The following is a 55,535-nucleotide window of genomic DNA, read 5'->3' on the forward strand; positions in this document are numbered from 1 at the left end:
GCCATGGCGCCCAGGCGCGCGCCGACCGGCAAGTCCAGCCGCCGCCCCAGCGCAGCGAGCAAGCGCTGCGGCACGACGGCGCCATCGCGCACCCCCAGCCGCGAACCGCCGGTGCGGATGGCGCTGTAGGCTGCGTCCGCCGCTTCCACCTTGGCGCGCGCGGGCTTGACCCGTATGGACGTGTAGCCCACCACCCGGCCCCCTTCGATCAGGGGCGCGGCGTTCGCCTCCACCCAGTAGAAATCGCCGTTCTTGCAGCGGTTCTTCACCAGCCCGGTCCAGGCCTTGCCGGCACGGATGGTGCGCCACAGATCCGCAAACGCTTCCTTCGGCATGTCCGGATGCCGCACGATGCTCTGCGGCGCCCCCAGCAGCTCCTCGGCGGTAAAGCCGCTGATCTTGCAAAAGTCCAGGTTCACATAAGTGATATTGCCCCGCAAATCGGTCTTGGAGACGATCGTCTCGTCATCGCGCAAAACGTACTCGCGGCTGCCGCCAGGCTGAAGGTTACGCATACGATTCCTCATCAAAAAAGCAACGGAATTATCTGCGCGACAATAACAATTGTGAAGCCTCGATGAGTCTTTACTTAACCTGGATCAAGAAATTCACAAAAACAGTTTGCCCTGGGCGCTGCCCGCTCCATGCAGCGCCACGGCCAGCGCCATATCCGAGGTTTCCAGATGCCAGTGGAACCAGGCCGGCAGTTCGTCCAGCGCCGTGCGGCAGACGGCCTCGTCGCCGTGCAGCAAAGAACGCAGCCAGTGCAGCAGCGCATCGTGCTGCGCCGCGTGCTGATTGCGCGCCTTGCACTCGAGCACGCCCATCAAGCCCTCCTCCAACGCGAAGTCCGCTGCGAAGTCCTCGATCAGTTCGGCCAGGCCCGCCATCATCTTCGGACCGGAACGCTCTTGCAGCAGCGCCACCTGCTCCAGCAGCACATCGTGCACCTCCGCAAACAGGGCGATATCGGACGGCGCGTCGTCCGCCGTCTTGTCCAGCGTGGCGTGAGCGCGTCCCATGTCAGCCCTCCTTGCCGTCGATGCGGGCGCCCGCCAGATACGGCGCGTACACCAGCGCATACACGGCGAAAGCGGTGCTCCAGCCGGCCGCGCTCAGCAGCACCAGGGCGGCATGCAGCGGCCCCGCCCACGCAGCGTCCAGCAAGGCCGCCGCCACGCGAGCCAGCGCGCCCAGCTGGATCAGCACGAAGATCGCGCTTTCCGCCCGCCTCGCCTTGAGCATGCGGCCGGTATGGCCCAGCGTGGTGCGCGTCATCATGCCCAGGATCAGGCCCGCCATCGAGCCCACCGCCAGCGCGTGGAAAGCCGCGCCGGGCGCCGCCATGCCCAGCGCGGACAGGGCCAGCAGCAGCATGCCCACGCCTATCCAGGCGTAGGACAGATGCAGTATCCACAGCAGCGGCAAGCGCAGCGTGCGCTGCGGCTGCCAGCGCCATAGCCGCAACAGCGCCAGGACGCCTGCGGCGGCGGCCAGCGGCGCCAGCAGCCAGGCCGGGGCGCCCACCGTCCACGCCAGCGCGCTGGCCGCCAGCAGCGCGATCGACACCTGGTCGGTTCGCACATGGCTGGCAGGCGCGCTGCCCGGCGCGCCGTTGCGGGTGAACATGGGAATGACGCGGGTGCCGATGGCCGATTCCATCACCACGATCACCAGGATGGCCGCTTGCACCGATGCCGCCGGCGCCAGCGCCAGCCAGCCCAGCACTGCGGCGTGGTAGCAGGCATTGGCCGCAGCCAGCAGGCCCAGCAAGCCAACCAGGAAATAGTTGCGGCGGTTGCCGGCCCGGCGCATCACGCTGAACAGCGGCCAGGCTGCCACCGGCAGGAACAGCGTGTCCACCAGCGCCGCAAGCGCGGGCGGGGCCAGCAGCATGGCCGCCCTGCCCGCCAGCCACAGGCCCAGCAGCGCAGCCAGCCTGCCGCCGACCGGGGTCCACAGCCCGGTCCAGTTGCGGCCCGCCGTGTACAGGAAGCCGACGATGACGGCGCTGGCCATACCGAACACCATCTCATGCATATGCCAGGACAGCCCCACGTTGGCGGCGAGGGAGCCGTCCAGCCAGCCATACAGCCGGGCTACCCACAGTGGCACAGCCAGCGCGGCGAACAGCGCGGCGGCCAGGTAGAAGGGCCGGAAGCCCAGCCGCCACAAGGGATGGCTGCTGAAGTGGCCGGCGCTGTGCAGCGCTGCGGCAGGCTCGTCGATATGTAGCAGGCTCATGATTCTCGTGCTCCGTAAAACTTCATTTTCTGCCCGGGCGCAACGCTTGTGAAGCGCGGCGAAGGGCAAAGATGATCCATGTTAAGGAATGCGGAAATAAGGCTGCGACGCACACTTTTCTCATCGACCGCAGGCCGCGCTTGGCTTACGCTGGCGGCACTTATCGACATCGGGAGAACGAAAATGGAAAACGCAGTATTGCGCATCAACGGCATGAACGGCGAGGCTTGCGCCGACAAGGTGGCCAATGTCCTGGCCGGCATCGGCGGCGTGAGCGACGTGCGCGTCTCGCTGCTCAACAGCCTGGCCAGCGTACGGTACGACGCGGACAAAGCCACGCCGGCCTCGCTGGCCGGCAGCCTGGCCCAGGCGGGCTATCCGGCCGAACCGGCGGGTACCGGCGGCGGTTGCTGCGGGGGCTGCTGCGGCGGTTGAGTCCGCCCCCGCCCGCTCAGCGTTCGGACAGGCGGTGCTCCACCGCATACACGGCCGCTTGCACGCGGCTGTTCAGCTTGAGCTTCTTCAGCACGTTCTGCACGTGGATCTTCACCGTGCTTTCCGACAGCTCGAGCGAACGCGCGATCAGCTTGTTGCTCTCGCCGCGCGCCAGGCCGGCAATGATGTCGCGCTCGCGCGGCGTGAGCTTGTCCAGCTCCGACGCGGCCGGGGTGGCCGGCGCGCCGTGCAGCTGGGCCACCAGCTTGGCCGTCATCGCCTCCGCCACCACGGTCTGGCCATCGGCCGCGCGCCGTATCGCCCGCGTGAGCGCTTCGGTATCGATATTTTTCAGCAGATAGCCGGACGCGCCGGCCCGCAGCGCCACCGACAGGTCGGTCGCGTCCTCGGACACGGTGAGCATGACGATGGCGCTGTCCGGGCAGTCCTGCTGCATCAGCTGCAAGGTTTCCACGCCCGACATGCCGGGCATGTTCAGGTCCAGCAGCACCACCTGGGGCTGCAGCTGTTGGGCGCGCTTGATGCCCTCCACGCCGTCCGCCGCCTCGCCCACCACGACGAATTCCGGGTGCCGCTGCAGCAGGGACTTCACGCCGCTGCGGAACAGCGTGTGGTCGTCCACCAGCAGCACGGTGATCGGTTTATCGGCAGTTTGCATATCAAGACCTCTCTACAAAATTGGTTTCAGGCGGCGCGGCGCAGCGCCCGCGGCAGATGCAGCTCGACGCGGGTGCCCTCACCAGGGCGCGACTGCACGCTGAGCTGCGCGCCGATGCGCTGCGCCCGCTCGCGCATGATGTGGATGCCCACATGGCCTTCGCCGCGCGCGGGCAGCTCGTCCAGCACGAAGCCGGCCCCGTTGTCCTCGATGCTGAGGATGAAATCCTGGCGGTCGCTCAGGCTCACCTTCACCTTGCTGGCGCCCGCGTGCTTGCGCACATTGGACAGCGCCTCTTGCACGATGAACAGCAGTTGCAGCTGCTGCTCGCGCGGCAGCGGCGCGCCGTCGCTGTCGGCCGCCAGTTCCACCGGTATGCCGGTCTGGCGGCGGAATTTGTCCACCGTTTCCTGCAGCGAGGTGGCGATGCTCCCCTCCGGCAGCCGGGCGCGGAAGTTGTGCAGCAGCTCGCGCACGTCCTGATAGCTCTCCTCGACGCCCGCGCGCAGCGCCGGCACGATGGCGGCCGCCTCCTCCTGCTCGCCGGCGCGCAGCGACTGCTCCAGCATCTGCACCTGCAGGTGCAGGAAGTTCAGCCCCTGGGCGATGCTGTCATGCAGGCCCTGCGCCACCAGGTTGCGCTCTTCGGATATGGCCATCTCGCGTTCGCGCCCGGCCAGGCGGCGGTTCTCGATGGCGGTGCCGAGCAGCTGGCCCAGGGTGTCGAGCAAGGCGCGGCGACCTTCATCGATGACAGTGGGCTCGCGGAAATGCAGATTGAAAAAGCCCAGGTGCTGCTGCTGCGCGTAGATGTGGAACACGGACACGGTGGCGTAGCCTTCGCGGTGGCAGCGCAGCGACAGCGCCGGGTCGATGCGGCGCATGTCATGCACCACGGCCACCTTGCGCTCCACGGCGTCGCCGCACAGGCAGTCGCCCACCTTGATGCAGCGCTCGTCCTCCACCAGCTCGGGGGAAATGCCCTGGTGCACCAGCAGGTGCAGGTTGCCGCGCAGCGGGTCCAGCATGCGCACGGTGCCGCCGTCGGCGCCGAAATAGCTGATCAGGCGCTGCAGGAAACCTTCGCACAAGGCTTCGGCGGGCTGGGGCTGCTGCAGGAAGGCGGCACTGTCGTACAGCAGCGCCAGTTCGCGGTTCTGTCCCTCCAGCGCGGCGGTCTTGGTGCTGACCAGCTCGTTCAGCCCGCCGTACACGTGCTGCAGGCGGTCGGCCATCTGGTTGAAGCCGTTCGTGAGCTGGCCCAGTTCGTCCTGGCTGTCCACCGGCAGGCGCACCTCGAAGTCGCGCTCACGCATGCGCTCCATGCCGGCCTGCAAGCGCGTGACCGGCGTGACGATCATATTGAAGAACAGGTAGATGATGCTGACCGTGCCCACCATGGCCAGCGCCAGCAGCATCAGCTGAGAGCCGCGCAGCCAGAAGGTGCGCTCCTCGCTGTCGTGTTCGATCTGCTGCACCAGGGCGTCGGCGGCCGCCACGAAGCGGGCCGTTCGGCCTTCCAGCATGCGCGCGTCGGTGGCGCTCAGGCTTTGCTGGCGCAGCAGCGTGCCGGCCAGCGGCGCCAGTTCCTCGCGCCATTGGCGCTCCACCAGCTCGAAATTGCCACGGATGGCGGCGGCGGGCGGCAGGAACAGCGGGCGGCGCGGGTCGCCGTGGCGCAGCTGGGTCAGGGTGTCACTGATGAGTCCGGCTTGCAAACGCACTTCCTCGCGCGCGGCCGCCACGTCCGGCCGGGCCGGCATATTGGTCAGCAACATGCCCATACGGTAACTGTGCATGCGCAGGCTGCCCGTCACATTGATGGCGGCGGCGCTGCCCTCGAGCTGCCAGGACAGCAGCAGCGTGGCGCCTATCACCACCAGCGCCACGGCCAGGAAACTCAGCAGCACGCCGACGATGCGCGTCGACAGGCGCTGCCAGGCCGCGAACAGGGGCGCGTGGCGCGGCGGGGCCGCCGCTTCCGCGGTGGCCAAAGTGCCTGCTCCCAAATCTGCTGCCATGCCGTTCCCCTTGTTGCGCCCTGCGAGCTTGCATGAAGTATACACGGCAGCGCTTGCTTGCTAGCCCCCGGTTTGCGACATGAAGCGGATGATCTTTTCCGGCTGGCGGCCGAAATCGTGCTGTTCCGGCTTCAGTTCGATGGCGGCGCGGATCGCCTGCTCCAGTTGGGCATCGCTGGCGCCGCCGCGCAGCAGGGGCCGCAGCTCGAATTTCTCCTCCTGCCCCAGGCACAGGTACAAAGTGCCGTCCACCGACAGCCGCACCCGGTTGCAGGTGGCGCAGAAGTGCTGCGACAGCGGCGTGATAAAGCCGATGCTGACCGCGCCGTCCGGCGTGCACAGGTAGCGCGCCGGTCCGCCGCCCAGTTCCAGCGCCTGCGGCCGCAGCCCGAAGCGCAGCTGCAGGCGGCGCTGCACCGGCGCCAGGTCCATGAAACTGCTGTCCTGCCCGGTGGCGCCCATGGGCATGACTTCGATCAGCCGCAGCATGAAGCGCTGCGCGATGCAGAATTCCACCATGGCATCGATCTGGCTGTCGTTCACGCCGCGCATGGCCACCATATTGATCTTGATCGGGTCGAAGCCCGCCTCCCTGGCGGCGGCCAGGCCTTCCAGGATGGACGGCAGGCTGTCGCGCCCGGTGATGCTGCACATGGCCTCGCGGTCCAGCGCATCCAGGCTCACGTTCAGGCGGGTTACGCCGGCCGCGCGCAGCGCCAGCGCGTGGCGCGCCAGCCGGGTGGCGTTGGTCGACAGCGACAAATCCGCCACGCCGGGCAAGGCGGCCAGGCTGGCCGCCAGCTGCGGCAGGCCGCGCCGCGTCAGCGGTTCGCCGCCGGTCAGGCGCACGCGGCGCGTGCCCAGGCGCGCAAAGGCGCCCACCACCCGACCGATTTCCTCGAAACTGAGCCAGTCCGGCGGCGGTTCGAAGCCTTTGAAATCCTTGGGCATGCAATACGTGCAACGCAAATCGCAGCGATCCGTCACCGACACCCGCAGGTAGTCGATGCTACGGCCAAACCGGTCGCTTAACATCGTCATGCTCCTTCACTCTCAATAAGGCCGATTGTAGCGGCGCGGCCGGCCCTTGCCATTGCCCATGAAGGACTAGGCGGACTAGGCCGAAATGACTAGTCCGCCCGCGTTCACTGCACCAGCGGCGAGTCCGCCCCTTCCAGTTCCACGCCTTCGATGGCGGCGCGGCCGGCCAGTATGCGCAGATACTGGTGCAGCGCGCGCTGCCAGGCCTGGCGGCCCAGCTCGTCCGCTATCTGCGCCGCCACCGCCTCGTAAGGCACCAGGTGGCCCGGATCGCTGCGCAGCGCCTGCACGATATGCAGGCCGAAGCGCGTTTCAAGCAGGCGCCCGGCCAGCTCGCCCGGCTGCAGGCGGAACAGCAGCGCCTCGAATTCCGGCACGCACTGACCCTTTTGCAGCTGGCCCAGGCTGCCGCCCACCGCGCCCGAGGGGCAGTTGGAATAGCTGCGCGCCAGTTCCTCGAAGCGCTCCGGTCTTTCCTGCAGCTCGGCCAGCAGCAGCCCGGCGGTCTGGCGCAGCAGCTCCAGCGGCGCCGCCGGCGTCACCTGGAACAGGATGTGGCGCGCTTCCACCATGGCGCCGGTGCGGTAGCGTTCCAGCCGGCCCTGGTAGTAGCGGCGGCACGCTTCGTCGTTGACCGGCGGCACGCGCAGCTCCAGCTCGAACAGCGCCTCGATCACGTCGTCCTCGCTGACGGCCTGGCCCTCCAGCCCGGCGCCCACGCCCAGCCGCGCCGCCTCCTGCAGCAGCAGCTGGCGCAGCACCACCTCATGCACCGCCTGCTTGAGCGGATTGGCGGCCTGCTGGTGGTGTGGCAGCTCGCTGGCGATCTGCGCATCCGTAATGTCGATACCGTTGACGGCTATACCCATGATGTCTCTCCTTTAGCGCGAACGCACCAGCTGGAAGGCGCGGTTCAGATAGCCGAGCGCGCCGAAGCCGCTCCACACATGCACCAGGCGGGTGAAGGGGAAGATGACGAACAGCGACATGCCCATGAACAGGTGCAGCTTGAACACCAGCGGCGCGTCCACGATGAAGCTGGCGGCGTCGCCGCGGAAGGTCACCACGTGCTGCGCCCAGCTCATCAGCAGCACCATCATGTGGCCGTCCAGATGCGAGGCCGAGGCGAAGATGGAGCTCAGGCCCAGCAGCAAGGTGGCCAGCAGCCACAGCAGCACGACCTTGTCCTTCAGGCTGGTGCCGTGGCGCACGCGGTCGTTGCTGAAACGGCGCGCCAGCAGCATCAGCAGGCCGACCAGGCACAGCGAACCCATCAGGCCGCCGGCCGCCATCGCCACCAGCTGCTTGGCGCCGTGGCTCACACCCAGCGCGTCCCATACCCACACCGGCGTCAGCAGGCCGGCCGCGTGGCCGCCCAGCAGGCCGATCACGCCCAGGTGGAACAGCGGGCTGCCCCAGCGCAGCAGGCCCGTGTGCAGCACCTGGCTGGACTCGGAACGCCAGCTGTACTGCTCGCGGTCGAAGCGTATCAGGCTGCCCAGCAGGAACACCGCCAGCGCGATATAGGGGTAGATCCCGAACAGAAATTGATGCAGATAATTCATGGTTTTCTCCTCAGGCTTGCGGCGCGGCGGCCGCGCGCGGGTAAAAATGGATGGCTTGCTGGCCGCCGGCGATGGGGCCGGCCGCGCCCATGGCGGCGCTGGCCAGCAGCGGCTCGACGCCGTCCGCGCCGGGGCCGAAGGTTTCCAGCGCCTCGTCCATGTCGCGCACCGGCGGCTCGCTCAACTCCTCGGGCGCCACCGGGCTCAGCGTTTCAACCAGGTCGAACACGCAGGCATAGGGGCTGGCCGAAGCGCGCAGCTTGCGGCCCAGGTGGGCCAGCACGTGGATGGCGTCGCCCAGCAGGGGCAGCGCCGTGGCCTCGTCCTGCTGCGACAGGAACTCCAGGAACAGCGGCACGTAGTCCGGCAGGTCGTCGCCCACCATTTGCAGGCCGTGCTTGCTGTACTCGGCCAGCAGGTCCACCATGGCCTGGCCACGGTCGCGCGATTCGCCGTGGATGTGCTCGAACAGGTGCAGCGAATGCGACGGGCTGCGGTCGAAGGTCTGCACATACTCCTGCTGCAGCGCGATCAGCGGCGTGCCGCCCAGGTGGGCGAACAGCGGCTGCAGGCGCGCCTGCCAATAAGGCTGGCCGTCCAGCGCCGCGCGCAGCTCCGGCAGCGCCTCCAGCATTTCCGCTTCCGGGTAGAGCAGCAGCGCGGACAGCACTCGCAGGCCGCGCATGCCTTCATGGGTGTTCATCTCAGACATCGAGCGCCTCCTTTTTCTTGCGCGACTTGGGCATGGACATGAAGATGGCCGAGCCGTGCTTGCGCTTGCCGAACAGGCTGGAGTCGCTCACGCCGTCCGAGCAACCGTTGCCGAAGCTGAAGCCGCAGCTGCCCTTGTCGTTGAAGCTGTCCTCGGCCATTTCCTTGTGGCTGCTCGGAATGACGAAGCGGTCCTCGTAATTCGCGATGGCCATGATGTGGTACATATCCTCCACCGTGGCCTTGTCCAGCCCCACCTGCTTCAGCACGTCCAGCAGCTCCACGCCCTCCACGCTCTTGCCGCGCATATAGGCGCGCATGGCCAGCATGCGGTCCAGCGCCTTGAGCACCGGCGCCTGGTCGCCCGCCGTCAGCAGATTGGCCAGGTATTGCACCGGGATGCGCAGGCTTTGCGTGTCCGGCAGGATGCCGTTCTTGCCCAGCTTGCCCGACTCGGCCGCCGCCTGGATGGGCGACAGCGGCGGGATGTACCACACCATGGGCAGCGTGCGGTATTCCGGATGCAGCGGGAAAGCCACCTTCCACTCCACCGCCATCTTGTACACCGGCGAACGCTTGGCCGATTCCAGCCACGCGTCCGGGATGCCCTGGCGGCGCGCTTCCTCGATGATGGCCGGGTCGTGCGGGTCCAGGAACAGGCCGAGCTGCGAAGGATACAGGTCGCGCTCGTCGGCCACCGAGGCCGCCGCTTCGATGCGGTCCGCGTCGTACAGCAGCACGCCCAGGTAGCGGATGCGGCCCACGCAGGTTTCCGAGCACACCGTGGGCTGGCCCGCCTCGATGCGCGGGTAGCAGAAGGTGCACTTCTCGGCCTTGCCGGAAGACCAGTTGTAGTAGATCTTCTTGTACGGGCAGCCGGAGATGCACATGCGCCAGCCGCGGCACTTGTCCTGGTCGATCAGCACGATGCCGTCGTCCTCGCGCTTGTACACCGAACCGGACGGGCAGGACGCCACGCAGGTCGGGTTCAGGCAATGCTCGCACAGGCGAGGCAGATACATCATGAAGGTGTTCTCGAAGGTGCCGTACATCTCCTTCTGCATATTGTCGAACAGCTTGTCCTGGCTGCGCTGGGCGAATTCGCCGCCCAGGTCATCTTCCCAATTCGGACCCCACTCGATCTTGTCCATCTTCTTCCCGGTCAGCACCGAGATGGGCCGCGCGGTGGGCGGCGTCTCCGACAACGGCGCGTTCTGCAGGCGCTCGTAGTCGTAGGTGAAGGGCTCGTAGTACTCGTCGATCTGCGGCAGATTGGGATTGGCGAAGATATTGGCCAGGATCTTCAGGCGGCTGCCCTGGCGCGGCTCGATCTTGCCCGCGTCCGTGCGGCGCCAGCCGCCGTTCCACTTGTCCTGGTTCTCCCACTGCTTGGGATAGCCGATACCTGGCTTGGTCTCCACGTTGTTGAACCAGGCGTACTCCACGCCGTCGCGGCTGGTCCACACGTTCTTGCACGTGACCGAGCAGGTATGGCAGCCGATGCACTTGTCCAGGTTCAGCACCATGCCGATTTGTGCGCGTATTTTCATGCCATGCTCCCTTGTTTTTCCACCAGCGGGCCTTCCAGCCAGTCAACCTTGTTCATCTTGCGCACCAGGACGAATTCGTCGCGGTTCGATCCCACGGTGCCGTAGTAGTTAAAGCCCCACGACAGCTGCGCGTAGCCGCCTATCATGTGGGTCGGCTTGGTTACGGCGCGCGTGACCGAGTTGTGTATGCCGCCACGCTTGCCCGACATTTCCGCGCCCGGCGTGTTGACGATTTTTTCCTGTGCGTGGTACATCAGCGTCATGCCCTCGGGGACGCGCTGGCTGACGATGGCGCGCGCCGTCAGCGTGCCGTTCACGTTGAACACCTCGATCCAGTCGTTGTCGACGATGCCGGCCGACTTGGCGTCGGTCTCGGACAGCCACACGTGCGGGCCGCCGCGCGACAGGGTCAGCATGCGCAGGTTGTCCGAATAGGTGGAGTGGATGCCCCACTTCTGATGCGGCGTGATGAAGTTCAGCGCAATTTCCTTGTTGCCGTTCGGTTTGGCGCCCAGCGTGGCCGCCGTGGTCTTGGTGTTGATGGCCGGCTTGTACACGCACAGGCCCTCGCCGAAGTCGCGCATCCAGCGGTGGTCCTGGTAGAACTGCTGGCGGCCGGTCAGCGTGCGCCACGGGATCAGTTCGTGCACATTGGTGTAGCAGGCGTTGTAGCTCACCTCTTCCGATTCCAGGCCGGACCAGGTGGGCGAGGAAATGATCTTGCGCGGCTGCGCCTGCACGTCGCGGAAGCGGATGCTGTCATGCTCGCGCGGCAGCGCCAGGTGGGTGTGGTCGCGGCCCGTAATCTTCGACAGCGCCTCCCAGGCCTTGACCGCCACGTGGCCGTTGGTTTCCGGCGCCAGCGACAAAATCATCTCGGCCGCGTCGATGGCGGTGTCCAGGCGGGGCTGGCCCTGGCTCACGCCCTCGGCCAGCACCGTGCGGTTGATACCGCGCAGCACCTCGACCTCGTGGCCGGTTTTCCAGCCTATGCCCTTGCCGCCGTTGCCCAGTTTTTCCAGCAGCGGGCCGATGGAGGTGAACTTCTTGTAGATCTGCGTGTAGTCGCGCTCCACCAGCGTGAAGTTGGGCATGGTCTTGCCCGGCACGGGTTCGCACTCGCCTGCGCGCCAGTCCTTGGGATCGAAAGGCTGGCCCAGTTCGCCGGGGGTGTCGTGCATCAGCGGCGTGAGCACCAGGTCCTGCTGGGTGCCGAGGTAGGGGCCGGCGATTTCCTCGAACTTCTTGGCCAGACCCTTGTAGATCTCCCAGTCCGAACGCGACTGCCACAGCGGCTGCACGGCCTCGGACAGCGGGTGGATGAAGGGGTGCATGTCGGACGTGTTCAGGTCGTCCTTCTCGTACCAGGTGGCGGTGGGCAGCACGATGTCGCCGTACAGGCAGGTGGTGGACATGCGGAAGTCCAGCACCACCAGCAGGTCCAGCTTGCCCTCGGCGGCGGGACGGACCTTCACGTCGCGCGGCTTGATGCAATGGTCCTCGTCGCTCATCAGCGCGTTCTGCGTGCCCAGCAAATACTTCAGGAAGTACTCGTGGCCCTTGCCCGAGCTGCCCAGGATGTTGGAGCGCCACACAAACATATTGCGCGGGAAGTTGGCGGGATTGTCCGGATCGTCGCAGGAGAAATTCAGCTTGCCTTCCTTGATCTGCTGCACCGCATACTCGGCCGGCGCCATGCCGGCTTCCGCAGCGGCGCGCGTCACTTGCAGCGGATTGGTTTCCAGCTGCGGCGCGGAAGGCAGCCAGCCCAGGCGCTCGGCCTTGGCGTTGTAGTCCAGCAGCGTCATCGGCGCCACGTCGCCGCCCGCCAGCGGCGAAGCGATCTCGTCGGTGTGCAGCTTCTCATGGCGCCACTGGCTGGTGTGGGCGTAGAAGAAGGAGGTGCCGTTCATCTGGCGCATGGGACGGTTCCAGTCCTGCGCGAAAGCCAGCGGAGTCCAGCCGGTTTGCGGACGCAGCTTCTCCTGGCCCACGTAATGCGCCCAGCCGCCGCCGGACTGGCCGATGCAGCCGCACATCATCAGCATATTGATGATGCCGCGATAGGTCATGTCCATGTGGTACCAGTGGTTCAGCGCGGCGCCCACGATGACCATGCTCTTGCCGCGCGTCTGGTCCGCGTTCTCGGCGAACTGGCGCGCCACGGTGATGACGTCGGCCGCCTTCACGCCGGTGTGCTTGACCTGCCAGGCCGGCGTGTAGGGCACGTCGTCCGCGTAGCTGGACGCCACGTTGCCGCCGCCCAGGCCGCGGTCCACGCCGTAGTTGGCCATGGTCAGGTCGAACACGGTGGCCACCAGCGCGGTGCTGCCGTCCGCCAGCGCCAGGCGCTTGACGGGCACGTTGCGCAGCAGGATGTCGGAAGCGTCCTTGCCGCCGAAGTAAGGGAAGGCCACCGGCAGCACTTCGTCGCAAGCGCCCAGCAGGGACAGCTGCGGATCGACAGGCTGGCCGTTGCCGCCCTGCTTCATCTCCAGGTTCCACTTGCCGGACTCGCCCCAGCGGAAGCCGATGGAGCCGGCAGGCGCCACGATGGCGCCGCTCGTTTCATCAATGACCAGCGTTTTCCACTCGGGGTTGTTGGTCTCGTCCAGGCTCTTGTCCAGGTGCGAAGCGCGCAGGAAGTAGTCCGGCGCCAGGTGGCCGTTATGTTCCTTGAGCAGCACCAGCATGGGGAAGTCGGTGTACTGCTTGGCGTACTCCTTGAAGTATTTGGACTGGCCTTCGGTGTGGAATTCCTTCAGGATGACGTGGCCCATGGCCATGGCCAGTGCGGCGTCCGTGCCCTGCTTGGGCGCCAGCCAGATGTCGCCGAACTTGGCCATCTCGCCGAAGTCGGACGACACGGCCACCGTCTTGGTGCCCTTGTAGCGCACCTCGGTGTAGAAGTGGGCGTCGGGCGTGCGCGTCATGGGCACGTTGGAGCCCCACACCATCAGGTAGGTGGAGTTGTACCAGTCGGCCGATTCCGGCACGTCGGTCTGCTCGCCCCATACCTGCGGGCTGGCCGGCGGCAGGTCGCAGTACCAGTCGTAGAAGCTCAACGCCACGCCGCCTATCAGCGACAGGTAGCGCGTGCCGGCTGCGTAGCTGACCATGGACATGGCGGGAATCGGCGAGAAGCCGACGATGCGGTCCGGGCCGTATTTCTTGATGGTAAGCGCGTTGGCGGCGGCGATCATCTCGTTGGCGTCGTCCCACGAGGCGCGCACGAAGCCGCCCAGGCCGCGCACCGATTTGTAGCTGGCGGCGCGGGCGGGGTTCTGGCTGATGTATTCCCAGGCGGTGATGGGGTCCATGGTGCGGCGCGCATCGCGCCACATGTCCATCAGGCGGCCGCGCACCATGGGGTACTTCACGCGCTGGGCCGAATACACATACCAGGAATAGCTGGCGCCGCGCGGGCAGCCGCGCGGCTCGTGGTTGGGCAGGTCCGGGCGCGTACGGGGGTAATCGGTCTGCTGGGTTTCCCAGGTAATCAGCCCGTTCTTCACATACACCTTCCAGCTGCAGGAGCCGGTGCAGTTAACGCCGTGCGTGGAGCGCACGATCTTGTCGTGCTGCCAACGCTGGCGGTAGGCGTTTTCCCAGGTGCGGTCCTCGTCCACCACGGCGCCGTGGCCGTTGGAAAAGGTCGACCTGGCCTTGCTGAAGAAATTCAGGCGATCCAAAAAATGACTCATGCTGGCTCCTCGCTGGCGCCTTGGCGGCGCCGGGATATAAACACCGCTCCATGCAACATGCATGGAGCCGTCGATGGAAGCCAGTCTACGAAGACGGCGCGTCCTTGGAAATCGGCAATAAGTGCGTTCGACGCGGCGAGAAGGAGTAGCAAGCCTAGTCCTTTGTGACTAGGGACGCGCGCCGGGCAGCCACCATCAAGGTGCGCTGGTCCAGCCAGCGCCAGGACGCGGAAGGTGCAGCGGCGCCATCCCCCGCGCGCACATAGACCGCGCGCACGAAGCCCGGCTGATCCGGCGCGGCCAGCGCCGCCAGCATGGCCTCCTGGCTGGCATAGCAAACCGTGGCGCCATCCTGGTAGCGGATCTGCGCCGCCGCAGCGTCCTGCGCGCTTCCGCAGGCGGCGGGCGGCAGCGGCTGTTCGCGCGCCTGGGCCAGCAGCAGCGCCGCCAGCAGCGCCAGCGTGCCGGCCTGCACTGCCGGGGACAGCGGCGCGCGTGTCTGTGATCTGAACATCATTCCTCCATGTGGACGGGCTTTCCCCGCGCGGCCATTTTCTGCAGCGCGCGGCCGCAGCGCCTTGATGTGCATCAAGCGCGGCCGGGCGGCACGCCCTCTCGTGCGGAGTGCCTAGTTCCCCTCATGCCGACCGCCTATATGCACCGGACGCCGCCTGCGCTATACCTATGGCATGGCCGCAACGCGCGGCTGCAACCTCAAACAACCGACAAGGAAAACAGATGAATATCGCCAGTTTTGAAGACCTGCTAGCCGCTGCCGCCGCGCAGGAACAGCCACAGCGCCTGCTGTTCGCGTTCAGCATGGCCGAATCCGCGCCCGGCCACGTGGGCCAGGACGCGCCGCAGACGCTGGTGCCCGTGATGTGCGCGGACAAGCCGTCCGGCGAGGTGGAAAGCTTCGGCCAGCTGGCCGGCGAAGCCGCCGAGATCGGCGCCCAGTGGGATATGGTGATGGTGAGCGCCCTTGCCGGCGAGGCCGGCGCGCAGCCTGCGGCGGCCACGGTGGAACAGGCGCTGCGCCGCATGCTGCGCGCCATCCGGGAAGGCCAGCTGGAGTGGATGCTGGCCTTCGACCGCCAGGGCCGCCTGCTGCGGCCCGAACCCGCCTAAGGCCGCGTCAGCGGACAGACCAGCGGCAGGAACTGCTGGCGGCGTGCCGAGTAGGCCATCAGCGCGCCGCTTTCAATGTCGAAGTACCAGCCGTGCAGCTTGAGCTTGCCCTCGTCCACGCGGCGCTTGATCCACGGATAGGTCAGCAGGTTGTCCAGCGAATGCAGGATGCTGGCCATCTCGCAGGCCTTGTGCTGCTCGTCCAGCCCGCGGTGACCCAGCGTGCCGCGCACCTGGCGCGCCACCGGCTCGGCTATCTTCATCCAGCGCCCAACAAAGTCGGTCTCCCCCTGCGGCTGGCGCGGCCCCATCAAAGCGCGGATGCCGCCGCAGCGCGCGTGGCCCAGCACAATCACCCGCTCCACCTCCAGATTGCAGACCGCGAACTCGATGGCCGAACTCACGCCGGGCGGCGCGTCCGGCGTGCAAGGCGGCACCAGGTTGGCGATATTGCGCACCACGAACAGGTCGCCCGGGTCGCTGCCGGTCAGCAGCATGGGATCGACCCGCGAATCGCAGCAGCCTATCAGCAGCGTGCCCGGGGTCTGCCGCGCGCGCAGGCTGTCGTACAGCGCATGGGTGTCGCCAAAGTAGCGCTGCTGGAAGCGGCCGAATCCCTGCACGAATTTTTCTATGTCTTGCATGCTCCCTCCTTCATCCCGCGCACTGCTGCAGCGCATCCTGGTTCAGAATCGCCACCTTGCGGCCCTTGAACGCGATCAGATGGCGCGCGCTCAATTCGGCCATGATGCGAGAGAAATGCTCGGGCGTGAGGCTCAGGCGCGAAGCCAGCACCGCTTTTGAAACGGGCAGCGTGATCGTGGTCTCGCCGGCGGCGGCCTGCGCCGGCTGCTTGAGCAGGAAGGCCGCCACCCGCTCGGTGCCGCTGCGCAGCGCGTAGGACTCCAGGTCGCACATCAGGCCGTGCATGCGCTGGCTCAGGCCAGCTAGCATCTTGCAGGCGAAGGACGGCGCATTTTCAATCTCGCGGAAGATCGCCGGCTTGGCCACGTGCAGCAGCAGGCTGTCCTCGGTCGCCTGCGCGGTGACGATGTAGGGGCTGCCCATGAACATCAGCGCCTCGCCAAAGCTGTGGCCCGGGCCTATCAGCTCGATCACCTTCTCGGCGCCCTGGGCCGAATGGAAGGCCAGCTTGACGCGGCCGTACAGCACCACGTGGAAGCCGTTGCACGGGTCGCCGCGCTTGAAGATCAGGTCTCCGCGCGCCACCCGCAGCTCGGTGCAGCCCAGCGCGATGCGGTCCAGCTCCTCCTCCTGCAGCGAGTTAAACAGCGGCACGCGCGATAAAAAGGTCTGCGGCTTGATTTTGTTTCGGTCCATATTGTTCTCCAGCGCGGCTCAGATGGTCGCGGAATACCGCCTCGGCGGCGGGCCGGTCTCGGCCTGTTGATGCAGGTAGCGGTCGAACACCATGCAGATATTGCGTATCAGCAGGCGCCCGCGCAGCTTCACTTTCACGCCCTTGCTGCCCAGGCACAGCAAGCCCTGCTCCTCCAGCGGGCGCAGGCGCTCCAGCTCGGGCGCGAAATAGGCCGCCGCGCCGCCCGGCCCGGCCAGCGCATCGAGCGAGGCGAAATCGAGTTCGAAATCGCACATCAGTTTTCCTATCGCGGTGCGGCGCAGCACATCGTCCGCGTCCAGCGTCACGCCGCGCGCCACCGGCAGCCGGCCCTGGTCCAGCCGCGCGTAGTAGGCCTGCAGCGATTTTTCGTTCTGGCTGTAGCAGCCGCCCACCGCGCTGATGGCCGATACGCCCAGCGCCACCATGTCGCTCTCGGCGTGGGTGGAATAGCCCTGGAAGTTGCGGTGCAGCCGCCCTTCACGCTGGCTGCGCGCCAGGTCGTCCTCCGGCAGCGCGAAATGGTCCATGCCGATGTAGATGTAGCCCGCCGCCGTAAGGCGTTCTATGCACAGGGCCAGCATGGCGAGCTTGGTTTCCGGGTCCGGCAGGGACGCCGCGTCGATCAGGTTCTGGGACTTGAACAGGTGCGGCAGATGCGCGTAGTTGTACAGGGCTATCCGGTCCGGCAGCATGGCGATCACCTGCCCCAGCGTGACGGTGATGCTGGCAGGGCTCTGGCACGGCAGGCCGTAGATCAGGTCCACGCTGACGGAGCGGAAGCCCGCCGCCCGCGCCGAATCCAGCACGGCTGCAGTCTGCTCGTAGGGCTGGATGCGGTTGACGGCGCGCTGCACCGCCGGGTCGAAGTCCTGGATGCCCAGGCTCACGCGGTTGAAACCCTGCCGCCGCAGCACGTGCATGCGCTCCGGCGTGACGGTGCGCGGGTCGATCTCGACCGAGAACTCGCCGTCCTCATCGGAGGCGAAGTCGAAATGGCTGCGCAGGGAGGCCAGCAAGCCGTCCATCTGCGCGTCGTCCAGATAGGTGGGCGTGCCGCCGCCGAAATGCAGCTGCTGCACGCGGTTCATGCCCGCGAACAGGGCGCCCTGCATGGCGGTCTCGCGTTCCAGGTAGTCCAGGTACTGCACCGCCTTGCTGCGGTCCTGCGTGATGATCTTGTTGCAGCCGCAGTAGTAGCACAGCGACTGGCAGAACGGAATGTGCACATACAGCGACAGGCCGCGCGCCGGGCCGCCGGCCAGCGCCTCTCGGCGTCCGGCCACCGCGCCGCGGTAGTCCTCCTCGCCGAAGCCGGACGAGAAGCGGTCCGCGCTCGGATAGGAGGTGTAGCGCGGGCCGGACTGGCTGAGGCGGCGCACCAGCTCCGCGTCGAACTCCACCGACGGCGCAATCGGGATTGTCCTGGCGTTCAGCATGGCATGGCCGCATTTTTGCGCGCGTAGCACCACCAGGTCAGCGCGATGCAGCTGACGTAGAAGCCGATGAAGCACCACAGCGCGGCGCCGGGGCCGCCGGTCAGGGCGATCGAGGTGCCGTAGCTTTTCGGGATGAAGAAGGCGCCATACGCGGCCACGGCCGAGGTGAAGCCCAGCACCGCAGCGCCTTCCTTGTTGGCGTCGATGATGGCCTGCTCCTGCACCGCCTTGGGCTGGCCCGCCGCCGCGCGCTGGCGCTCGGTGAGGAAGATCACCGGTATCATGCGGAAGGTGGAGGCGTTGCCCACGCCGGTGCCGGCGAACAGCAGCATGAACATCCAGAAGAAGCCGTTGAAGCTGCCGGCCACGCCGTCATGCGGCAGGAACTGCAGCACGCCGAAGACAGCCAGTATCATGCCTGCGAAGGTCCACACGGTCACGCGGGCTCCGCCCAGCTTGTCGGCGATGATGCCGCCCGCCACGCGCGCCAGCGCGCCCACCAGGGGGCCGAGGAAGGCGTACTGCAGGGGATTCACGTCCGGGAACTGGGTCTTGATCAGCAGCGGGAAGCCGGCCGAATAGCCGATGAAGGAACCGAAGCTGCCGGTATAGAGCCAGCACATCAGCCAGTTGTGCTTGCGCTTGAAGATCACCGCCTGGTCGGCGAAGGAGGCCTTGGCCGAGGCCAGGTCGTTCATGCCGAACCACGCCAGCAGGCTGCTGACGGCGATGAAAGGCACCCAGATGAAGCCTGCGTTCTGCAGCCACAGCGTGGTGGCCTGGCCGGCCTTGACGGCGGTTTGCGGTTCGCCGCCCAGCGTGCCGAACACGCCCATGGTGATCACCAGCGGCACCACGAACTGCACCGCCGACACGCCCAGGTTGCCCAGGCCCGCGTTCATGCCCAGCGCATAGCCCTTCTGCGCCTTGGGGAAGAAAAAGCTGATGTTGGCCATCGACGAGGCGAAGTTGCCGCCGCCGAAGCCGCACAGCAGCGCCAGGACCAGCATGGTCGGGAAGCCGGTGTTCACGTCCTGCACCGCGTAGCCGATGCCGATGGCCGGTATCAGCAGCGAGGCGGTGGAGATGGTGGTCCATTTGCGCCCGCCGAAGATGGGCACCATGAAGGAGTAGAAGATGCGCAGCGTGGCGCCGGACAGGCCGGGCAGCGCGGTCAGCCAGAACAGCTGGTTGGTGCTGTACTGGAAGCCGATGGCGGGCAGGTTGACCACCACCACGCTCCACACCATCCACACCGCAAAGGCCAGCGCCAGCGCGGGAATGGAGATCCACAGGTTGCGGTTGGCGGTGTCGCGCCCGCCGGCGCGCCAGAATGTGGGGGTTTCGGGCTCCCAGGTATTGATTAGGTATTTGCTCATGATATCTCCTGAAAACGAGGATTAAGCGGCTTGGGCTAAAGGTGGGTTGGCGGCGGCCGGACTGCCGGCGCGTCCGAACGAGAAGTGCATGGACACCAGCGACACGCACACGGTGCCGTACAGCAGCATGAAGGCGCTCGAACGCACGCCGGTCAGATCCAGCAGCGCGCCGAACATAATCGGCAGCACAAAGCCGCCCAGGCCGCCGGCCAGGCCGACCACGCCGGACACGGCGCCGATGTTGTCGGCGAATTCGTCGCCGATGAATTTGAATACCGAGGCTTTGCCGACCGCCATGGCGATGCCGACGATGAACAGCAGGCCGGTGAACATCCACGGCGTGAGCGCCAGGTCCATTTGCAGCGGGCCGTTGACGGTCTTGACGACCATGGACGTGGGCGGATAGGACAGCAGGAAGAAGCACACCCAGCACACCCACATGACCGACCAGGTGACTTTATAGGCGCCGTAGCGGTCCGAGATCCAGCCGCCCAGCGCGCGCAGCACGCCGCCCGGCAGCGAGAAGCAGGCCGCCAGCAGCGCCGCCAGTTTCAGGTCGAAACCGTATTCGGCCACATAGTATTTGGTCATCCACAGCGCCAGGCCCACATAGCCGCCGAACACCACCGAGTAGTACTGGCAGTAGCGCCACACGCGCCTGTCCTTCAGCACTTTCATCTGCTCGGCGAAGCTGACGGTGCCGGCCACGTTGTGCGAGGGATCGGTGGCGCTGAACAGCCAGAATGCGATGGCCGTCAGCAGCATGGCGGCCGCGTACACGGTGGGCAGCGCTTGCCAGCCCCAGGCCGCGATGATGGCCGGGGCCACAAACTTGGTGAGCGCCGAGCCGGAATTGCCCGCGCCGAAAATGCCCATGGCCAGGCCGCGCCGCTCTTTCGGGAACCAGCGCGCCACGTAGGGCGTGCCGACCGAGAACGAGCCGCCGGCCAGGCCGACGAACAGGCCCAGGGCCAGGAACTGCCAGTAGGCGGTGGCCAGGCCGATCAGATAGATGGCGGGCACGGTGGCCAGCATCAGCAGGAAGAACACGATGCGGCCGCCGTAGCGGTCGCACCAGATGCCGAGCGGCACCCGCACCAGCGAGCCGCTGAGCACCGGCATGGCGGCCAGCAGGCCAAACTGGGTTTCATTGAGGCCCAGAGACTTCTTGATGGGGATGCCCAGCACCGCGAACATCATCCACACCGCAAAGCAGATGGTGAATGCGAACGTGCTGCTGGCGAGGACGCGGACCGCTGTACTCCCCTTGTTATTGATTGCCACTTTGCTTCTCCCTGACAGACTATCGGATGACGTCAGGGTACGCGGCGGCGGACCGCGCCGATATTGGCCGGAGGGTTATCCGCCCAAGGCAAAAAGGCTATAGTCATCGTCCGAAATAACTAGTGCGGGGCCGGGCGCAAGGTCGGCCAACGAGAGCGCGTCCAGCCGCGCCAGGTAGGCAGCGGTGGCCGCTTCCAGCACCGCCTTCAGTCCGCAGCAGCCCTGGTGCGCGCAGACGCGGTCCGTGGCGTTGAAGCAGGCCGCCATGTCGAAGCCGGTCTCGGTGCCGCGCACCACGGCGCCGATGTTGATGCGCTCGGGCTCCCGCCCCAGCACGATGCCGCCGCCGCGTCCGCGCGTGGTGCGCACCAGGCCGTCCCGCGCCAGGTCCATCACCACTTTTCCCAGGTGGTGGCGCGACAGGCCGTGCAGCTCGGCGATGTCCAGGATGGTGGCGGGCCGGCCCGCGCGGCCCGCCAGGAAGATCAGCGTGCGCAGGGTGTAGTCGGTATAGGCGCTCAGTTTCATGGCGAAGCTCCGGTTGGTATGCCGCCATTATTCCTCCGCCCGCCGCAGCCTGACATAAGCCAGATCAAGAAAAGCTGTATTTATTTTGCGTGTTTATGCCAAGTGGCTAAGAATCGCCCTGTTCCAATCAACCACTCCAAGGAGATACCATGCACGCCACGCGCAAACTATGGACCTGGCTCGCAGTCATCTGCGCCCTGTCCTTTGCCGTCCTGGGCTGGGTGGGCGCCGAGATTTACCTGGCCGCCCCGCCCATTCCGCAACAAATCATCAGCACCGAGGGCAAGGTGCTCTATACCGAAGGCCAGGTGCAGCGCGGCCAGCAGGCCTGGCTGGCGGCCGGCGGCCAGCAGCTGGGCACCGTCTGGGGCCACGGCAGCTACGTGGCGCCGGACTGGTCGGCCGACTGGCTGCACCGGGAAGCGCTGGCGCTGCGCCAGATCTGGGCCTTGCGCGAACACGGCGCATCCTACGACACGCTGGCCAAGCCCGCGCAAGCCGCGCTGGACGCGCGCGTGCAGGAGGAAATGCGCCGCAATACCTATGACGCGGCGCGCGGCGCCATCGTGCTGTCCACGGACCGCGCCGAAGCGGTGCGGGAAGTGGCGCGCCACTACACCGGCCTGTTCGGCGACGAGCGCTCGCTGGACGCGCTGCGCACCCAGTACGCCATGACGGCCAACTCCGTCACCAATCCGGCCGAACTGGCGGCGCTGCCCGCCTTCGTGTTCTGGTCCTCCTGGGCGGCCGCCACCGACCGTCCCGGCGAAGCGGGTCTGAGCTACACCAGCAACTGGCCGCACGAACCGCTGGTGGGCAACCGTCCCGGAGCGGGCGCCGGCATCTGGTCCATCGCCAGCATCGTGCTCATGCTGGGCGCCATCGCCGCCATGATCATGTTCCATGCGCGCAGCAGCGAGGAGGCCGATCCGGCCGCGCCCAAGGCCGATCCCCTGTTCAAGCTGGCGGCCACGCCGTCCATGCGCGCCACCCGCAAATACTTCTTCGTGGTGATTGCGCTGATCCTGGCGCAAGTGGGCATGGGCGTGATCACGGCCCACTACGCGGTCGAGGGCCAGAGCTTCTTCGGCCTGCCGCTGGCGGACGTGCTGCCCTTCGTGGTCAGCCGCACCATCCACACCCAGTTCGCCGTGCTGTGGATAGCCACCGCCTGGCTGGCCACCGGCCTGTATATCGCGCCGGCCATCTCCGGCCACGAACCGCGCTTCCAGAAGCTGGGCGTGAACGTGCTGTTCTACGCGCTGCTGTTCATCGTGGCCGGTTCCACCGCCTGCGGCTGGCTGGGCACCCTGCAGCACAAGGGCAGCGCTTTCGCCTTCTGGCTGGGCAACCAGGGCCTGGAATTCACCAGCATGGGCCGCATCTGGCAGATACTGCTGTTCGTGGGCCTGCTGTTCTGGGTGACGCTGCTGGGCCGCGCATTGTGGCCCGCGCTGAAAAAGCCGTCCGAAAGCCGTGGGCTGATCGTCATGGTGTTCCTGTCCGCGCTGTGCATAGGCGGCTTCTACGCCACCTCGCTCACCTGGGGACGCAGCACCCACTACTCGATGGTGGAATACTGGCGCTGGTGGCTGGTGCACCTGTGGGTTGAGGGCTTCTTCGAAGTGTTCGCCACCGCCGTTATCGCACTGCTGTTCGTGCGCCTGGGCCTGATACGCGCCGCCGCCGCCAACAGCGCCATCGTGCTGGAGACCATTGTGTTCCTGTTCGGCGGCATCCTGGGCACGCTGCACCACTTGTATTTCACCGGCACGCCGACCTTCGTCATCGCCATCGGCGCCATGTTCTCGGCGCTGGAAGTGGTGCCGCTGTCCATGCTGGGCATCGAGGCCTGGCGCAACTACCAGCGCAGCAAGGCCGCGCCCTGGGTGGCGAACTACCGCTGGTCCATCCTGTGCTTTATCGCCGTGGGCTTCTGGAACACGGTGGGCGCGGGCCTGCTGGGCTTCTCCATCAATACCCCCATCGCGTTGTACTACATGCAGGGCCTGAACATGACGGCCGCGCACGGCCACGCCGCGCTGTTCGGCGTGTACGGCATGCTGGGCATAGGCCTGCTGCTGTTCTGCCTGCGCGGCATGAGCGAGCGCGCCGCCTGGTCGGACCGCCTGCTGCGGCCGATGTTCTGGTGCCTGAACATCGGCCTGGCCATGATGGTGTTCCTGTCGCTGGCGCCCGCCGGCATTTACCAGGCCTGGGCCAGCATCAGCACCGGCATGTGGTTCGCCCGCTCGCCGGAAGTGGTGCATTCGCCGCTGATGGAAACCCTGGTATGGATGCGCGTACCCGGCGACGTGGTCTTCGCCGCCGGCACGCTGTTCCTGGCCCTGTTCGCCTGGCGCCTGCTGCGCGCCGGCCAGCCGCGCGCTGCCGCAGCCGCCGCAAACGCCGCTGCAAATTCCGCCGCTCAAAAAGCCTGACCCCTCACCCGAAAAGGAGATTCACCATGCCTCACGATTGTTCCGCCCCTACCGCCGTCGCCGGCATCTATCCCTTCGACGCGCGCGGCATCTCGAAGCGCTTCCGCCACGCCGCCATCTTCGGCGCGCTGCAGGCGCTGCAGCCCGGCGAGACCATGCGCTTCTGTAACGACCACGATCCGGTGCCGCTGCTGCACCAAATCAGCCAGGCGTTCGGTCCCCGCGTGCGCGCCGCTTATGTGTCGCGCACGCCGGGCGAGGTGCTGATAGACTTCCTCATCGTTCCCGAGTGAGGTTTTAATGGAATACCACATGCTCAAGATGGTCCACGTGACCTGCGCAAGCGCCAGCGTCAGCCTGTTCGTGCTGCGCGGCGCGGGCATGTGGTACGGCGCTAGCTGGACGGCGCGGCGCTGGACCCGCGCCGTGCCACCGATTATCGACACGCTGCTGCTGGCCAGCGCCCTCATGCTCGCCGTCAGCACCGGCCAGTCGCCGCTGGTCCAGCCCTGGCTGGCCGCCAAGCTCACCGCCGTGGTGGTCTACATCGTCCTGGGCACGCTGGCCCTCAAACGCGCGCGCACCCACACCGGACAGCGCGCGGCGTTTCTGGCCGCCGTGGCCACCCTGGCCTATATCATCGCCGTCGCCATCAGCAAGCAGCCCTGGCCTTTGCTGGGGCGTTTGTAGGAGCAAATCCCGGCCATATCAAGAAAAGCAAAAACACAGGCCGGAACCGTTGACCACACTATATCCAGTGTCTAATCTTGGAAGCTACACCATATTTAGTAGCCAAGGAGAGCACTGTGATCCAAGCAGCACCCCATAACAACATCAAACCCGCCGGCCTGGCCACGGACCGCAGCTCGCTGGTGGACGTCGTCAGCTCCGTCAACGAATACCTGAACCGGCAGGACTGGCGCGTGAACGCCAACGCCAACCAAGGCTACTCGCTGGGCGGCCTGATACTGAACGTATCGGGCAAGGTGATCGCCAACTACTGGCTCGAACACGTCTACCCGCCGCCCATCGGCCGCGCCCACCGCGAAGCCGCGCTGCACATCCACGACCTGGACATGCTGGCCGGCTACTGCGCCGGATGGTCGCTGCGCACGCTGCTGGCCGAAGGCCTGAACGGCGTGCCGGGCAAGGTGGAATCCGGCCCGCCGCGCCACATGTCCAGCGCCATCGGGCAGATCGTCAACTTCCTGGGAACGCTGCAAAACGAATGGGCGGGCGCGCAGGCCTTCAGCTCCTTCGACACCTATATGGCGCCGTATGTGCGCAACGACGGGCTGGATTACGCGGCCGTCCGCCAGGCCATGCAGGAACTGATCTACAACCTGAACGTGCCCTCGCGCTGGGGCACGCAGACGCCCTTCACGAACCTGACCTTCGACTGGGTGTGCCCGGAAGACCTGCGCGATCAGATTCCGCACATCGCCGGCCAGCCCATGCCGTTCAGCTACGGCGAGCTGCAGGCGGAGATGGACATGATCAACCGCGCCTATATCGAAGTGATGATGGCGGGCGACGCCAAGGGCCGCGCCTTCACCTTCCCCATCCCGACCTACAACATCACGCCGGACTTCGACTGGCACAGCCCGAACGCCGAACTGCTGTTCGAAATGACGGCGCGCTACGGCCTGCCCTACTTCCAGAACTTCATCAACTCGGAGCTGAAGCCGAACATGATACGGTCCATGTGCTGCCGCCTGCAGCTGGACCTGCGCGAGCTGCTCAAGCGCGGCAACGGCCTATTCGGATCGGCCGAGCAGACCGGGTCGCTGGGCGTGGTCACCATCAACTGCGCGCGCCTGGGCCATCTGCACCGGGGCGACGAGCCGGCGCTGCTGGCGGCGCTGGACGACCTGCTGGAGCTGGGCAAGCAAAGCCTGGAGATCAAGCGCGAGGTCATCCAGCGCCATATGGACAACGGCCTGTTCCCCTACACCAAGCGCTATCTGGGTACACTGCGCAACCATTTTTCGACGCTGGGCGTGAACGGCATCAATGAAATGATACGCAATTTCAGCCGGGACGAATACGACATCACCTCGGTGCGCGGGCGCGACTTTGCGCTGCGCCTGCTGGACCACGTGCGCGCCCGCATGCTGGCCTTCCAGGAGGAAACCGGCCATATGTACAACCTGGAGGCCACGCCGGCCGAAGGCACGACCTACCGCTTCGCCCGAGAGGACCGCAAGCGCTATCCGGACATCCTGCAGGCGGGCACGCTGGACATGCCCTACTACACCAACTCCTCGCAGCTGCCGGTCGGCTACACGGACGACCCGTTCGAGGCGCTGGAACAGCAGGACGCGCTGCAACGCAAATACACGGGCGGCACGGTGCTGCACCTGTATATGACGGAAGCGCTGTCCAGCGCGGACGCCTGCCGCACGCTGGTGCAGCGCTCGCTGAGCCGTTTCGGCCTGCCCTACATCACGGTGACACCCACGTTCTCGATCTGTCCCAAGCACGGCTATCTGAGCGGACGCCATCCCTTCTGTCCCAAGTGCGACGATGAACTGATCGCGCGCAAACTGGCCGCCTGAGGCCCCGATTTTCCCACCCACCGTAAAGGCATATCATGCAAGCAGCAAGCAAAGGCATCATCACCACCTCCCGCGCTCTTGTTCTGGACGACAGCGAACGCCAGCCATGCGAAATCTGGACCCGCGTCATGGGCTACCACCGTCCGCTATCGTCGTTCAACATCGGCAAGCAGGGCGAGTTCCACGAGCGCCAGTACTTCAACGAAGCGGCGGCGCACTAGGATGGACGGCGGACAGCTGAACGTCGGCGGCTACACGCCGTTCTCGGCCACCGACTATCCCGGCCGGCTGGCCGCCGTGGTCTTCGTGCAGGGATGCGCCTGGCGCTGCGGATACTGCCATAATCCTGAGCTGCAGGCGCGCCCCCGCACCAGCCCTCTTTCGTGGCCACGGCTGCTGGAGCGGCTGGCTGCGCGCGCCGGGCTGCTGGACGCGGTGGTCTTCAGCGGCGGCGAGCCAACCACGGATCCGGCGCTGCCGGCCGCCATCGGCCAGGTGCGCGCGCTGGGATTCAAGGTGGGGCTGCATACGGCCTGCATATATCCGGACCGCCTCAAGCGCGTGCTCCCGCTGCTGGACTGGGTGGGGTTCGACGTGAAGGCGCCGTTCGAACACTACGCTACGGTGACCGGCGTGCCAGGCAGCGGACGGCAGGCGGAGGAATGCGTGCGCGCGATACTGGCCAGCGGCGTGTCCTACGAATGCCGCACCACGGCGCATTCGGCGCTGCTGCCGCCTGCGTCCCTGGAACGGCTGGCGGCAACGCTGGCGGAGATGGGGGTAAGGAATTATGTGCTGCAGCAGTTCCGCGCCACCGGCTGTGGGGACACTGCGCTCAACTGCTGCGCGGCGCCGGGATATCCGGACGAGGTGCTGGCCGCAGGCATGGCGCCGCTGTTTCCGCGCTTTATGCTGAGGCAAGCGTATTAGGCGCAGACGCGCTGCGGCGGGTTACGCGCCTTGCGCTAACCCGCCCTACGATACTTCGTTATTTCGTAGGGCGGGTGAGCCGAAGGCGTAACCCGCCATGCGCGCGTTCACGCAGCTGCCTGCAAACGCTTCACGCCCGCCACAAACCGCGCCAGCGTGTCGGACTGCGCGCCGCGCGGCAGCATGGCTTCTATCAGCTGGAAGCGTCCGCGCGTGGCAAGCGCCTTGTCCAGCGCCTGCCTGAGCTGCGCGCGCGTGTTCACCCGGTAGCCGTCGCCGCCCAGCGCGGCCGCCATGTCGGCAAACTTCCAATCGCTCAAGTCGTTGTACTTCGCCTCCGGCTGGAACGCGCGCAGCATCTCCCAGCCGCAGTTATTAAACACGATCACCACCGGGTCCCAGCCGTAGCGTTGGCAATTGCCCAGCTCCCAGCCCGTCATTTGAAACGCGCCGTCGCCGGCCAGTATCAGCGGCCGCTTGCCGCTGGAGGCCTGCAATCCCAGCCCGGCCGGGACGCCATAGCCCATCGTCGCGTAATAGCCCGGCGCCAGCAGCCCGCCGCCACCGTCGATATCCAGCGCCGTGAAGAAGCAGTCCCCGATATCGGACACCACAGGCATGGCGCCCTTGGCGGCCAGCGCGTCGTTTACGGCGCGCGCGATATCCATGGGCGCCACCGGCTCCCCATCGGCCCGCAGCTCGCGCGGATAACGCACCCGCTGCGGCTCCGGTGCCTGCAGCGCCATCGATACGCCGTCCTCCAGCATGGCGTCCAGCAGCGCCTCCAGCGGAATATCCGGATAGACGTGATGGCCCAGCACCACCTGGCCGTCCAGCGCCTGGATGCTGCCGCGCATATCGATCTTGCGCGCGGAGACGCCGAAATTGGTATCCGACAGCAGCACGCCCAGCATCAGCAGCGCATCGGCCTCCTCCACCGCGCGCGTCACGGCGGGGTCGCCCGCCACGCCGAGGTAGGTGCCCAGCAGCGGCGCATCCTCCCCTGCAAGCAGACCGCGCCCCATGATCGTGGTGGCGACAGGCACGCGCAGCAGGCGCGCCAGCTGCGCCACCTTGTGTTCTATCCCGTAGCGGCGTATCTCTATGCCGACCAGCAGCAGCGGACGGTAGGCCCGTCCCAGCCTGCGCAGTACTTCGGCCGCGCAGGCGCGCACGGCGTCCGGGTCCGGCTTGCGTGGGGCGACCATGCGCACTTCCCCGCACGGCGCCGCCGCCATGTCACGCGGCAGCTCGATATAGACGGGCCGCGACTGGGCCAGGCAATTGCCCAGCGCGCGCGCAATCAGCGCCGGGGCGTCGGCGGCGTTGTCCAGCACCACCTGGTCGCAGGTGATCTCGCGGAAGATGGCAAGCTGCGAATCCAGGCTGCGGGTCTGGTGGTGCAGAAGGAAGCCGTTACTGCGCTCCAGCGCGCCGGGGGCGCCGGAGATGACGACCAGCGGCACTTTCTCGGCGTAGGACGCGGCCACGGCATTGACCATGTTGAGCGCGCCGGCGCCATAAGTCACGACCGCCACGCCCAGGCCGCCGCCGTAGCGCGCGGCAGCATCGGCGGCGAAGCCGACTCCGGGTTCGTGGCTGAGGGTGTACAGCGGCAGCGCGGCGGATTGCTCCGCCTGCTGAAAGAACGGCAGCACGAAGTCGCCCGGCAGGCCAAACAGTTCGCGCGCGCCATGCGCCTTGAGCGCATGCAGCAATGCGGTGGAGAGATTCATACAGTGGTTTCCTTGAGAGTCTGGCGGGCAGGATGGGTCAGCGCCTCCACGGCCTGCACCACTTCGGCGACCTGCTGCGGGTCGTAGCGGGTGTGGTACTTCTTCTTTACGCCCAGTTGCGGCAGCAGTACATGATGGGTGGGGGCGATGCCGTGCTGCGCCAGGCACTGGCGCGCGCAGGCCAGCGCGCAGCCGTCGATGGCGACGATGGTGCGGCCCGACTGCGCCAGGCGCACCAGCGGCGCAACGCCGCCGCCCACCCCGGCGATGCAGGACATCTGCGCGCTGCCCCGGCTGTCCAGCTCCAGCGCGGCGGCGTTGGCTGTCTGCGCCGCGCTGGAGCAGCCGGAACACGAATACACCAGCGGCAGCGCCGCGTCCTTGTGGTTCATGATGCCCTCCTGATGGTCGAAACTACTTCTTCTGATGCCCCGGCCGCCGCGTGCGCGCAGGCGCGAGGCCACGCAGCCAGGCCAGCACGGCCTGCCGCGCTGCTTCCGGCAGCGGCGTGTCGATCGCATCGAGCGTGTTCTTGACGAGCAGTCCCAGTTCCGTGTCGCCCGACATGGCCAGGCGGCGGCTGAAGAACAGCGTATCCGGATCTTCCTCGCGCCGCGCCAGGGCCAGCAAGTCGCGCGCGCTGGCGGCGATTTCCAGGTCGGCCGCGCCGCCGCGCGCTATGCCGGCGAAGCGCTCGCCGCGCCATTCAAAATCGAAGGACAGCGCGGCGTCGGTGACGGTCAGGCGCAGGCGGCGGCCCAGCATGCTGGCGCGCACGTCGTCCGGCAGATAAGGCCGCAGCGCCAGGTTGAGCGCGGCGGCGAACAGGCGGGAGCCCGGCAGCGGCGGCAGCTTGCCCAGCACGGCCGCCAGGCCGGGCGGCAGCGTGGCGGGAGGCGATAGCAGCGATGACGGCGGAAGCGTGCGGTTCATGCTGCCTCCGCATGGTGCTGCGCCAGGCCGGCCACGCCGTGCCAGTAGCCGTTGCAGGCCGCGCCCGCCGCCAGCGGCAGCAGGCTGCCGGGTGCGGCTTCGGCTCCGCGCCGCAGCGCATCGAAGGCGTCCAGCACCGCCGCCGTTCCCTGCGACTGGGGACTGATGCGCACCACGTCCACGCCCAAGTCCGCCAGTTCGTCCAGCTCCCCCGCCAGGCTGTAGTGCTGGGCCGACTGGGTCTGCGTACCGTTCAGCACCAGGAAGGGCTGCTGTTCGCGCGTATGCATCAGCAGGCCGTCCGGGTGTTCCAGGCAGCTGAACTGACAATTGTCCTTGGGCAGATTGCGGTTGCGCGCAGTGAAGCAGCGCGCCGAGAAGGCCAGCGGCATGCGGCCATAGGCAAACACCTCCGTCTGCATGCCGGATGGGCGGCCCTGCTGCATGGAGGCCAGGCCGGAGCGGCCCATCTCCAGCGGCATCACCCAGCGCCGCGCGCCCAAGACATGCAGCAGCTCCAGCGTGGGCACGTTGTAGACATTGAGCTGCGGCCCGGCCACGAAACCGCCGGCGGGGGCATCAGCGCCGCACAGCAGATTGACCGCGCCCATGTCGCCCGCCTCGACCGGGTAATGGTTGTTGGCGGCGATGCGGCGCAACGCCGTCACGTCCGCGCTGGATTCAAGCAGCACCAGCGTGGACAGCACGACTTCCTTGCCGGCCGCCTCCAGCCGCGCCGCTATGGCCAGCCAGTCGGACAGGCGCAGTTCGTGGCGCCGCGAGCAAACCGTCTCGCCCAGGTAGACGATGTCGGCCGGACCTGCGGCCACTTCCTCGTAGAAGGCCTGCACGGTATGCTTGGGCCAGTAGTACAGCAGCGGCCCCAGTGCGAGTTTCAACATTCTGTTCCTTTCATTTCCATGCGCGGTGGTAGGCGCCCAGCGTGTGCTGCTGGCCTTCCGCCACCTTGTCCAGTTCCGCCATCCAGGCGGGTTTGACCGAATAGCGGGCCGACTGGGCGCCGCACTGGTCTATCGCCTCGCGCCACACGCGCGTTACTTGCGCCACGTAGGCCGGGCTGCGCTGACGTCCTTCAATCTTCACCGCGCGCACGCCCATCGCCAGCAGCTTGGGCAGCAGCTCCAGGGTATTCAGGCTGGTGGGTTCCTCCACAGCGTAATAGGTCTCTCCAGAGACGTCGAAGCGGCCCTTGCACAGCGTGGGATAGCTGGCGTTTTCGTCGGCCTGGTAGCGGTCGATCAGCACGCCATTCAGGCGCGCCTCCAGTCCCTGCGGCGCCTGCTGCCAGCGAACCGCCTTGGCGGGCGAACAGACGCCATGCGTATTGGGCGACTCGCCGGTGACGTAGGAAGACAGCGCGCAGCGTCCCTCCACCATCACGCACAGGCTGCCGAAACCGAATACCTCGATCTCCACGCCGGTGTTTTCAATCACATGCTCGACCTGTGCCAGCGACAGCACGCGCGGCAGCACGGCGCGCGCCACGCCGAACTGGCGCTGGTAGAAGTTGATCGCCTCGGCATTGGTGGCCGAGCCTTGCACCGAAAGGTGCAGGCGCAGATCCGGATAGTTGTCGGCGGCGTAGCGCATCAGCCCCGGATCGGCCAGGATCACCGCGTCGATGCCGGCCTGCGCTGCGCGCGCAATGGCGCCGCGCCACAAGCCGGTGGCGCCGGGCTGGGGATAGGTGTTCAGGGCCAGCAGCACTTTGCGGCCGCGCTGGTGCGCGTAGGCGATGCCTTGCGCGATGGCGGCGTCGTCGAAATTAAGGCCGGCGAAATTGCGCGCGTTGGTGGCGTCGCGAAAGCCGAGGTAGACACAGTCGGCGCCGTTGTCCACGGCGGCTTTGAGCGCGGGCAGACTGCCCGCAGGGCAAACCAGCTCGATGCCCGCCGCAGCGGCATCGGGTACAGCAGTATGAATCATGGTGTTCGCTTGGTCAGTGAAAAAAACCGCAGCTAGGCGCGGTGCTGCCGCACTGTAACGCGGGGGCAAGGCGGTAATCCTTGATCTGTATCAAGGAAGAACGACTTGCGGGAATGTGACAATCGCCCTACTCACTACTGCGGAAAGAAGCCATGAACACCAAGCCTGTCCAGTCTCCCTATTCCCCTTCCGGCAAGGATGTGCCGCTGGACTTGCGCGGACTGCCGCCGCCCCAACCCATGGAGCGCATCATGGAGGCGCTCGATACGCTCAAGGCCGGCGATGCGCTGCAAGTACAGATGGACCGCGAACCGCATCCGCTGTTCGGCATGCTGGAGCGCGGCGGCTACCGCCATCACGGCGACTGGAGCAGCGACGCCTACGTGCTGCGCATTTGGCAGCGTGCGGACTGACGGAGCGCGGCCATGCAACGCGCACTGAATTTCGAACACAACCCCGCGCTGTCGCTGCCGCTGCGCTTTCTGCTCTGCGCGCCGCTGTTCGCGGCGCTGGCTGCCGCCGTGCTGCTGTGGCAAGGCGCGGACGCCTTCGCCAGCCGCTGGACTCCCGCCATGCTGGCCGCCACCCATCTGCTCACGCTGGGCTGCGTGAGCCTGTCCATCATCGGCGCGCTGCTGCAGCTGCTGCCTGCGGTGGCCGGCATCGCCCTGCCGCAAGCCTGGGGCCGCACGGTGCACGCGGGCCTGTGCGGGGGCACGCTGCTGCTGGCGGCGGGCTTTCTGTCGGGCCGGCCGGCGCTGTTCGCGCTGGCGTTGGCGCTGCTGATCCCGTCGCTGCTGGTGGTGCTGGCGCGCTGCGCGGTGGGCCTGTGGCGGCAGCACGCCGCCGGCGCCAGCGCCATGATGGCGGCCATCCGCGTGGCGCTGGCCGCGCTGGCCGTCACCACCGTGCTGGGCGCGCTGCTTGGCAGCCAGTTCGCCTGGCCCGGCGGCGCGGCATTACGGGCCCTTCCGCTGATACCGCTGACCGACCTGCATGCCATATGGGGTTTGCTGGGCTGGGCTGGACTGATGGTGATAGGCGTGGCCTACCAGGTGGTGCCCATGTTCCAGGTGACGGAGACCTATCCCGACTGGCTCACGCGCGGGCTCACGACCTGGCTGTTCCTGCTGCTGGTGGCGGTGTCCATCGCCAGCCGCCTGGAGGAGACGCCGGCACGCCATTTCACGCAGGCTGCAATGGCGCTCGGCGCCGCGGGCTACGGGGCGTTCGCCGCCGTCACCATCGCGCTGCTGCTGCACCGCAAGCGCCCGCGCAGCGAACCCGCAACCCAATTCTGGTACGCGTCCGTGGGAAGCTTGCTGGCGGGCTGTCTCGTGGCGCTGCTGCCGTGGGAGGCTGCGGAACCGGCACTGCCGCTGACGCTGGGCGTGCTGCTGCTTGCGGGCTTCGGACTATCCGTCATCAACGGCATGCTGTACCAGATCGTGCCCTTCCTGCTGTGGTATCACCTGCAAACCACGCTGCCCGGCGGCTGCCGCTCGGTGCCCGGCGTGCGCAAGATCATTCCGGAAGCATGGGCGCAGCGCCAGTTCGGCCTGCACCTGGCCGCGCTAGCGCTGCTGCTGGCCGCCTGCCAACGGCCTGAGCTGCTGGCGCGCCCCGCAGCGGGCATGATGCTGGCCTCGTGCCTGGCGCTGGCTTTCAATCTCGGATACGCGCTGCGCCTGTACCGGCGCCTGCGCGGTGCCATTCCGGACGCGGCGCAGGCTGCGTAACAGGCCGCGCCCGGCCGCGCGCCGGCTTGTCCCTGCGGCCTTGTCTCAGGCCAGACCGGACACGCGGCGGCGCATGGCGGAAGTCATTGCCATGCCGCCCTCGCCCTCCACCAGCAAGGCCTGCGGCAGGTCCAGCCTGCCCGCCATGTTTTCCCACTTCAGCGCACCTGCAATGAACAGCGGCTTGCTATTGCCGTCCGAACGCAGGCCCGCGTCCGCGCCGCCGCTGGCCAGCACCGTCACCGACGCCGTGCCCAGCGCCGGCATGCCGGTGCGCGGATCGATGATGTGCGGCCTGCGCAGGCCGCCTTCCAGCACAAAGCGCTCGTAGTCCCCGCTGGTGCCTATCGCTTCGTTGTCGAATAGCGGAATGGTGCACAGCGTATTGCCCGCCGCAGCCGGCGCGCGCGGATTGCGTATGCCTACCTGCCACGGCCTCCCGCCGGGCTGCCCTATCGCCAGCACATTGCCGCCGATATTCACCAGCGCCGCTTCCACCCGCGCCGCGCGCAGTATCGCGGCGGCGCGGTCCAGCGCATAGCCCTTGGCGTAGCCGCCCAGGTCCAACCGCACGGCGGGATTCACGCTGCTGATGGCCGTATCGTGGAAGCGCAAGTCAGACATGCGCGGATTGGCGGCCACCCAATGCCGCAGCTCCGCGCGGTCCGGCGCGGCGCGCGGGCCGCCGCCCTGGAAACCCCAGAGCCGCAGCAAGTGGCCGATGGCCGGATTGAAAAGATGGTCCGAGCGTTCCGCCAGCCGCGCGGCGGACTGCAGCAGCCCCGCCATTTCAGCGTCGGTGCGCAGCGGCAGGCCGCGCGCGATGCGCTGGTTCAGCTCCGTCAGCATGCCCGGCTGCCAGGCGTGGAATTTGTGGTGCAGGCGGTCGAATTCCGCCAGTACGGCGGCGCCCAGTTCCTGCGCGCGCTGCGTTGACGCGCCGTGGATGGTGATACTGACCGTAGTGCCGAATACATGGCCCCAGGTGTGGTGATTGCCGGCGGCTGGGCCGCAGCCCGCCAGCCCGGCTGGTACGGCCAGCGCGGCCGACAGCATGCGCAGCGCGGCGCGCCGGCTGCGCAGATGCGCAGACTTGTCCGAAGCAGTGTTCATTTTGCCCTTCCCGGCTCCGGCGCGGGCGGCGGGCCGCCCGCGCGGCGCCTGCTTAGTTGCTCTGGCCTGCCATGTAGTCGACGGCAGCCTTGATTTCGTCATCCTTCAGGCCCGGATTGCCGCCGCGCGGCGGCATCATCTTCACGCCGTTCAAGGCGCTGGTGTAGAGCGCGTTCTTGCCCTTGGCGATGCGGGGCTTCCAGGCTGCCTTGTCGCCCGGCTTGGGCGCGCCCAGCACGGCGGCGCCATGGCAGGACAGGCAGGTGGCTTTGTAGATCTTCTCGCCGTCCACAGGTGCGGCGGCGGCGCTGCCGGCGCACAGGGCGAGCAGCAGGATGGCGGTTTGACGGTATTGCATGGTGCTTCCTTCTTCGTGGTTAAACCTGGGTGAATCGCATTGCGTAAGTATTCAGTGGGCGGCGCCGTGGTCCATGCCGTGCGCGCCGGCTCCGGCCATGCGCAGCTGGCTGCTGTCTACCTGGTCGAAGCGCAGCACCCTGCCGCCTTCAGCGGCGGCGAAGGCGCGCGCTGTTTCGGCTGTGCCGAAGGGCACGATGGTCGGCCCCATGGAACCGGCGCGGCGGCTGCCCGCCACATACCACGCATGCTGCGCGGGTATCCAGTGGCCCATGGGCCGGTCCCATACTGCGCGGGCCATGTCCTGCACGTACAGGCCGGCCACGGGACGGCGCTGGTCCGGCATCAGCACCATGCTGAACAGTTCCATCACATCGCAGAAATAGTCGGTCTTGCCGTCTTCATAGCGGATCTGCGCCTTCGATGACGGGAAGTCCTTCAGCACCATGCCGTCCAGCGCGCAGGCCGCGTTCGAGTCGGGTTCCAGGGCGGCCAGCTTGGTGACGGCCTGCCCGCAGGCGGCCAGCAGCAGCGTTGCGGCCCAGCCGGACCAGCGCAGGCGCAGCTTGCGCCTGGTCGCGCGCGTGGCGCTTGAATAGTCTTGGTTCATTTGAATCTCCTGTAAGCAAATAGAAAAGGCAGCGCCATCCAGGCCAGCATCACGGCCGGCAGCGCCGCGCCTGTGGTCCAGCCAGGCGGCAGCACTGCAGACAGCCCGCCCATGCCGGCGCCGGCGGTGTAGAGGCGGAATACGTCGGCTGGATTGAGCATCAGCAGCGCGGCAAACGCGCTGTTGGCCATGCTGCCCTGGCTGAGCACCAGGGCGCCCATCAGCAGCAAGTCGTACACCAGCACAAAGAAGAACCACAGCGCCAGCGCGACGCCGCTGGCGCGCACGCGGTCGCTGGCCAGCACCGACACCAGCAGCGCGATGCTGAGAAAAGCCCATCCCATGGCGATGGCGGAAGCGACGAAGGCGGCGTAGCGCCAGCCCTCGCTGACAGTTAGCTGGCTGGCCAGCGGCAGCAAGCCGGCGCCGAAGCCGAGCGCAGTGGCGCCAGTCAGCGCCGCGCCCAGCCCGAGGTACTTGCCCAGCAAGACCTCGAAACGGCTGACCGGCATCGACAGCAGCAGATCCAGCGCGCCGCGTTCGCGTTCGCCCACCACCGCGTCGTAGCCCAGCAACAGCGCGATCAGCGGCACCAGGTAGACCACCAGGCTGGCAAGGCTGGCCAGCGTGGCGTCCAGGCTGCGGAAGCCCACCGCGCCCTGCTGCGCCGCGCCGAAATAGGCAATGGCGAGCGCAAACAGCGCAAACAGGGCCGCCACCGCCAGCACCCAGCGGTTGCGCAGCCGGTCGCGCCATTCCTTGGCGGCCAGCACGCGCACCAGCCGCCATTCAATGCGCCTGGGCATGCGCGTCTCCGTAACCGAGGAACAGCTGCTCCAGCGTGGGTTCCTGGATATCCAGTCCGGACGCCACCGGCGCCAGTGCGGCCAGCAGCTGCATCTTGCGCTCCGGCGGACAGGCGATGGTGGCGCGGCCCGCGCCCGGCGGAAGTTTCGCGTCCAATGTGGCCTCGTTCATCTCCAGCACCAGGCCCAGGCTGCGCAGGCTGTCCAGCGTGCACGCCGGCAGGCCGGGCCGCAGCGTGGCGGCGATGCGCAGCGGCAGCGGCTGGCGTTCGCGCAGTTCTCCCAGCGTACCCAGCGCGGCCAGGCGGCCGCCTTGCAGGATGGCCAGGCGGTCCACGCGCTGCTGGATCTCGGCCAGGATGTGCGAGGTGATGACGATGGTGGCACCGCGCCCGCGCAGCTCGTGCAGGATGGCGTAGAAGTCCGCGATACCGGCAGGGTCCAGGCCATTGGTCGGCTCGTCCAGGAACAGCAGCCGGGGTTCGCCCAGCAGCGCCTGCGCCAGGCCGAGTCGCTGGCGCATGCCCTTGGAATAGCCATGCACGCGGCGCCCTGCGGCGTCACCCAGGCCCACACGCTCCAGCAGCGCGGCGCAGCCGCGGCGCGGCGCGTTCTTCAGGTCCGCGAACAGGTAGAGTACTTCCAGGCCGCTCAGGTTTTCGTAGGTGACGAAGTTCTCGGGCAGGTAGCCTATGCGCGTGCGGGCGTTGCGGAAGGCTGCGCTGCGCGTATCCGCACCGAGCACACGCAGCATGCCGCCACTAGGCTGGATCAGGCCCAGCATCATTTTGAACAGCGTGCTCTTGCCGGCGCCGTTGTGGCCGATGAGGCCAAACAGTTCGCCGCGCCGCACCGTCAGCGACACGCCGTCCAGCGCCGGCACTGGGCCGAACTTGCGGCGCACGTCTAGCAGTTGCACCGGATCGGCGGCGTCATCGGGAAAATTTGGCATTCCAGTCTCTCCAGTCGGGATGTTGGGGTTGCATACGGGGCCGCCTGTCCACCACGCTGGGCGCGCGCAGCACGGGAAACTGGCGCGCGGCGTAGCGCAAGGTGCGCAAGGCGGGGCTGGCCGACAGCAGCTGCATCAATGGGTATTGCCAGGCGAGCCGGTCAACCAGGTCGTTCGCTTCGTAGGGGAAGTCGCCCACGCCGTCGCCGTCCTGGTCCCAGCCGCTGTAGTTGCTCCAGTAGTTGCCGGCGCTGCGGCCCCATTCGGTGTCGCGCGCGGCCACGAAGCGCACTTGCTCCTGGTTGCCGATGAAGTCGTTGCCGTCCACCGCGTTGTTGGAGGAGCCGGCCGACAGGTGCACGCCGGTCTGGTTGCCCACCACCAGATTGCGGCGCACCACGTTGTATTCGGCGTCGTAGATGAACAGGCCGCGCCCGTTGCCCGCCACGACATTGTCTTCAATGACGGAGTCCTGGATGGTGCGCAGCATGATGCCGTGGTCCGCGTTGCGCCAGGCCTGGTTGCGGCGCACCACCAGGTTGCGCACTTCCATCAGGGCCAGGCCGCCACGGTTGTCATGCACCTTGTTGCCTTCCCAGGTGCTGTGGTTGGTGTTCATATAGTGGGTTCCGTAGCGGACATGGTGGATCTCATTGCCCCGGAATAGCGCGTCGCGCGAGACGTCCACATAGATGCCGTCGCGCGCGTGGCTAATGCGGTTGCCGATTACTTGCACGCCGCGCGTGTTGTAGACCTGGATGCCGTTGCCGCGCGCGGCCGATTGCAGATCGGGCCGGCCGACGACGAGGTTGCGCAACAGGCGCGCGTCGTCCGAGCGTTCAAGCCAGATGCCGAACAGGTTGTAGATGATGTCGCAGTCGGCCACGGTCACGCGGTGCGCCCCCGGCGCCACGTAGATGCCCGCGTTCTGCGCCGTGAGGTCGGCGCCGCTGTCGCGCACGACGAAACCGGTGAGGGTGACGCCGCTGGCGGTGATGCGTACCGCGTCGCCGCTGCCGCCTGCGCTGATGACGGGCTTGCCGACGCCCTCCAGCGTCAGGGGCTTGTTAATTAGCAGATGGCCGGGATGGCGGCCGCCCAGAACCCGCACCGTATCGCCCGGCGCGGCGGCTGCCACAGCGTCGGCCAGCGCCATGCCCGGCCCCACGCTGATGACCGCGCCCCAGACCGGAGCGCACGCCGCCATCAGCAGACAGGCCATTGCCCGCAGCGCAGCCGCAGCCGAGTTGTCCACACGTGCGCGCCTCATGGCTCGCTCCTGCGCGCAGGCAGGCTGGCGCGCAGGCTGTCCAGCGGAATGAAATGGCCGCCCGCGTCTATGCGGCTGAGCGCCAGCCCCGCCTTCTCGCGCTGCTTGCGTTCGCGCACCAGCGGCGGACAGGCGTGGTCGTCGTAGTACATCACCATGCAGTCCAGGCAAAGCATGCATTCCGTCTGGTCGATGCGCCCTTGCGCGTCGATGGCGTGCGAGCCGCAGCCTGCCGCGCAGGCCTTGCAGGAAGTGCATTCCGCCTTGCGTTTCAAGCCAAGCAGCCGGAAGCGCCCCGGCAGCGCCAGCCCCGCGCCCAAAGGGCACAGGTATTTGCAGTACGGCCGCTCGCTGAACATGGCCAGGCCCAGTATGGCGCCCACAAACAAACCGTAAGGCCAGCTGCGCTGCCAGATCCCCACCAGGAAGGTGGTCTTGAACGGCTCCACCTCCGCAAGCAGCTCGGCGTTCTCCATCGACCACAGCGATACCGCCAGCAGCGTAAAGAACACGCCATACTTGAGCCACTTCAATCGGTCATGCAGGCGTTTGGGCAGCAGCTTCTGGTAGCGGCCGAGCCCAACCAGCTTGCCCAGCTTCAGCGCCAGGTGCTGCAGGGAGCCGAATGGACACAGCCAGCCGCAGAACAAGCCCCGTCCCCACACCAGCACCGTCACCGCGATGAAGCACCAGAACAGGAAGATGAACGGGTCCGACAGGAACAGCTCCCACTTCCACTGGTAAAGGATGGAATGCACCCAGGTCAGCACCTGCGTGATGCTGGGCTGCGCCTTCAGATAAAGGCCAAAGAAACCCGCGCTGGCCAGCCACAGCGCAAGGCGCGGCACGCTGATCCAGGGCTTGTGCTGCCGCGTGGACGCCCGCACCAGCCGGTCGCGCTGCGAATACAGCAAGGCAGTGAAGGCCAGCAGCGCACAGAAGGCAGCCAGCTGCGGCACGCGCGCCGCCCATATCGCCCGCCATGCGGGTTGTGCCTCCACCACCAGCGGATGGCCGCCCTCAAGATAACGCGCCGGCAGCCAGTACTCCTGCTCGAAGCGCTTGAAATCCACCTTGCCGCCCGCCTTGCCCCCTGCGGACGCGCCGTGCGCCAGCAAGCTGAGCGACCAGGGCCAGGCCGGATTGAAGTCCGCCGAGCGGACGATGAAAATGGCCGACTCCCGGTACGCGGGCGCACCGGCGGCGCGCACGCTGTACAGGTTCAGGTAGTCGGTATCGCGGAAGGTGTAGGTGCGGCTGTCCTGGCGCAGCTGGACGCGGTCATAAATGCCGCCGCGTACAAAGCCGGAGCCCTTGAACGAGCCGCTGCCATGCGCCACGATAAAGATCGCGTGTTCGTCCTGCGCCAGCCCGGCAATCAGCTGGCGGTAGCCCTCCTCGCCCAGCACGCTGTTACCAACGCTGGCCGCGTTCAGATAGCCGAACTGCAGATCGACATAGGGCTGGCCGCTGGCCAACGCACCAGCCTCCGCCTCGCTCACCCGCAGGCGTGCAATGCTGCCCTCCTTCGCCAGCGCGGCCCAGTCGAGCCGCTCGTCCAGCGCGGTAAAGCGGGCCGGCGGCCGCGCGGCGGTGGTGAAGATACCCACCTGCCGCCCTATTTCATAAGCGCTGCGCGCAATGACCTGGTTTTCCGCGATGGCTGTCACGGTGGCGCCGCTGATCGCGTCCAGCCCCGAAGCGCCGCCGATCTCGAAACGCGCGTCCGCGCGCCGGCCCGGATACTGGGCAATGAAACGCTGCAGCGCGGATTCCGGTATGCCTGCCAGCAGGATGGGCTCCGAGTGCTTGAGCACGCGCACGCCTGCGATCACGCCGCTGCGGTCCATGCCGACCAGCGTGACCACCGGCTTGCCGGAATAGGCTGGAATGTCCACCACGTCGGTGGACAGGAACACATAGCCCGCCAGCTGCTCGCTGCCGTCCGCCGCGCGCGCATAGCCTTCCACGTATTGCGGCGATCCCTTGCGCTGCGTGAAGCGGCTGGCCCGCGGCAGCACGGCGCGGCAGTCCGCATGCGCGCACAGGTCCGGGCCATGCAGCAGCGCAGCCGGCAGCTCCGCATCGTAGCTGCCCGCGCGCGCCGGCGCGGACAGTGGCCCGGCCAGCAGCAGGAGCATGAACGGGAACAGCGCGAACAGGCGGCGCAGCACGGGCATCGTTCAAGCCTCGACCAGGAAACGGCTGCGCATCTCCAGGTGCAGCGCATGGCAGAAGTGCGTGCAATACAGCCAGAACGCCCCCGCGTGGTCCGCCTTGAAGGTGACCGACTTGGTCTCCTGCGGATTGACGATGAAGTTGATGTTATAGGTCGGCAGCGCGCAGCCGTGCGTCAGATCTTCCACCTTGTCGTGGTTGGTCAGCGTCAGCGTTACCTCGTCGCCCTTCTTCACTTTAATCACCGGCATGCTGTACGACGGCGCCTGCGACATCAGCCGCACATGCACCTTGTTGCCGCGCCGTTCCACGCCCGCCGTCTCCGCCGTCACCGCATTGGGGAAGTCCGTCATGGTGTAGATCTGCCGTGTTTTCACCACTTCGCGCTTGACGATAATGCCGTCGTGCGGCTCGGAGTAGGCCGTGTGGTCCGCCACCAGCTTCATGGCCGCGCCGCTGATGTCGATCAGCTGCTCGGTTTCCACATGCAGCGGGCCGATAGGCAGGAAGCGGTCCTTGGAGAACTTGTTGCCCGAGTTGAGGTATTTGCCGTCCGCCTGGCGCGTTTCCCCCATGGAGCTGTAGTTGTGGCCCGGCTGGTAGTGCACGTCCAGCTTTTCGATGATGACCTTGGCCGCCTTGTCGCCCTTGAACTGGGCAATGGCCTGGTCCACATTCCATTTCACGCACTGGCTGTCCAGGAACAGCGAGGTGTAGGCGTTGCCCTTGCCGTCGAAGGCGGTGTGCAGCGGGCCCAGGCCGATTTCCGGCTCCGCCACCACGGCTTCGCGCGCGTCCTTGAGCGCGCCGCCGAACCACTGCGCCACGCGCGCCAGGTCGATCACCGTGGCGGTGGGCGACAGCTTGCCCGAGCAAACGAAGTACTTGCCGTCCGGGCTGGCGTTCACGCCGTGCGGGTTCTTGCCGACCGGGACATAGCACGTCAGCGCCGTCTTCGGATCGCCGTTGGCTGCCAGGCGGCCGTCAACCACCGGCACCTTGGAGCTGCCTATGGTGGTGAACTTGCCCGCCTTGACCTGCTGCTCGATGCGCTCGATGTTGAAGAACACGCAGGCGTCGCGCTCGGCGGCCATCATGCCCGCCAGGTCGGCGGCGTTCTCGGTGTTGTACTGGTTGGATGCGGCGAACTTGCCGTCGTAGGACGTGGCCACCAGGTCCATATTGCCGTCCACGCGGCACTGCCACATCACTTCCATGGTGGAGGCGCTGACGCAGGTGAACAGCGCGCCCCATTTGGCGGGATCGTCCAGATCGTGGCCGTCGTTCGGCAGCGGAATATGGAACTCGGCGCCGCAGAACACGCGCGTGGTGTAATTGACGGACTTGTCCACCGGGTCGCACTTGTCCGGGAACAGGCCGTGCATGCCCATGACGTTGGGCAGTTCGGTGATCTTGTCGCACTCCATCGTGTCCATGCGGATGCGGGCCACGCGCGAATGCAGCTTGTCGTTGATGAACAGCCAGCGGCCGTCATAGGTGCCGTCACGGTAGCTGCCGTGCACGTGGTGGGTGTCGCCGGTGGTGTATTTGAGGGTGCCGTCCGGGCGCGTGCCCATGATGGCCTTGGATTCGTTGGTAATGCCCCAACCCACCATGCAGTCCATATTGAACACCGGGATGCGCTTGAGCGTGCGGCCGGACGGCATGCCCAGCACGCGCGCCTCGCCTGCGTGGCCGGAGCTGATAAAGGCATAGTAGTCATCCAGCTGGCCCGGCGCCACCTCGGAGCCGCCATGGGCGTGGGCTGGTGCGGCAGCTGCGGTGGATGCACCGGTGCCGGCATTGCCGCCTTCCGCCTTGCAGCCCGCCAGCGCCACGGCGGCGCCGGCCAGGCCCAGGGCTGCGCCCTTGCCGAGGAAGCCGCGCCGGCTCACTTGCACCTCGCCGTTGTCTATGCTGTTCTTCTTGCTGCTATCCATTTGCTGATTCTCCTGTGATCGGCCATCGAACGCTGTACGCCAGGCCGCGCATGGCACAAGGCATCGGCAGGCAGCGGTATTGTCGGCGCGGGGCTGACCGCAGGGCCATGATGTAAATCAACAATTGGGAAATGGTCCGGCTCCGGCCGCGCCAATTACTGCCTAGGCCGGACGAGCTATGGCGCGACGCCCCGCGCATGCGCACAATGACGCTTGCGACTCAACTGCAGGAGGACAAGATGGATGAATGTGACGCGCACAACTACGCGGGACCAACACTGGTCTGCACCGTCAGCGGCGACGGCTACCGCGTGCACCGGCTGGTGGACGACCAGCCCTACCGCTTCAAGGACAGCAAATGCCAGGTCCGGCGAGACCCCATGGTGGCCGCGCTGTTCGGCGCGGCCGGCAGCACCGCCAAGAAGGGGAAGAAGCTATACTCATAGCGATGAACCGACGCCAGCTCCTCGCCGCCCTCGCCCTCTCGCTGCCCCTTTGCGCGGACGCCGCGCCGCCGCCGGCGCCGCATGCGCTCCCGCGCGTGGTCGTCTCCACCGACATAGGCGGCACGGACTTCGACGACTTCCAGTCGCTGGTGCATCTGCTGCTCTACAGCGACAGCGTGGACCTGGAAGGCCTGATCGCCTCCCCCTGGGGCGAGGAGCGCAACCGCAAGCGGCATCTGCTCACACTCATCTCCGTCTACGAGCAGGACTATGCAAAGCTGCGCGCCGTATCGGCACGCTACCCCACCCCGGAACGCCTGCGCAGCATCGCCAAGCAAGGCGGCACCGACCTGGCCAGCCCGCGCGGCTGGGACCAGCCCACCGAGGGCTCCAACTGGATCATCGCCAGCGCCAGGCGCGACGACCCGCGCCCGCTCTGGGTGCTGCTGTGGGGCGGCTTTGAAGACCTGGCCCAGGCGCTGCACGACGCGCCCGACATCAAGAGCAAGCTGCGCGTCTACATGATAGGCGGGCCAAACAAGAAGTGGTCGCTGGCGGCTTACGACTATATCGCCCGCGAGCACCCGGACCTGTGGATCATCGAAAACAACTCCACCTATCGCGGCTGGTTTGTCGGCGGCCAGCAGTCGGGGGATCTGGGCAACGCTGGCTTCGTTGAGCGCCACGTCAAAGGCGCGGGTGCGCTGGGCGCCTATTTCAACGGCATCGCCCCGCAGATCAAGATGGGCGACACGCCTTCGCTGGCTTACGTGCTGGGGACCAATCCGGAGCAGCCCGGCGCGGGCGGCTGGGGCGGACGCTTCGTCCGCGCCTGGGACCGGCCGCGCGTCACCTTCACCAGGCCACCGACAGCGGCGGACGTGGTGGAAACCTTCGCCGTGATGGAACTGGTCTACCGCCCCGACGGCCCGGCGCCGGCCAAGGCCGAAGCCAGCCTGCTGGTGGACAAGCAGGAGTTCCCCGGCCACCTGGGCAGCGACGGCGCCTGGCACTTCCTGTTCTCGCCCAAGGAAGCCAAGACCTGGAGCTACCGCATCCGCAGCAGCCACCCAGGCCTGGACGGCCAGGGCGGCGGCTTCACCTCGCGCATGCCGGCGCCTGAGCTGGCCCGCCAGCCATCCGCGCGCTACCCGAACTGGTGGACCGACGATCCGGATCCCCAGTGGAGCGAAGGTCCGCACCAGGGCGCCAAGAGCATCAGCCGCTGGCGCGCGGACTTCCTGCGCGATTTCGCCGCCCGGCTCGCACCGCTGCGCGCAGACTAGCGGGCGCTCTCTCTTTTGGTCGGCAGCAAGTTTTTGTGTCCGCCTATATCATAGGAAGACACAAACCAACACTCGCTTAGAAAATGACCGCACAATTTGCCGCCGCAGTGGCGCCCGAGTTCTCCATGAGGAAGCCCAATTCGGAACAGGAGCGCGTGGCCGCGCTGGAACGCCTGGGCATACTGGACAGCCAGACCAATGAGTACTTCGACGGCGTGACGCGGCTGGCCATGACCATATTCGGCCTGCCGGGAGCCTTCATCTCCCTCATCGACCGCGACCGCCAATGGCTCAAGGCCAGCACCGGCTTCTGCACACCGGGCGACTCGCGCGAGCATTCCTTCTGCACCCACACCATCCAGGCCTCCGACGTGCTGGTGATCGAGGACACGCACGAAGATCCGCGCTTCCGCGACAACCCCATGGTCACCGGTCCGGACCGGATCCGCTTCTATGCCGGCGCGCCCATGCTCACGCGCGACGGCTTCGCCATTGGCGCCTTGTGCATTATCGACCAGCAGCCGCGCCAGCTCAGCGAGTCGCAGCGCCACAAGCTGCAAGGACTGGCCGCGCTGGTGATGTCGCACATCGAGCTGCGGCGCGCCGTTGGCCACGTGGACGCGGTCAGCGGCATCGCCAACAAATTCCAGCTGGAGGTGGACCTGACCGAGCAATGCGGCGTGGCCGAAGGCGAAGAACGGGTGCTGGTCTATATCGACATGCCGGATGCGGCCAAGGCCTTCGAAATCGCCAGCGTGCTTGGCATCGCCGTGTACGACGACGTGGTGCGCAGCGTGGCAGGCAGATTGTCCGCCCTGTTCCGCCACCGCGCCACGCTGTATCACGTGACCGACACGCGCTTCGCCCTGCTCTCGAAAGATGGCGACACGGCGGCGTTTATCGCCTTCCTGGACAGCGTGGACGCCACCCTGCAAGAGCCGCTGCTGGGCCTGAACCTTCCGCTCAACCTGGACAGCTTTGGCGGCATCGTGCAGTTCAAGCTATGTCCGCAATCCTCCACCGATGCGCCGCGCAAAGCCTCGGCGGCCGTGAACCAGGCCCTGATCGGCCGCCAGCGCTGGAGCGCCTACGACTCGCAGCTGGACGCCAGCCAGCAGCGCGCCTTCCGCCTGCTCAACAGCGTGCAGTCCAGCCTGGCCGACGACGCCTTCCACCTGGTCTACCAGCCCAAGCACGACGTGCGCACCGGCGCCTGCCACGCGGCCGAAGCGCTGCTGCGCTGGCAGCATCCGGAGCTGGGTTTTGTGTCGCCGGCGGAGTTCATCCCGCTGATAGAAAAGACCGCGCTGATCGGCCCCCTCACCCGCTGGATCATGCGCACAGCGATCAAGCAAACGGCGGCCTGGCACCGGCAAGGCCACGCCATCAAGATCGCCATCAACCTGTCGGCCTACAACTTCGAGGAAGTGGACATCTGCGAACGCTTGCTCGCCACTTGCCTGGAATTCGGGCTGGAGCCGCGCTACGTTGAAATCGAATGCACGGAAGGGACCTGGATGGAAAGCCCGGCCATCCTGAAAGCCATGCACGATATCCGCGCCGGGGGCATGAGTTTGGCGCTGGACGACTTCGGCACCGGCTACAGCAATTTCTCCTACCTCCAGAACGTGCCCGCCACCGTGGTCAAGGTGGACCAGTCGCTGATACGCAATGTGCACACCAGCGAGCGCGACCAGCGCATCGTCCGCTCGCTGATCGCCCTTGCCGCCGAGCTGCAGTACCAGGTGGTGGCCGAAGGCGTGGAGACGGCGGAGTCGCTGGAGCTGATACGGAGCTGGGGCTGCCAGGTGGCTCAGGGCTACTACTTCGCCAAACCGCTGGCGGCGGATGCGTTTGTCGGGCACGTGGAGAAGTTCGTACAGCCGTCTTTTTCAAGCACTTAAGCCATCAAATACGGCACATATAGATCGTACACGCGTCACATTGCAGTCATAAACATTCGCTAGCATCACGGTTTCCAATCACACCCGAGGAAATCCATGAACTACCGCTTGATGATGACTGCAGGACTGGCCCTGTGCGCCAGCCCGGCTTTTGCCCTGAACATCGTGCTCACCAACGACGACGGCCTGACCAGCAATCTGAAGGCCCTGTACGACGAGCTGAAAGCCGCCGGGCATTCGGTCATTGTTTCGGTGCCCTGCTCCGGACAAAGCGGCCGCAGCTCGGCCATCGTCATGTACAGCACCACCAACATCGTGCCCGACAACGACAAGACGCAGATCGAAGCCGAAGGCGGCTGCCACAACGGCGCCGCGCCGCTGGGCGCTCCCGCTGTTGGTCCGTTCACCAAGACCGGCTACACCGGTGGCGACTTCAACTACGTGCACGGCACCCCGGTCATGTCCACCATGTACGGCCTGGACGTGCTGGCGCAGGCACGCTGGGGCAAGGCGCCGGACCTTGTGCTGTCCGGCCCCAATGAAGGCCAGAACGTGGGCAAGCTGGTGATCAATTCGGGCACCATAGGCAATGCGCAATTCGCAGCGGGACGCGGCATTCCGGCCATCGCCCTGAGCGCCGGCGCCAACACCACCGACAACGCCACCCTGGCCAGCCCCATCTCCCGCACCGTGGCGCAGCTCACCACCAAGCTGATCTCCGCGCTGCAGGCCAAGGCAGGCTCCTCGCCGCTGCTGCCGGCCGGCGTTGCGCTGAACGTGAACTTCCCCGATGTGCCAAGCACCACCACGCCTTGGGCCTTCTCGCGCCAGGGCACCTACGACACCTACAACCTCAAATTCAGCAGCGCGGCCCCATGGGGATTGAGCGGATCGGCTCCGGGCGCGGCCACCGCCGAACAGGCCGAGGATGAAGCGCTGGTCTACAAGACCAAGGTGTCCGTCACCGCCATGCAGGTGGGCTACGAGCAGCGTCCCGCCGGCCAGCAGTGGCTGCGCCTGCGCCTGCGTGACCTGTTTGCTCAATGAGGCGCGCCATGATGCACAAGACTTACACCCGCGCCGGCGCCGCGCGCCTGCTGCCGATCCTGCTGCCGCTGATGCTGGCCGCCTGCAGCAGCGGCGGCGATGATGCGCCCACCGTGAAGGTGACCGAGCTGCCTGCCGGCGTGTACGCGGTCAGCGCCGGCGACGCCGCCAGCCCGACTGCGGGTAGATACTACGCGGCAGCAGACGGCAGCCGCCTGCTGGTGCTCAATGCAGGAACCCAGCTGGCATCGGCCATGTACCAGCGCGAGACGGACGGCAAATGGAAAATGACGCCTGCCGCCACCAGCGATACGGCGCTGGATCTGCTGAACAGCAGCGCCATCCCGTCGAACGTGCTCAATGCCGCAGCCATCGCGCGCAGCTACACCGTCCGCCTGGCGGCAGGCGGCGTGGCGGCATTTTCGGTGAACGCCAGCGGCGATATCGTTGCGGGCGCCACCAGCTGCAAGCTGTCCGGCAAGCTCGCCGCCAGCGCACTGCCGCAAACGCTCAAGCTCTCGCTCGGCACCGCCGGCTGCGGCGACCTGCCTGCGCAGTCCGAGGGCTTCCTGGTAGCCGACAGTGACTACGCGCCGGCCGCCTTCCGCCTGCTCACCTCCGGCGCCGCGGCGCCGCTTGACCTGTGGGCCTATCCGGAATAGGCTGGCCCGCTCCCGCCTGCAGCCACTTCGCGGTGGCTGCAAAGGCCGAGGCGACCGAATTCTCGGACGCCTCGCCCGGCGGCTCGAGATTGGTCAAGCCGGTCAGCCCCATCGAGATCACCTGGGCGCACAAGCCATCGATGCCGCGCGCGCCGGGCATGTACTGTTCAAACACTTTCACCAGGTTGTTGCCGCGCCGGCTGCGCAAGCTGGCCGTGTAGTCTTTCAGATCGGGCATGCGCGCGGCGGCAATGGCCACCGCGAAGTTGGCGCGCGCCAGGTCCAGCTTTTTGCCGTCGCCCGCTATCCGCAAGCGCTGCAATTCCGTCAGGCTGCCCGCATCCACCGCCAGCAGGATGTGCGCGGCGATGGACTCCAGGCCCGCTATCACGAGGTCGTACTGCGTGGGGAAACGATAGCTCAGCGTCGTGTGCGGCACACCGATTTCCGCCGCAATGGCCCGGTGCGTAAGCCCGCCGACGCCCTGTTCGGCCAGCCGTATGCCGCAGGCGCGCGCGGCCAGCGCCATCCATGCGGGCGTTTGGCCCGTGCCGGATTCGGCGGCCAGCTTGTCGCCTCCAGGCTGCATCTGTTCGATCAGCAGCGCGAACAGGACGGCGCCCGCCTCGTCCGGCGCGGCAGCAAGGCCGCCGGCGAACAGCCGTTGCAAGCACACCCGCCGCAGCATGCGGTAGGACGAGACGGCGTTCAGGGCCACGCTGTAGGCGAGTTCCGCCACAACGTAGCCTTGCCACCACGCGCACTCCACCAAGGCTCCGGCCAGCCCGGCCCTCCGGGCAAACTCGTGCCAGAACGCGCGCCGCTCCTCAGCCCAGGGCTCGAAGGCGGGACGCAGCGCCGCGTCCCAGGTGCAGGCATGCAGCATTTCCAGGTAGAGCATGGAGATGGCGCGCTGTTCCGTGACCAGGTCGTCGAGTATGGCTTCCGCCATATCGGCTGCGATGGACGGCGGCGGGCTGCCCAAACCCGCCAGCAGCTTGCGCCAGTGGTCCAGGCGCTGCGCGTCATGCTCGCGCGCCGCTCGGCAAATGGCGGCGATAATATCTGCACGCGCACCGTAGTGATTGCTGAGCACTGTTACGGATACACCCAGCGCTTCGGCCAGGGGCCGCAAGGTCAGGCCAACCAGCCCTTCCGCCGCAACGATGCGGCAGGCCGCAGCCAGCAAGGCATTTGCCTGCGGCGCTTTTCTGGACCTTTTTTCAACGGCGGGGTCGGACAATGGGGGCTCGGGGAGGGGAGGCGGAAATCAGGCCGATTGTAAAACATTTGTCCTGAATTGTGGAAATTCAAACCGGTGGAGGCCAGCAATGGAAACCGTCAGGCTAAAAAAGAAGATGGCACTGGCAAACGCGTTCAGCGCGCTGGGCCGGAGCTGCGTGGCGCAAATGGAAGCTAACATGGCCGGCGTGCAGGCCAGGGATGCCGAAAGCTTGCACCAGATGCGGGTTGCGCTGCGCCGCTTGCGCGCGCTGCTGAAGATGTTCGAGCCGCTGGTCACGGCACCGCAGAATATTCAGAAGGGCCTGGACTGGCTGGCCGCCGCACTGGGTCCGGTACGCGACTGGGATGTACTGGCCGGCACCACCCTCAAGCGGGTGCGCGGCGCTGATACGTCAGCACTCAGCGAAACGGCTCTCGCAAAAGCAGCCAAACTGCACCGCGCAATGCTGCGGACACTGGACTCACCCCGCTTCAAGAAGCTTATGCTGCGCCTGAACAGCTGGATGCAGGAAAAACAGTGGCGGAACGACGTGACCGAGGCTGGCCGCGTGGCCATGAAAAAACAGGCTGCGCGCAGCGCCATACCGCTGCTGAAAAAGGCGGAAAAGCGGCTACGCAAACGCATCGCGTTGCTGGAGCCGCGCGAAGCCCCGGCGGTTCACCGCGTGCGCATCGCAGCCAAGAAGGCGCGCTACGGCGCAGAGTTCTTCCGCGATCTTCTGGACCGGGAAAAGGCCGCGAACTATATACACAAGCTGTCTGCGCTTCAGGACAGGCTAGGCATGTTGAACGACATGACGGTGGCCGCGCGGCTGCTGGCAGAACTCCAGTATGAAAATAGTCAGCTGGCGCAGGCGGCGGCGTTCTCGCTTGGCTACCTGTCTGCGGAGGCCGAAGCTGGTCTTGAGCAGCTGGAAAAACCGCTCAAGGCCGTCGCAAAGCTACGCATGACCTGATAGCCTGCTGAATGCATTCGCAGGCGTTATTCTGCCTGACTAGAACACCCAGTGAATCTTGCCGCGCAAGGGGGCAGCACCGGCCCCGCAGCGGTTCTCGAAACGCACGTCCAGCGTCTTTACCTTGCCGAATGAATAGGTGATGCCATCGATCGCGAACCACCCCGCATCCGGAGCAGAGGTGCACCCCCGCCCCATGCCGCCCCAGTCAATTCCGCCCCATGCGGCTTTATGGTAGGGATAGCGCGACAAGCCGCCGTAGTAGCCCGGCTTCAGTTCGCGCAGCGCAGCCATGGCGGCAAGCTGCCCGGTCCACTTGTCGCCGCTGGGGCCGTCGTTCACATTGACGCTGAACAGTGTGCCAGAGACGGTGACCGCCGTTCCGCCCGCGTGCGTGTACAAATAGGTCTTGCCCAGGCCGACCGTGTCGCCCGCAACGCTTTCAAGGTAGACGTAATTGCCGGACGGCGCGCTGGCGGTGGGCGTCCACAGGCCGGCGGGCATAGGCAGCACCGGCAGCGGCACGTTGGTGGTGTCGGACGCATCCCAATGGATCTGGCCATGCAGCACGCCTGGGGCGCCGTCGCAGCGCTGCTCGAAGCGCAGGTCGATCGCGGCCAGTTCGCTGCCGCTGTAGCGCACTTTGTCGATCACGAACCAGCCTGCGGGCGCGGCGCACTTGCCGTCGGGGTTATCCCAGCGGAACGCGCCTGCTGTGCCTTCGCCCATCGGGAGGCCGGACAGGTCGCCATAATAGCCGGGCACCAGCCGGGTGCCCTTGCCCGGCAGCTGGAACAGGCCGCCCCAGTTCTCCCTTTCCCAGGTGCTGTAGCTGCGTTTCAGCCACACGTCTGCGACGTTGCTGTGCGCGGACAAGCTGAAGGCAGCATCGCTCTGCGTGTACAGATAGCTGCGGTTGCCAACGATAGCGTCGCCTTCCGTGCCCTGAAGATAAACATAGTTACCGCTTGCAGGCACCTTGCCCGCATCCGCTTTCCAGACGCTCGGAATGGTCTTGGCCGTCACCTGCAGCGACGCCTGGCTGCTGAACGAGGCGCCATCCCCTACCACCAGCGTGAGTCCGTAAGTACCGGCGAGATCGGCCGTGAAGGCAGGAGCCGCACTGTCTGCGTCCGACAGACCCGCCTTGCTTCCCTCCGGCTTGGAGGACAAGGTCCAACGGTAGGAAACCTTCCTGGCTGCGGAGCTGGCGCTGCCGTCGAGCCGCACCTCCGTCCCGACGAGCACCTCCTGCGACGCACCGGGGCGGGCGACAGGCGTGTAATTCACGCCTGGCTCGTACAGAACCACGCCCTGGCTCATGGCCGCCCGCGTGCCGTCCAGGTTCTCCTGGCTTTCGCTGAAGCTGACCAGCACTTGCGCCACCGTTGCGCGGCCCTGCGTCAAAACGCCAAGCCAGTAGGCGACGCCAGCCGCATCGCCCTCGCGGCGCAGCACGTTTCTGTACAGATTATCGACAGTGGCCTGCGCGCCCGGCGATTTGCCATACAAAGCCTGGTACTCCGAGGACGTGGCAAACCCGGTGGCGATGGTATCGAGCGACGCGCCCTGCTCCAGCAAGGGCGCCCAGTAGCTCAATCCCGCAGCGTCGGGCGCGCGATTGAATGCGGCCTGGTACAGCCTCAGTATGCGGGCGGCGGCGCTACCTGTTCCAAACACCAGGCTGCAGTCGTCGAAGCGCAGCGTACTGTCAGCCGGCACGGCAACCTGCGCGCCAGCCTTGCTGGTCACCGTGATCGAAGCGGCACCGGCGGAGATGGTGTAGTCCTCGCGCAGTCCTGGAAATTGCTTGACGCTGGCCGCTGCTGCGGCACTGCTTGGGGCGGAGCCACCCAGCAGTTTTCGGGCGCCGGCGCTATCCTGCTGCGCGCCATCGCCACCGCAAGCGGTCAATCCTGCGCACAGCAGCACTACAGACGCAAATCTGAACATACTTTCAAGCCTGACTGACGGAAAAAGGTGCCAAGCGTACCACGCAGTTCCCGCCTGAATTGTCACCAATAACCACCGGCCAATATCGCCCCAGCGCACTGGCGCATAGCGCGAACCGGCTTACTGCCGGTTTTACAGCAGCCAATGCGCTAAAATACCCCGTACCTTCAACGATGTAAAACCGATGAACGATGAAAATGCTGGCGCTCGCCGCCCAATATCCGGCAGCACGATATGGACCCATCGCCATATGCGGCTGGCTGCGGCGTCGCTGGTGATGGTGTTGAATGCCGGGGCTGCGGTAGCGGATGTATCAAAACCGCCGCAGGCCATGGCCGCCACGGATGCCACGCCAGACACGGTAACCGTGCAGCGCGGCGACCTGCAGCAAACAGTCGACGCAATCGGGAAATTGCAGTTCCATCGCGTTTCGGACGTCAGTGTCCAGACGGCGGGCCAATTGAAAGCGGTACTGTTCGCCGTTGGGGATACGGTGCACGAAGGCACGGTGGTAATGGAGATGTCGCCGGCGGTCCAGGCCATCCAGGTCGAAAGCAATCGTGCGCAAATGGCGCGGCTGCAGGCCGAGCTGGCGGACCAGCAGGCGCAAACCGATTTCGCCGAGTTGCAGTTCAAGCGCCAGACGCAGCTCAAGGCGCAAAACGCCACGCGGGAAGAAAGCGTCGAATCGAGCCGCATGAATCTGTCTTCGGCGCGCGCCCGCATGGACTCCATCAAAGCGCAGATTCAGCAGCTCCAGGCGACGCTGAAATTCGATGAAGAAAGCCGCCAGCATACGCAGATATTGGCGCCGATCTCCGGGACCGTCGTGGCCGTGAATGCGCGCCCCGGACAAGCGGTCAGCATCGGCCAGGCGGGCGCGCCATTGCTGCGCATTGCGGACCTGTCGCAAATGACGGTCCAGGCGCGCGTGGCGGAAGCCGATGTGACGCGCCTGCGGCGCGGCATGACGGCCAATTTCCAGACGCCCGGCTATCCGGGCCGCACCTGGTCGGGCAAGCTGCGCCAGGTGCTTCCCGTGCCTGCCGAGGGAACCGGCGAACAGGGCAAGCAGACTTTCTACAACGTTCTGTTCGAGGTCGACAATCCGGAGCAGGATTTGATGAGCGGGATGACGGCCCAGGTGCAGTTCGTCGTCGCGCAGGCCAAGGATGCCTTGCTGCTGCCGGCCCACTTGCTGGGCAAGCGCGACGCGGCGGGAATGTATGAGGTCCGCGTCGTGAACGCCAACCGGCAGATCGTGCCGCGCGCAGTGAAGGTCGGCATGCGCAATCAGCAGCAGGTACAGGTGTTGTCCGGCCTGGAGGCCGGCGAGCAAGTTCTGGCAGGGCCGGTGCCCGTGCCGGCTGTCGCTCCCCTGCCCAAGCGGGCAGCACTGATGGGGACGCCATGAAACAACGCTCCCTGTTCGACGGATTGGCACAAGCGGGAATGCTGCGGACAGGCGCGCCAGCCTTGTGCCTCGCCGGCGCGCTGCTGACGGGCTGCGCGCACACGATTCCCGTTGCGGAACCGTTGCCGGCGGTCGACTTGCCCGCCGGCTGGTCACAGGCCGGGACGCCGGGCAGCCAGGAATGGCCCGATACCAACTGGTGGCAGCGCTTTGGTAGCGCCGAGCTGAGCCAGCTGGTGCGCGAAGGGCAAGAGAACAACCTGGAACTGGCCGCCGCGCTGTCGCGGCTGCGGCAGGCCGAGTCCCAGGCGCGGATTGCCGGAGTCGCGCTGTTGCCTTCCGTCGATGCTGTTGCAGGCGCCAGCCGGGATTTACCGGTCGCCGGACATCACAACGCCAATGTTTCATCGAGCGGGCTGTTGCAGGTGTCATACGAAGTCGATTTTTGGGGCAAGAACAAGGCCAATGTTGCCGCGGCCGCAGCATCGCTCAGGGCCAATGCCTATGACCGGCAAACTGTCGCCCTCACCGTGACCAGCGGCATCGTGGCGACTTATCTGCGCGTATTGTCCCTGCGCGACCGTCTGGACGTGGCGCGCGAGAACGCGACGAATGCCGAGCATGTGCTGTCGCTGGTCGAAGCCCAGAGCAGCGTCGGCGCCGCCACGTCGGTCGATCTGGCGCGCCAGCGCTCCGCTGTCGCCAATCAGCACGCCGCCATCCCCGATTTGCAGCAACAGGAACGCGAGGCGCAGTCGGCCTTGGCGATTTTGCTCGGCCGCTCGCCGCAAACCTTTCGCATCCACGATAGCGGACTCAACACGATTCAATTGCCGGAGGTGGCGCCTGGCATGCCGTCCGAACTCCTGTCGCGGCGCCCCGACATTCGCCGTTCGGAAGCGGTCCTGGCTGCTGCCAGCGCCAATGTCGACGCGGCGCGCGCGGCGTTGTTCCCCAGCATACGCCTGACCGGAACGGCGGGCACGCAGAGCAGCGCCCTGCTGTCGCTGCTCAACGGCCAGAACTTGTTCGCCAACGTCGGCGCATCGTTGATGGCGCCGATTTTCGATGGCGGACGCCTGCGGACACAGCGTGACCTGGCCGTTGAACAAAAACAGGAACTGGTGCAGGCATATCGCTCGACGGTACTCGCGGCCTTGGCGGAAGTGGACACCGTGCTGGGCCAGATCAAAAGTCTTGACGAGCAGCGCCGGCTAAAAATGGTCGAGCTGGAACAGACGCGCATGGCCTTCAATTTGTCTGAGATCCGCTACAAGGCGGGGGCGGAAGACTTGATGACCGTGCTAGATACCCAGCGCAGCCTGTCGGACGTGCAGAATGAGTTGGGGATACTGAAGCTGAAACGGCTACAGGCCACGGTATCGCTGTACAAAGCGCTCGGCGGTGGGTGGCAAGCCGGATGACCGACGCGAGCGCCTGCTGAGCCGTTTCATCAAGACTGTCAGTGCTGCGGAAATGCCTCGCGCCCCGCTCTCGCCTCATCGAATTCCAGCGCCTGCTCCAGATCAAACTTGCAGATCCAGCCCTGCTGCAACAACGTCAGGGGAGACTCCAAACACCGCTGCTTGAGTTCGAAGCCGGATAAAGTGAAACGATCGGACGACATCCAGTCCAGGCCGCACTCGAGCAAAGGGAATTCCATGGAATCGGCCGCGCCGTCCCGTTCACCGATTGCGCCATACGTGGTACTGCGCCCAAAGATAGGGCTCAACATGCTGTCGACCACCAGACGGCCGGACGTGTTGCGGGCAAATCTGTCTGCCAGCATCCGCCTTTCCAGCTCAACGCCGTAGTCGAACATGTGGACCGCACGAAACCGCGTGACGCCACGGGGAACCGCAAGCCGGCAAATCCAGGTCTGCGCGACACGCCTGCGCCCTTTGTCGCTCACAACAGTCTCAACACCGCTGATCACAAGCTGCCAGGACTTGAACCAAACCAGCTTGGGCGCCAGCAGTTCGCCAATCACGCGCTGCGCTCCCAAAGGGTAAAGGCGGGCGACCTTGCCTGGCCTGCGCTGCCC

At 66.6% G+C, this 55,535-nt stretch carries 52 protein-coding genes (1 of these 52 running past the window's edge); 18 read left to right on the forward strand and 34 right to left on the reverse strand.

The window, feature by feature from the left end; genetic code table 11:
- From GTP77_RS22675 to GTP77_RS22685, 3 genes are all read right to left on the reverse strand, one after another.
- Positions 1 to 515 (reverse strand): PAS domain-containing protein (locus tag GTP77_RS22675; RefSeq protein ID WP_161074428.1); only part of this gene is annotated, 515 nt, incomplete at its 3' end.
- Between the two features lie 93 nt (positions 516 to 608).
- The gene (locus tag GTP77_RS22680) at positions 609 to 1,022 is read right to left on the reverse strand and encodes a hemerythrin domain-containing protein (protein ID WP_161074429.1); all 414 of its coding nucleotides are present in this window, start codon (positions 1,020 to 1,022) and stop codon (positions 609 to 611) included.
- A 1-nt stretch (position 1,023) separates the two neighbouring features.
- Positions 1,024 to 2,244, reverse strand: a complete 1,221-nt coding sequence (locus GTP77_RS22685; RefSeq protein WP_161074430.1) for an NnrS family protein — start codon at positions 2,242 to 2,244, stop codon at positions 1,024 to 1,026.
- 183 nt (positions 2,245 to 2,427) lie between these two features.
- Between GTP77_RS22685 and GTP77_RS22690 the strand changes: the two genes are divergently transcribed.
- On the forward strand, positions 2,428 to 2,679 hold the full coding sequence (locus tag GTP77_RS22690) for a heavy-metal-associated domain-containing protein (RefSeq protein WP_161074431.1): 252 nt from the start codon (positions 2,428 to 2,430) through the stop codon (positions 2,677 to 2,679).
- Positions 2,680 to 2,695: 16 nt separating this feature from the next.
- Here the strand turns inward: GTP77_RS22690 and GTP77_RS22695 are convergent, their stop codons facing one another.
- The 9 genes from GTP77_RS22695 to GTP77_RS22735 all read right to left on the reverse strand — a co-directional run bounded on the left by GTP77_RS22695 (position 2,696) and on the right by GTP77_RS22735 (position 14,467).
- Positions 2,696 to 3,358 carry a response regulator gene (locus GTP77_RS22695; protein WP_161074432.1) on the reverse strand — a complete coding sequence of 221 codons (663 nt, stop codon included), beginning with the start codon at positions 3,356 to 3,358 and terminating at the stop codon, positions 2,696 to 2,698.
- 26 nt (positions 3,359 to 3,384) lie between these two features.
- Positions 3,385 to 5,379, reverse strand: a complete 1,995-nt coding sequence (locus tag GTP77_RS22700) for a type IV pili methyl-accepting chemotaxis transducer N-terminal domain-containing protein (protein ID WP_161074433.1) — start codon at positions 5,377 to 5,379, stop codon at positions 3,385 to 3,387.
- Positions 5,380 to 5,439: 60 nt separating this feature from the next.
- A complete protein-coding gene (moaA, locus tag GTP77_RS22705) occupies positions 5,440 to 6,414 on the reverse strand; it encodes a GTP 3',8-cyclase MoaA (RefSeq protein WP_161074486.1) in 975 nt (324 codons plus the stop codon).
- A 110-nt stretch (positions 6,415 to 6,524) separates the two neighbouring features.
- Positions 6,525 to 7,289 carry a peptidylprolyl isomerase gene (locus GTP77_RS22710; protein WP_161074434.1) on the reverse strand — a complete coding sequence of 255 codons (765 nt, stop codon included), beginning with the start codon at positions 7,287 to 7,289 and terminating at the stop codon, positions 6,525 to 6,527.
- A 12-nt stretch (positions 7,290 to 7,301) separates the two neighbouring features.
- A complete protein-coding gene (gene narI / locus GTP77_RS22715) occupies positions 7,302 to 7,985 on the reverse strand; it encodes a respiratory nitrate reductase subunit gamma (protein WP_161074435.1) in 684 nt (227 codons plus the stop codon).
- Positions 7,986 to 7,995: 10 nt separating this feature from the next.
- Positions 7,996 to 8,697, reverse strand: coding sequence for a nitrate reductase molybdenum cofactor assembly chaperone (gene narJ, locus GTP77_RS22720; protein ID WP_161074436.1), 702 nt, complete (start codon positions 8,695 to 8,697; stop codon positions 7,996 to 7,998).
- Entirely contained in the window at positions 8,690 to 10,246 is a 1,557-nt protein-coding gene (narH, locus tag GTP77_RS22725) for a nitrate reductase subunit beta (protein ID WP_161074437.1), read from the reverse strand. The genes narJ and narH overlap by 8 nt, the downstream gene beginning before the upstream one ends.
- Positions 10,243 to 13,950, reverse strand: coding sequence for a nitrate reductase subunit alpha (locus GTP77_RS22730; RefSeq protein ID WP_161074438.1), 3,708 nt, complete (start codon positions 13,948 to 13,950; stop codon positions 10,243 to 10,245). The genes narH and GTP77_RS22730 overlap by 4 nt, the downstream gene beginning before the upstream one ends.
- 154 nt (positions 13,951 to 14,104) lie before the next feature.
- Complete coding sequence (locus tag GTP77_RS22735; protein ID WP_161074439.1) at positions 14,105 to 14,467, reverse strand: hypothetical protein; 363 nt, start codon at positions 14,465 to 14,467, stop codon at positions 14,105 to 14,107.
- Between the two features lie 221 nt (positions 14,468 to 14,688).
- Between GTP77_RS22735 and GTP77_RS22740 the strand changes: the two genes are divergently transcribed.
- Positions 14,689 to 15,078, forward strand: a complete 390-nt coding sequence (locus tag GTP77_RS22740) for a hypothetical protein (protein WP_161074440.1) — start codon at positions 14,689 to 14,691, stop codon at positions 15,076 to 15,078.
- Here GTP77_RS22740 and GTP77_RS22745 read toward each other — a convergent pair.
- The 6 genes from GTP77_RS22745 to GTP77_RS22770 form a co-directional block, all read right to left on the reverse strand.
- On the reverse strand, positions 15,075 to 15,722 hold the full coding sequence (locus GTP77_RS22745) for a carbonic anhydrase (RefSeq protein ID WP_161074441.1): 648 nt from the start codon (positions 15,720 to 15,722) through the stop codon (positions 15,075 to 15,077). The two genes, GTP77_RS22740 and GTP77_RS22745, sit on opposite strands and share 4 nt — an antisense overlap.
- 10 nt (positions 15,723 to 15,732) lie before the next feature.
- The gene (locus GTP77_RS22750) at positions 15,733 to 16,419 is read right to left on the reverse strand and encodes a Crp/Fnr family transcriptional regulator (RefSeq protein ID WP_161074442.1); all 687 of its coding nucleotides are present in this window, start codon (positions 16,417 to 16,419) and stop codon (positions 15,733 to 15,735) included.
- An 18-nt stretch (positions 16,420 to 16,437) separates the two neighbouring features.
- A complete protein-coding gene (hemN, locus tag GTP77_RS22755) occupies positions 16,438 to 17,877 on the reverse strand; it encodes an oxygen-independent coproporphyrinogen III oxidase (protein ID WP_161074443.1) in 1,440 nt (479 codons plus the stop codon).
- Entirely contained in the window at positions 17,871 to 19,256 is a 1,386-nt protein-coding gene (locus GTP77_RS22760; RefSeq protein WP_161074444.1) for a NarK family nitrate/nitrite MFS transporter, read from the reverse strand. Before GTP77_RS22760 ends, hemN begins: the two co-directional genes overlap by 7 nt.
- A gap of 21 nt (positions 19,257 to 19,277) precedes the next feature.
- Positions 19,278 to 20,540 carry an MFS transporter gene (locus tag GTP77_RS22765; protein WP_161074445.1) on the reverse strand — a complete coding sequence of 421 codons (1,263 nt, stop codon included), beginning with the start codon at positions 20,538 to 20,540 and terminating at the stop codon, positions 19,278 to 19,280.
- 75 nt (positions 20,541 to 20,615) lie between these two features.
- The gene (locus GTP77_RS22770) at positions 20,616 to 21,068 is read right to left on the reverse strand and encodes an RrF2 family transcriptional regulator (protein WP_161074446.1); all 453 of its coding nucleotides are present in this window, start codon (positions 21,066 to 21,068) and stop codon (positions 20,616 to 20,618) included.
- A 149-nt stretch (positions 21,069 to 21,217) separates the two neighbouring features.
- Between GTP77_RS22770 and GTP77_RS22775 the strand changes: the two genes are divergently transcribed.
- From GTP77_RS22775 to GTP77_RS22800, 6 genes are all read left to right on the forward strand, one after another.
- Positions 21,218 to 23,509: a nitric-oxide reductase large subunit gene (locus GTP77_RS22775; RefSeq protein WP_161074447.1), complete on the forward strand. Its 2,292-nt coding sequence runs from the start codon at positions 21,218 to 21,220 to the stop codon at positions 23,507 to 23,509.
- Positions 23,510 to 23,535: 26 nt separating this feature from the next.
- A complete protein-coding gene (locus tag GTP77_RS22780) occupies positions 23,536 to 23,802 on the forward strand; it encodes a DUF2249 domain-containing protein (RefSeq protein ID WP_161074448.1) in 267 nt (88 codons plus the stop codon).
- A 19-nt stretch (positions 23,803 to 23,821) separates the two neighbouring features.
- Positions 23,822 to 24,199 (forward strand): SirB2 family protein, encoded by a 378-nt coding sequence (locus GTP77_RS22785; RefSeq protein WP_229202304.1) that lies wholly within the window; start codon positions 23,822 to 23,824, stop codon positions 24,197 to 24,199.
- Between the two features lie 119 nt (positions 24,200 to 24,318).
- Positions 24,319 to 26,067, forward strand: coding sequence for a ribonucleoside triphosphate reductase (locus tag GTP77_RS22790; protein WP_161074487.1), 1,749 nt, complete (start codon positions 24,319 to 24,321; stop codon positions 26,065 to 26,067).
- Between the two features lie 35 nt (positions 26,068 to 26,102).
- Positions 26,103 to 26,288 (forward strand): anaerobic ribonucleoside-triphosphate reductase, encoded by a 186-nt coding sequence (gene nrdD, locus GTP77_RS22795; RefSeq protein ID WP_161074450.1) that lies wholly within the window; start codon positions 26,103 to 26,105, stop codon positions 26,286 to 26,288.
- A 1-nt stretch (position 26,289) separates the two neighbouring features.
- Positions 26,290 to 26,997: an anaerobic ribonucleoside-triphosphate reductase activating protein gene (locus GTP77_RS22800; protein ID WP_161074451.1), complete on the forward strand. Its 708-nt coding sequence runs from the start codon at positions 26,290 to 26,292 to the stop codon at positions 26,995 to 26,997.
- A gap of 107 nt (positions 26,998 to 27,104) precedes the next feature.
- Here the strand turns inward: GTP77_RS22800 and ipdC are convergent, their stop codons facing one another.
- From ipdC to ubiU, 5 genes are read right to left on the reverse strand one after another with little or no spacing between them, the layout of a single operon-like run.
- Positions 27,105 to 28,733 carry an indolepyruvate/phenylpyruvate decarboxylase gene (ipdC, locus tag GTP77_RS22805; protein ID WP_161074452.1) on the reverse strand — a complete coding sequence of 543 codons (1,629 nt, stop codon included), beginning with the start codon at positions 28,731 to 28,733 and terminating at the stop codon, positions 27,105 to 27,107.
- Positions 28,730 to 29,125, reverse strand: coding sequence for a putative zinc-binding protein (locus GTP77_RS22810; protein ID WP_161074453.1), 396 nt, complete (start codon positions 29,123 to 29,125; stop codon positions 28,730 to 28,732). Before GTP77_RS22810 ends, ipdC begins: the two co-directional genes overlap by 4 nt.
- Before the next feature lie 22 nt (positions 29,126 to 29,147).
- Positions 29,148 to 29,666, reverse strand: a complete 519-nt coding sequence (ubiT, locus tag GTP77_RS22815) for a ubiquinone anaerobic biosynthesis accessory factor UbiT (protein ID WP_161074454.1) — start codon at positions 29,664 to 29,666, stop codon at positions 29,148 to 29,150.
- Entirely contained in the window at positions 29,663 to 30,568 is a 906-nt protein-coding gene (locus tag GTP77_RS22820) for a U32 family peptidase (RefSeq protein WP_161074455.1), read from the reverse strand. The genes ubiT and GTP77_RS22820 overlap by 4 nt, the downstream gene beginning before the upstream one ends.
- Before the next feature lie 10 nt (positions 30,569 to 30,578).
- Entirely contained in the window at positions 30,579 to 31,613 is a 1,035-nt protein-coding gene (gene ubiU, locus GTP77_RS22825) for a ubiquinone anaerobic biosynthesis protein UbiU (protein ID WP_161074456.1), read from the reverse strand.
- A gap of 152 nt (positions 31,614 to 31,765) precedes the next feature.
- On the opposite strand from ubiU, the gene GTP77_RS22830 reads away from it, so the two are divergent.
- A complete protein-coding gene (locus GTP77_RS22830; protein ID WP_161074457.1) occupies positions 31,766 to 32,026 on the forward strand; it encodes a DUF2249 domain-containing protein in 261 nt (86 codons plus the stop codon).
- 12 nt (positions 32,027 to 32,038) lie between these two features.
- Positions 32,039 to 33,352: a permease gene (locus GTP77_RS22835; protein WP_161074458.1), complete on the forward strand. Its 1,314-nt coding sequence runs from the start codon at positions 32,039 to 32,041 to the stop codon at positions 33,350 to 33,352.
- Between the two features lie 45 nt (positions 33,353 to 33,397).
- Here GTP77_RS22835 and GTP77_RS22840 read toward each other — a convergent pair whose 3' ends face one another.
- The 8 genes from GTP77_RS22840 to nosZ are packed head-to-tail and all read right to left on the reverse strand — an operon-like array spanning position 33,398 to position 42,578.
- Positions 33,398 to 34,465 (reverse strand): FAD:protein FMN transferase, encoded by a 1,068-nt coding sequence (locus GTP77_RS22840; protein ID WP_228892431.1) that lies wholly within the window; start codon positions 34,463 to 34,465, stop codon positions 33,398 to 33,400.
- Between the two features lie 52 nt (positions 34,466 to 34,517).
- Positions 34,518 to 34,823 carry a c-type cytochrome gene (locus tag GTP77_RS22845; protein WP_161074459.1) on the reverse strand — a complete coding sequence of 102 codons (306 nt, stop codon included), beginning with the start codon at positions 34,821 to 34,823 and terminating at the stop codon, positions 34,518 to 34,520.
- Positions 34,824 to 34,874: 51 nt separating this feature from the next.
- On the reverse strand, positions 34,875 to 35,432 hold the full coding sequence (locus GTP77_RS22850) for a nitrous oxide reductase accessory protein NosL (RefSeq protein ID WP_161074460.1): 558 nt from the start codon (positions 35,430 to 35,432) through the stop codon (positions 34,875 to 34,877).
- Positions 35,429 to 36,238 (reverse strand): ABC transporter permease, encoded by an 810-nt coding sequence (locus GTP77_RS22855; RefSeq protein WP_187358813.1) that lies wholly within the window; start codon positions 36,236 to 36,238, stop codon positions 35,429 to 35,431. Before GTP77_RS22855 ends, GTP77_RS22850 begins: the two co-directional genes overlap by 4 nt.
- Positions 36,222 to 37,190 carry an ABC transporter ATP-binding protein gene (locus GTP77_RS22860; RefSeq protein WP_161074461.1) on the reverse strand — a complete coding sequence of 323 codons (969 nt, stop codon included), beginning with the start codon at positions 37,188 to 37,190 and terminating at the stop codon, positions 36,222 to 36,224. Before GTP77_RS22860 ends, GTP77_RS22855 begins: the two co-directional genes overlap by 17 nt.
- Positions 37,171 to 38,460: a nitrous oxide reductase family maturation protein NosD gene (locus tag GTP77_RS22865; protein ID WP_228892429.1), complete on the reverse strand. Its 1,290-nt coding sequence runs from the start codon at positions 38,458 to 38,460 to the stop codon at positions 37,171 to 37,173. The genes GTP77_RS22860 and GTP77_RS22865 overlap by 20 nt, the downstream gene beginning before the upstream one ends.
- On the reverse strand, positions 38,457 to 40,622 hold the full coding sequence (locus GTP77_RS22870; RefSeq protein ID WP_371869384.1) for a 4Fe-4S binding protein: 2,166 nt from the start codon (positions 40,620 to 40,622) through the stop codon (positions 38,457 to 38,459). Before GTP77_RS22870 ends, GTP77_RS22865 begins: the two co-directional genes overlap by 4 nt.
- Positions 40,623 to 40,643: 21 nt before the next feature.
- On the reverse strand, positions 40,644 to 42,578 hold the full coding sequence (gene nosZ / locus GTP77_RS22875; RefSeq protein ID WP_161074463.1) for a TAT-dependent nitrous-oxide reductase: 1,935 nt from the start codon (positions 42,576 to 42,578) through the stop codon (positions 40,644 to 40,646).
- Positions 42,579 to 42,817: 239 nt separating this feature from the next.
- Here nosZ and GTP77_RS22880 point away from each other — a divergent pair, with 239 nt between their 5' ends.
- From GTP77_RS22880 to GTP77_RS22900, 5 genes are all read left to right on the forward strand, one after another.
- Positions 42,818 to 43,024 (forward strand): hypothetical protein, encoded by a 207-nt coding sequence (locus GTP77_RS22880; protein WP_161074464.1) that lies wholly within the window; start codon positions 42,818 to 42,820, stop codon positions 43,022 to 43,024.
- A gap of 2 nt (positions 43,025 to 43,026) precedes the next feature.
- Positions 43,027 to 44,310 carry a DUF1593 domain-containing protein gene (locus GTP77_RS22885; protein ID WP_161074465.1) on the forward strand — a complete coding sequence of 428 codons (1,284 nt, stop codon included), beginning with the start codon at positions 43,027 to 43,029 and terminating at the stop codon, positions 44,308 to 44,310.
- A gap of 83 nt (positions 44,311 to 44,393) precedes the next feature.
- Entirely contained in the window at positions 44,394 to 46,214 is a 1,821-nt protein-coding gene (locus GTP77_RS22890; protein ID WP_228892427.1) for a sensor domain-containing phosphodiesterase, read from the forward strand.
- Between the two features lie 96 nt (positions 46,215 to 46,310).
- Positions 46,311 to 47,261 (forward strand): 5'/3'-nucleotidase SurE, encoded by a 951-nt coding sequence (gene surE, locus GTP77_RS22895; RefSeq protein WP_161074466.1) that lies wholly within the window; start codon positions 46,311 to 46,313, stop codon positions 47,259 to 47,261.
- 8 nt (positions 47,262 to 47,269) lie between these two features.
- Positions 47,270 to 47,923 carry a hypothetical protein gene (locus GTP77_RS22900; protein ID WP_161074467.1) on the forward strand — a complete coding sequence of 218 codons (654 nt, stop codon included), beginning with the start codon at positions 47,270 to 47,272 and terminating at the stop codon, positions 47,921 to 47,923.
- On the opposite strand, the gene GTP77_RS22905 is transcribed toward GTP77_RS22900, so the two are convergent.
- On the reverse strand, positions 47,874 to 49,112 hold the full coding sequence (locus GTP77_RS22905; protein ID WP_161074468.1) for a TetR/AcrR family transcriptional regulator: 1,239 nt from the start codon (positions 49,110 to 49,112) through the stop codon (positions 47,874 to 47,876). The two genes, GTP77_RS22900 and GTP77_RS22905, sit on opposite strands and share 50 nt — an antisense overlap.
- Before the next feature lie 142 nt (positions 49,113 to 49,254).
- On the opposite strand from GTP77_RS22905, the gene GTP77_RS22910 reads away from it, so the two are divergent.
- Positions 49,255 to 50,124, forward strand: a complete 870-nt coding sequence (locus tag GTP77_RS22910) for a CHAD domain-containing protein (protein WP_161074469.1) — start codon at positions 49,255 to 49,257, stop codon at positions 50,122 to 50,124.
- A gap of 39 nt (positions 50,125 to 50,163) precedes the next feature.
- Here GTP77_RS22910 and GTP77_RS22915 read toward each other — a convergent pair whose 3' ends face one another.
- Positions 50,164 to 52,077: a DUF4214 domain-containing protein gene (locus GTP77_RS22915; RefSeq protein WP_161074470.1), complete on the reverse strand. Its 1,914-nt coding sequence runs from the start codon at positions 52,075 to 52,077 to the stop codon at positions 50,164 to 50,166.
- A gap of 184 nt (positions 52,078 to 52,261) precedes the next feature.
- On the opposite strand from GTP77_RS22915, the gene GTP77_RS22920 reads away from it, so the two are divergent.
- A complete protein-coding gene (locus GTP77_RS22920; protein ID WP_229202306.1) occupies positions 52,262 to 53,491 on the forward strand; it encodes an efflux RND transporter periplasmic adaptor subunit in 1,230 nt (409 codons plus the stop codon).
- Positions 53,488 to 54,915, forward strand: a complete 1,428-nt coding sequence (locus tag GTP77_RS22925; RefSeq protein ID WP_229202308.1) for an efflux transporter outer membrane subunit — start codon at positions 53,488 to 53,490, stop codon at positions 54,913 to 54,915. Before GTP77_RS22920 ends, GTP77_RS22925 begins: the two co-directional genes overlap by 4 nt.
- Positions 54,916 to 54,953: 38 nt before the next feature.
- On the opposite strand, the gene GTP77_RS22930 is transcribed toward GTP77_RS22925, so the two are convergent.
- On the reverse strand, positions 54,954 to 55,535 hold the 3' portion of the coding sequence (locus GTP77_RS22930; RefSeq protein ID WP_161074471.1) for a hypothetical protein. The gene runs 144 nt beyond the window's last position; the window shows 582 of its 726 coding nt (coding positions 145-726); its start codon lies off the right edge, out of view; it ends in the stop codon at positions 54,954 to 54,956.

The organism is Pseudoduganella aquatica, from assembly GCF_009857595.1.
Taxonomy (GTDB): domain Bacteria; phylum Pseudomonadota; class Gammaproteobacteria; order Burkholderiales; family Burkholderiaceae_D; genus Rugamonas; species Rugamonas aquatica_A.

What these genes read in the sequence shown, in the direction of transcription:
- GTP77_RS22680 (WP_161074429.1), bottom strand. Translation starts at nt 1,022, where the DNA reads ATGGGACGCGCTCACGCCACGCTGGACAAGACGGCGGACGACGCGCCG.
- GTP77_RS22685 (WP_161074430.1), bottom strand. Translation starts at nt 2,244, where the DNA reads ATGAGCCTGCTACATATCGACGAGCCTGCCGCAGCGCTGCACAGCGCC.
- GTP77_RS22690 (WP_161074431.1), top strand. Translation starts at nt 2,428, where the DNA reads ATGGAAAACGCAGTATTGCGCATCAACGGCATGAACGGCGAGGCTTGC.
- GTP77_RS22695 (WP_161074432.1), bottom strand. Translation starts at nt 3,358, where the DNA reads ATGCAAACTGCCGATAAACCGATCACCGTGCTGCTGGTGGACGACCAC.
- GTP77_RS22700 (WP_161074433.1), bottom strand. Translation starts at nt 5,379, where the DNA reads ATGGCAGCAGATTTGGGAGCAGGCACTTTGGCCACCGCGGAAGCGGCG.
- moaA (WP_161074486.1), bottom strand. Translation starts at nt 6,414, where the DNA reads ATGTTAAGCGACCGGTTTGGCCGTAGCATCGACTACCTGCGGGTGTCG.
- GTP77_RS22710 (WP_161074434.1), bottom strand. Translation starts at nt 7,289, where the DNA reads ATGGGTATAGCCGTCAACGGTATCGACATTACGGATGCGCAGATCGCC.
- narI (WP_161074435.1), bottom strand. Translation starts at nt 7,985, where the DNA reads ATGAATTATCTGCATCAATTTCTGTTCGGGATCTACCCCTATATCGCG.
- narJ (WP_161074436.1), bottom strand. Translation starts at nt 8,697, where the DNA reads ATGTCTGAGATGAACACCCATGAAGGCATGCGCGGCCTGCGAGTGCTG.
- narH (WP_161074437.1), bottom strand. Translation starts at nt 10,246, where the DNA reads ATGAAAATACGCGCACAAATCGGCATGGTGCTGAACCTGGACAAGTGC.
- GTP77_RS22730 (WP_161074438.1), bottom strand. Translation starts at nt 13,950, where the DNA reads ATGAGTCATTTTTTGGATCGCCTGAATTTCTTCAGCAAGGCCAGGTCG.
- GTP77_RS22735 (WP_161074439.1), bottom strand. Translation starts at nt 14,467, where the DNA reads ATGATGTTCAGATCACAGACACGCGCGCCGCTGTCCCCGGCAGTGCAG.
- GTP77_RS22740 (WP_161074440.1), top strand. Translation starts at nt 14,689, where the DNA reads ATGAATATCGCCAGTTTTGAAGACCTGCTAGCCGCTGCCGCCGCGCAG.
- GTP77_RS22745 (WP_161074441.1), bottom strand. Translation starts at nt 15,722, where the DNA reads ATGCAAGACATAGAAAAATTCGTGCAGGGATTCGGCCGCTTCCAGCAG.
- GTP77_RS22750 (WP_161074442.1), bottom strand. Translation starts at nt 16,419, where the DNA reads ATGGACCGAAACAAAATCAAGCCGCAGACCTTTTTATCGCGCGTGCCG.
- hemN (WP_161074443.1), bottom strand. Translation starts at nt 17,877, where the DNA reads ATGCTGAACGCCAGGACAATCCCGATTGCGCCGTCGGTGGAGTTCGAC.
- GTP77_RS22760 (WP_161074444.1), bottom strand. Translation starts at nt 19,256, where the DNA reads ATGAGCAAATACCTAATCAATACCTGGGAGCCCGAAACCCCCACATTC.
- GTP77_RS22770 (WP_161074446.1), bottom strand. Translation starts at nt 21,068, where the DNA reads ATGAAACTGAGCGCCTATACCGACTACACCCTGCGCACGCTGATCTTC.
- GTP77_RS22775 (WP_161074447.1), top strand. Translation starts at nt 21,218, where the DNA reads ATGCACGCCACGCGCAAACTATGGACCTGGCTCGCAGTCATCTGCGCC.
- GTP77_RS22780 (WP_161074448.1), top strand. Translation starts at nt 23,536, where the DNA reads ATGCCTCACGATTGTTCCGCCCCTACCGCCGTCGCCGGCATCTATCCC.
- GTP77_RS22785 (WP_229202304.1), top strand. Translation starts at nt 23,822, where the DNA reads ATGCTCAAGATGGTCCACGTGACCTGCGCAAGCGCCAGCGTCAGCCTG.
- nrdD (WP_161074450.1), top strand. Translation starts at nt 26,103, where the DNA reads ATGCAAGCAGCAAGCAAAGGCATCATCACCACCTCCCGCGCTCTTGTT.
- GTP77_RS22800 (WP_161074451.1), top strand. Translation starts at nt 26,290, where the DNA reads ATGGACGGCGGACAGCTGAACGTCGGCGGCTACACGCCGTTCTCGGCC.
- ipdC (WP_161074452.1), bottom strand. Translation starts at nt 28,733, where the DNA reads ATGAATCTCTCCACCGCATTGCTGCATGCGCTCAAGGCGCATGGCGCG.
- GTP77_RS22810 (WP_161074453.1), bottom strand. Translation starts at nt 29,125, where the DNA reads ATGAACCACAAGGACGCGGCGCTGCCGCTGGTGTATTCGTGTTCCGGC.
- ubiT (WP_161074454.1), bottom strand. Translation starts at nt 29,666, where the DNA reads ATGAACCGCACGCTTCCGCCGTCATCGCTGCTATCGCCTCCCGCCACG.
- GTP77_RS22820 (WP_161074455.1), bottom strand. Translation starts at nt 30,568, where the DNA reads ATGTTGAAACTCGCACTGGGGCCGCTGCTGTACTACTGGCCCAAGCAT.
- ubiU (WP_161074456.1), bottom strand. Translation starts at nt 31,613, where the DNA reads ATGATTCATACTGCTGTACCCGATGCCGCTGCGGCGGGCATCGAGCTG.
- GTP77_RS22830 (WP_161074457.1), top strand. Translation starts at nt 31,766, where the DNA reads ATGAACACCAAGCCTGTCCAGTCTCCCTATTCCCCTTCCGGCAAGGAT.
- GTP77_RS22835 (WP_161074458.1), top strand. Translation starts at nt 32,039, where the DNA reads ATGCAACGCGCACTGAATTTCGAACACAACCCCGCGCTGTCGCTGCCG.
- GTP77_RS22840 (WP_228892431.1), bottom strand. Translation starts at nt 34,465, where the DNA reads ATGAACACTGCTTCGGACAAGTCTGCGCATCTGCGCAGCCGGCGCGCC.
- GTP77_RS22845 (WP_161074459.1), bottom strand. Translation starts at nt 34,823, where the DNA reads ATGCAATACCGTCAAACCGCCATCCTGCTGCTCGCCCTGTGCGCCGGC.
- GTP77_RS22850 (WP_161074460.1), bottom strand. Translation starts at nt 35,432, where the DNA reads ATGAACCAAGACTATTCAAGCGCCACGCGCGCGACCAGGCGCAAGCTG.
- GTP77_RS22855 (WP_187358813.1), bottom strand. Translation starts at nt 36,238, where the DNA reads ATGCCCAGGCGCATTGAATGGCGGCTGGTGCGCGTGCTGGCCGCCAAG.
- GTP77_RS22860 (WP_161074461.1), bottom strand. Translation starts at nt 37,190, where the DNA reads ATGCCAAATTTTCCCGATGACGCCGCCGATCCGGTGCAACTGCTAGAC.
- GTP77_RS22865 (WP_228892429.1), bottom strand. Translation starts at nt 38,460, where the DNA reads ATGAGGCGCGCACGTGTGGACAACTCGGCTGCGGCTGCGCTGCGGGCA.
- nosZ (WP_161074463.1), bottom strand. Translation starts at nt 42,578, where the DNA reads ATGGATAGCAGCAAGAAGAACAGCATAGACAACGGCGAGGTGCAAGTG.
- GTP77_RS22880 (WP_161074464.1), top strand. Translation starts at nt 42,818, where the DNA reads ATGGATGAATGTGACGCGCACAACTACGCGGGACCAACACTGGTCTGC.
- GTP77_RS22885 (WP_161074465.1), top strand. Translation starts at nt 43,027, where the DNA reads ATGAACCGACGCCAGCTCCTCGCCGCCCTCGCCCTCTCGCTGCCCCTT.
- GTP77_RS22890 (WP_228892427.1), top strand. Translation starts at nt 44,394, where the DNA reads ATGACCGCACAATTTGCCGCCGCAGTGGCGCCCGAGTTCTCCATGAGG.
- surE (WP_161074466.1), top strand. Translation starts at nt 46,311, where the DNA reads ATGAACTACCGCTTGATGATGACTGCAGGACTGGCCCTGTGCGCCAGC.
- GTP77_RS22900 (WP_161074467.1), top strand. Translation starts at nt 47,270, where the DNA reads ATGATGCACAAGACTTACACCCGCGCCGGCGCCGCGCGCCTGCTGCCG.
- GTP77_RS22910 (WP_161074469.1), top strand. Translation starts at nt 49,255, where the DNA reads ATGGAAACCGTCAGGCTAAAAAAGAAGATGGCACTGGCAAACGCGTTC.
- GTP77_RS22915 (WP_161074470.1), bottom strand. Translation starts at nt 52,077, where the DNA reads ATGTTCAGATTTGCGTCTGTAGTGCTGCTGTGCGCAGGATTGACCGCT.
- GTP77_RS22920 (WP_229202306.1), top strand. Translation starts at nt 52,262, where the DNA reads ATGAACGATGAAAATGCTGGCGCTCGCCGCCCAATATCCGGCAGCACG.
- GTP77_RS22925 (WP_229202308.1), top strand. Translation starts at nt 53,488, where the DNA reads ATGAAACAACGCTCCCTGTTCGACGGATTGGCACAAGCGGGAATGCTG.